The organism is Pseudonocardia lacus (assembly GCF_018531445.1).
In the GTDB taxonomy this organism is placed as follows: Bacteria; Actinomycetota; Actinomycetes; order Mycobacteriales; family Pseudonocardiaceae; genus Pseudonocardia; species Pseudonocardia lacus.
The window spans coordinates 1-49,089 of record NZ_JAHDTH010000034.1 but is presented as its reverse complement, the minus strand read 5'-3'; the positions used below and the strand labels follow the sequence as shown (position 1 = coordinate 49,089).

Annotated in this window: 51 protein-coding genes and 2 pseudogenes; 23 read left to right on the top strand and 30 right to left on the bottom strand. The window is 73.8% G+C overall.

Annotated elements, in window-relative coordinates:
- Window positions 1-175 precede the first annotated feature (175 nt).
- On the bottom strand, window positions 176-808 hold the full coding sequence (locus KIK08_RS10310; protein WP_214402819.1) for an MBL fold metallo-hydrolase: 633 nt from the start codon (window positions 806-808) through the stop codon (window positions 176-178).
- Between the two features lie 59 nt (window positions 809-867).
- Between KIK08_RS10310 and purS the strand changes: the two genes are divergently transcribed.
- The 11 genes from purS to KIK08_RS10255 all read left to right on the top strand — a co-directional run bounded on the left by purS (window position 868) and on the right by KIK08_RS10255 (window position 13,675).
- Window positions 868-1,122: a phosphoribosylformylglycinamidine synthase subunit PurS gene (gene purS, locus KIK08_RS10305; RefSeq protein WP_214402818.1), complete on the top strand. Its 255-nt coding sequence runs from the start codon at window positions 868-870 to the stop codon at window positions 1,120-1,122.
- On the top strand, window positions 1,119-1,793 hold the full coding sequence (gene purQ / locus KIK08_RS10300) for a phosphoribosylformylglycinamidine synthase subunit PurQ (protein ID WP_214402817.1): 675 nt from the start codon (window positions 1,119-1,121) through the stop codon (window positions 1,791-1,793). Before purS ends, purQ begins: the two co-directional genes overlap by 4 nt.
- Window positions 1,794-1,957: 164 nt before the next feature.
- Complete coding sequence (locus KIK08_RS10295; RefSeq protein WP_214402816.1) at window positions 1,958-3,178, top strand: PP2C family protein-serine/threonine phosphatase; 1,221 nt, start codon at window positions 1,958-1,960, stop codon at window positions 3,176-3,178.
- Window positions 3,175-4,767 (top strand): sensor histidine kinase, encoded by a 1,593-nt coding sequence (locus KIK08_RS10290; protein ID WP_308257548.1) that lies wholly within the window; start codon window positions 3,175-3,177, stop codon window positions 4,765-4,767. Before KIK08_RS10295 ends, KIK08_RS10290 begins: the two co-directional genes overlap by 4 nt.
- Window positions 4,764-5,207: a response regulator gene (locus tag KIK08_RS10285; protein ID WP_214402815.1), complete on the top strand. Its 444-nt coding sequence runs from the start codon at window positions 4,764-4,766 to the stop codon at window positions 5,205-5,207. The genes KIK08_RS10290 and KIK08_RS10285 overlap by 4 nt, the downstream gene beginning before the upstream one ends.
- 29 nt (window positions 5,208-5,236) lie before the next feature.
- A complete protein-coding gene (purL, locus tag KIK08_RS10280) occupies window positions 5,237-7,558 on the top strand; it encodes a phosphoribosylformylglycinamidine synthase subunit PurL (protein ID WP_214402814.1) in 2,322 nt (773 codons plus the stop codon).
- Between the two features lie 240 nt (window positions 7,559-7,798).
- A complete protein-coding gene (locus KIK08_RS10275) occupies window positions 7,799-8,179 on the top strand; it encodes a sterol carrier family protein (protein WP_308257547.1) in 381 nt (126 codons plus the stop codon).
- Between the two features lie 120 nt (window positions 8,180-8,299).
- Window positions 8,300-10,618: a putative bifunctional diguanylate cyclase/phosphodiesterase gene (locus KIK08_RS10270; protein WP_214402813.1), complete on the top strand. Its 2,319-nt coding sequence runs from the start codon at window positions 8,300-8,302 to the stop codon at window positions 10,616-10,618.
- A 25-nt stretch (window positions 10,619-10,643) separates the two neighbouring features.
- Complete coding sequence (purF, locus tag KIK08_RS10265) at window positions 10,644-12,230, top strand: amidophosphoribosyltransferase (protein ID WP_214402812.1); 1,587 nt, start codon at window positions 10,644-10,646, stop codon at window positions 12,228-12,230.
- 79 nt (window positions 12,231-12,309) lie between these two features.
- Entirely contained in the window at window positions 12,310-13,407 is a 1,098-nt protein-coding gene (purM, locus tag KIK08_RS10260; protein WP_214402811.1) for a phosphoribosylformylglycinamidine cyclo-ligase, read from the top strand.
- A gap of 28 nt (window positions 13,408-13,435) precedes the next feature.
- Window positions 13,436-13,675, top strand: coding sequence for a CPCC family cysteine-rich protein (locus tag KIK08_RS10255; protein ID WP_214402810.1), 240 nt, complete (start codon window positions 13,436-13,438; stop codon window positions 13,673-13,675).
- Here the strand turns inward: KIK08_RS10255 and KIK08_RS10250 are convergent.
- Window positions 13,669-14,343 carry an NUDIX hydrolase gene (locus KIK08_RS10250; protein ID WP_214402809.1) on the bottom strand — a complete coding sequence of 225 codons (675 nt, stop codon included), beginning with the start codon at window positions 14,341-14,343 and terminating at the stop codon, window positions 13,669-13,671. The two genes, KIK08_RS10255 and KIK08_RS10250, sit on opposite strands and share 7 nt — an antisense overlap.
- Before the next feature lie 129 nt (window positions 14,344-14,472).
- On the opposite strand from KIK08_RS10250, the gene KIK08_RS10245 reads away from it, so the two are divergent.
- Together KIK08_RS10245 and KIK08_RS10240 are read left to right on the top strand one after the other, a co-directional pair.
- Window positions 14,473-14,655, top strand: coding sequence for a hypothetical protein (locus tag KIK08_RS10245; RefSeq protein WP_214402808.1), 183 nt, complete (start codon window positions 14,473-14,475; stop codon window positions 14,653-14,655).
- Between the two features lie 163 nt (window positions 14,656-14,818).
- A complete protein-coding gene (locus tag KIK08_RS10240; RefSeq protein ID WP_214402807.1) occupies window positions 14,819-15,280 on the top strand; it encodes a hypothetical protein in 462 nt (153 codons plus the stop codon).
- Between the two features lie 6 nt (window positions 15,281-15,286).
- Here the strand turns inward: KIK08_RS10240 and KIK08_RS10235 are convergent, their stop codons facing one another.
- The 12 genes from KIK08_RS10235 to iolC all read right to left on the bottom strand — a co-directional run bounded on the left by KIK08_RS10235 (window position 15,287) and on the right by iolC (window position 28,209).
- The gene (locus tag KIK08_RS10235; protein WP_308257546.1) at window positions 15,287-16,276 is read right to left on the bottom strand and encodes a Gfo/Idh/MocA family protein; all 990 of its coding nucleotides are present in this window, start codon (window positions 16,274-16,276) and stop codon (window positions 15,287-15,289) included.
- Window positions 16,273-17,139 (bottom strand): sugar phosphate isomerase/epimerase family protein, encoded by an 867-nt coding sequence (locus KIK08_RS10230; protein ID WP_214402806.1) that lies wholly within the window; start codon window positions 17,137-17,139, stop codon window positions 16,273-16,275. The genes KIK08_RS10235 and KIK08_RS10230 overlap by 4 nt, the downstream gene beginning before the upstream one ends.
- Window positions 17,136-18,155, bottom strand: a complete 1,020-nt coding sequence (locus KIK08_RS41635; protein ID WP_214402805.1) for a Gfo/Idh/MocA family oxidoreductase — start codon at window positions 18,153-18,155, stop codon at window positions 17,136-17,138. The genes KIK08_RS10230 and KIK08_RS41635 overlap by 4 nt, the downstream gene beginning before the upstream one ends.
- Window positions 18,156-18,163: 8 nt before the next feature.
- Window positions 18,164-18,916: an ATP-binding cassette domain-containing protein gene (locus KIK08_RS10220; protein WP_214402825.1), complete on the bottom strand. Its 753-nt coding sequence runs from the start codon at window positions 18,914-18,916 to the stop codon at window positions 18,164-18,166.
- A 65-nt stretch (window positions 18,917-18,981) separates the two neighbouring features.
- Entirely contained in the window at window positions 18,982-20,043 is a 1,062-nt protein-coding gene (locus KIK08_RS10215; protein WP_214402804.1) for an ABC transporter permease, read from the bottom strand.
- Window positions 20,044-20,107: 64 nt separating this feature from the next.
- A complete protein-coding gene (locus KIK08_RS10210) occupies window positions 20,108-21,106 on the bottom strand; it encodes a substrate-binding domain-containing protein (RefSeq protein ID WP_214402803.1) in 999 nt (332 codons plus the stop codon).
- Between the two features lie 63 nt (window positions 21,107-21,169).
- On the bottom strand, window positions 21,170-22,090 hold the full coding sequence (locus KIK08_RS10205; protein ID WP_214402802.1) for a TIM barrel protein: 921 nt from the start codon (window positions 22,088-22,090) through the stop codon (window positions 21,170-21,172).
- A 10-nt stretch (window positions 22,091-22,100) separates the two neighbouring features.
- On the bottom strand, window positions 22,101-23,627 hold the full coding sequence (locus KIK08_RS10200) for a CoA-acylating methylmalonate-semialdehyde dehydrogenase (protein ID WP_214402801.1): 1,527 nt from the start codon (window positions 23,625-23,627) through the stop codon (window positions 22,101-22,103).
- Window positions 23,624-25,501 (bottom strand): 3D-(3,5/4)-trihydroxycyclohexane-1,2-dione acylhydrolase (decyclizing), encoded by a 1,878-nt coding sequence (gene iolD, locus KIK08_RS10195; RefSeq protein WP_408004658.1) that lies wholly within the window; start codon window positions 25,499-25,501, stop codon window positions 23,624-23,626. The genes KIK08_RS10200 and iolD overlap by 4 nt, the downstream gene beginning before the upstream one ends.
- Window positions 25,498-26,385 carry a 5-deoxy-glucuronate isomerase gene (iolB, locus tag KIK08_RS10190; protein ID WP_214402800.1) on the bottom strand — a complete coding sequence of 296 codons (888 nt, stop codon included), beginning with the start codon at window positions 26,383-26,385 and terminating at the stop codon, window positions 25,498-25,500. Before iolB ends, iolD begins: the two co-directional genes overlap by 4 nt.
- Window positions 26,382-27,257 (bottom strand): Cgl0159 family (beta/alpha)8-fold protein, encoded by an 876-nt coding sequence (locus tag KIK08_RS10185; protein ID WP_214402799.1) that lies wholly within the window; start codon window positions 27,255-27,257, stop codon window positions 26,382-26,384. The genes iolB and KIK08_RS10185 overlap by 4 nt, the downstream gene beginning before the upstream one ends.
- Complete coding sequence (iolC, locus tag KIK08_RS10180; protein WP_214402798.1) at window positions 27,250-28,209, bottom strand: 5-dehydro-2-deoxygluconokinase; 960 nt, start codon at window positions 28,207-28,209, stop codon at window positions 27,250-27,252. The genes KIK08_RS10185 and iolC overlap by 8 nt, the downstream gene beginning before the upstream one ends.
- A 135-nt stretch (window positions 28,210-28,344) precedes the next feature.
- Between iolC and KIK08_RS10175 the strand changes: the two genes are divergently transcribed.
- A complete protein-coding gene (locus tag KIK08_RS10175; protein WP_308257545.1) occupies window positions 28,345-29,100 on the top strand; it encodes a GntR family transcriptional regulator in 756 nt (251 codons plus the stop codon).
- Between the two features lie 15 nt (window positions 29,101-29,115).
- On the opposite strand, the gene KIK08_RS10170 is transcribed toward KIK08_RS10175, so the two are convergent.
- From KIK08_RS10170 to KIK08_RS10150, 6 genes are all read right to left on the bottom strand, one after another.
- Window positions 29,116-29,475: a GntR family transcriptional regulator gene (locus KIK08_RS10170; protein ID WP_214402797.1), complete on the bottom strand. Its 360-nt coding sequence runs from the start codon at window positions 29,473-29,475 to the stop codon at window positions 29,116-29,118.
- A 64-nt stretch (window positions 29,476-29,539) separates the two neighbouring features.
- Window positions 29,540-30,481, bottom strand: a complete 942-nt coding sequence (locus KIK08_RS10165; protein WP_214402796.1) for a DUF1648 domain-containing protein — start codon at window positions 30,479-30,481, stop codon at window positions 29,540-29,542.
- A gap of 246 nt (window positions 30,482-30,727) precedes the next feature.
- A complete protein-coding gene (locus KIK08_RS10160) occupies window positions 30,728-30,919 on the bottom strand; it encodes a DUF3073 domain-containing protein (protein WP_214402795.1) in 192 nt (63 codons plus the stop codon).
- 62 nt (window positions 30,920-30,981) lie between these two features.
- Entirely contained in the window at window positions 30,982-31,581 is a 600-nt protein-coding gene (locus KIK08_RS42225; protein ID WP_408004657.1) for an MFS transporter, read from the bottom strand.
- Between the two features lie 31 nt (window positions 31,582-31,612).
- Window positions 31,613-32,680, bottom strand: a complete 1,068-nt coding sequence (ygfZ, locus tag KIK08_RS10155) for a CAF17-like 4Fe-4S cluster assembly/insertion protein YgfZ (RefSeq protein WP_214402794.1) — start codon at window positions 32,678-32,680, stop codon at window positions 31,613-31,615.
- Window positions 32,677-33,120 (bottom strand): Fur family transcriptional regulator, encoded by a 444-nt coding sequence (locus KIK08_RS10150; protein ID WP_214402822.1) that lies wholly within the window; start codon window positions 33,118-33,120, stop codon window positions 32,677-32,679. Before KIK08_RS10150 ends, ygfZ begins: the two co-directional genes overlap by 4 nt.
- Before the next feature lie 200 nt (window positions 33,121-33,320).
- Here KIK08_RS10150 and KIK08_RS10145 point away from each other — a divergent pair, with 200 nt between their 5' ends.
- Window positions 33,321-34,757 carry a hypothetical protein gene (locus KIK08_RS10145; protein WP_214402793.1) on the top strand — a complete coding sequence of 479 codons (1,437 nt, stop codon included), beginning with the start codon at window positions 33,321-33,323 and terminating at the stop codon, window positions 34,755-34,757.
- Between the two features lie 166 nt (window positions 34,758-34,923).
- On the opposite strand, the gene KIK08_RS39780 is transcribed toward KIK08_RS10145, so the two are convergent.
- The gene (locus tag KIK08_RS39780; protein WP_308257550.1) at window positions 34,924-35,532 is read right to left on the bottom strand and encodes a heme-binding beta-barrel domain-containing protein; all 609 of its coding nucleotides are present in this window, start codon (window positions 35,530-35,532) and stop codon (window positions 34,924-34,926) included.
- A 17-nt stretch (window positions 35,533-35,549) separates the two neighbouring features.
- Complete coding sequence (locus tag KIK08_RS39775; protein WP_250556695.1) at window positions 35,550-35,759, bottom strand: hypothetical protein; 210 nt, start codon at window positions 35,757-35,759, stop codon at window positions 35,550-35,552.
- 120 nt (window positions 35,760-35,879) lie between these two features.
- On the opposite strand from KIK08_RS39775, the gene KIK08_RS10135 reads away from it, so the two are divergent.
- Window positions 35,880-36,242, top strand: a complete 363-nt coding sequence (locus KIK08_RS10135) for a helix-turn-helix transcriptional regulator (protein ID WP_214402791.1) — start codon at window positions 35,880-35,882, stop codon at window positions 36,240-36,242.
- Window positions 36,242-36,598, top strand: a pseudogene (locus KIK08_RS42370) (DUF6841 family protein); the annotation flags it as partial. The gene KIK08_RS10135 and the pseudogene KIK08_RS42370, both read left to right, overlap by 1 nt.
- Before the next feature lie 105 nt (window positions 36,599-36,703).
- Here KIK08_RS42370 and KIK08_RS10130 read toward each other — a convergent pair.
- The 4 genes and pseudogenes from KIK08_RS10130 to KIK08_RS10120 all read right to left on the bottom strand — a co-directional run.
- Window positions 36,704-37,000: pseudogene (locus tag KIK08_RS10130) on the bottom strand (DUF1416 domain-containing protein); the annotation flags it as partial.
- Complete coding sequence (locus tag KIK08_RS10125; RefSeq protein WP_214402790.1) at window positions 37,000-37,848, bottom strand: sulfurtransferase; 849 nt, start codon at window positions 37,846-37,848, stop codon at window positions 37,000-37,002. The gene KIK08_RS10125 and the pseudogene KIK08_RS10130, both read right to left, overlap by 1 nt.
- Window positions 37,849-37,976: 128 nt before the next feature.
- Window positions 37,977-38,051, bottom strand: a complete 75-nt coding sequence (locus tag KIK08_RS42220) for a putative leader peptide (RefSeq protein WP_408004661.1) — start codon at window positions 38,049-38,051, stop codon at window positions 37,977-37,979.
- A 75-nt stretch (window positions 38,052-38,126) separates the two neighbouring features.
- Window positions 38,127-38,960 carry an LmeA family phospholipid-binding protein gene (locus KIK08_RS10120; protein ID WP_214402789.1) on the bottom strand — a complete coding sequence of 278 codons (834 nt, stop codon included), beginning with the start codon at window positions 38,958-38,960 and terminating at the stop codon, window positions 38,127-38,129.
- Between the two features lie 351 nt (window positions 38,961-39,311).
- Here KIK08_RS10120 and KIK08_RS10115 point away from each other — a divergent pair, with 351 nt between their 5' ends.
- From KIK08_RS10115 to pstB, 6 genes are all read left to right on the top strand, one after another.
- Window positions 39,312-40,085 carry a winged helix-turn-helix transcriptional regulator gene (locus KIK08_RS10115; protein WP_308257541.1) on the top strand — a complete coding sequence of 258 codons (774 nt, stop codon included), beginning with the start codon at window positions 39,312-39,314 and terminating at the stop codon, window positions 40,083-40,085.
- Between the two features lie 136 nt (window positions 40,086-40,221).
- Window positions 40,222-41,091, top strand: coding sequence for a mycothiol synthase (gene mshD, locus KIK08_RS10110; RefSeq protein WP_408004660.1), 870 nt, complete (start codon window positions 40,222-40,224; stop codon window positions 41,089-41,091).
- Between the two features lie 229 nt (window positions 41,092-41,320).
- Window positions 41,321-42,442 carry a phosphate ABC transporter substrate-binding protein PstS gene (pstS, locus tag KIK08_RS10105; RefSeq protein WP_408004659.1) on the top strand — a complete coding sequence of 374 codons (1,122 nt, stop codon included), beginning with the start codon at window positions 41,321-41,323 and terminating at the stop codon, window positions 42,440-42,442.
- A gap of 115 nt (window positions 42,443-42,557) precedes the next feature.
- A complete protein-coding gene (gene pstC / locus KIK08_RS10100; protein WP_214402787.1) occupies window positions 42,558-43,529 on the top strand; it encodes a phosphate ABC transporter permease subunit PstC in 972 nt (323 codons plus the stop codon).
- Window positions 43,529-44,623 (top strand): phosphate ABC transporter permease PstA, encoded by a 1,095-nt coding sequence (gene pstA / locus KIK08_RS10095; protein ID WP_214402786.1) that lies wholly within the window; start codon window positions 43,529-43,531, stop codon window positions 44,621-44,623. Before pstC ends, pstA begins: the two co-directional genes overlap by 1 nt.
- 10 nt (window positions 44,624-44,633) lie before the next feature.
- Complete coding sequence (gene pstB / locus KIK08_RS10090) at window positions 44,634-45,413, top strand: phosphate ABC transporter ATP-binding protein PstB (RefSeq protein ID WP_214402785.1); 780 nt, start codon at window positions 44,634-44,636, stop codon at window positions 45,411-45,413.
- 21 nt (window positions 45,414-45,434) lie between these two features.
- Here the strand turns inward: pstB and phoU (KIK08_RS10085) are convergent, their stop codons facing one another.
- The 4 genes from phoU (KIK08_RS10085) to KIK08_RS10070 form a co-directional block, all read right to left on the bottom strand.
- Window positions 45,435-46,109, bottom strand: coding sequence for a phosphate signaling complex protein PhoU (phoU, locus tag KIK08_RS10085; RefSeq protein ID WP_308257539.1), 675 nt, complete (start codon window positions 46,107-46,109; stop codon window positions 45,435-45,437).
- A 29-nt stretch (window positions 46,110-46,138) separates the two neighbouring features.
- Complete coding sequence (locus KIK08_RS10080; protein WP_214402784.1) at window positions 46,139-46,387, bottom strand: dodecin domain-containing protein; 249 nt, start codon at window positions 46,385-46,387, stop codon at window positions 46,139-46,141.
- 35 nt (window positions 46,388-46,422) lie between these two features.
- Window positions 46,423-47,079, bottom strand: a complete 657-nt coding sequence (gene phoU, locus KIK08_RS10075; protein WP_214402783.1) for a phosphate signaling complex protein PhoU — start codon at window positions 47,077-47,079, stop codon at window positions 46,423-46,425.
- Window positions 47,080-47,142: 63 nt separating this feature from the next.
- Window positions 47,143-49,089: LCP family glycopolymer transferase (locus tag KIK08_RS10070; protein WP_214402782.1), on the bottom strand; the 1,947-nt coding region annotated here is incomplete at its 5' end.

The following is a 49,089-nucleotide window of genomic DNA, read 5'->3' as shown; positions in this document are numbered from 1 at the left end:
CCGCCGCGGCGACGCCGTGCGGATCGACGTGCGGGCCGACGACCTCGGGCACGCCGCCCGGTTCGCCGCGGTGCTCGCCGCCGTGGACGCGGCCCGGGCGGCCGGTGCGGTCCCGGGCACCTACCGGCTGCCGGCCGCGGTCGCCCGGGCCGCCTGACGCCCGGGGGGTGGGGCGTCAGACCGTGGTGGCGGTGGCGGCGTCGAGGACCTTGAGGGTCGTCCGCTCCGGGGCCAGCTTCTCGAACATCCCGTACCAGATGCCGGGGTTGGACAGCACGGCCTCGTGGATCGGCACGGCCGTCGCCGGCGACACCGCCCGCAGGTAGTCGACGGCCTCGGACAGCTTCAGCCACGGCGCGCCGGTGGGCAGGAACAGCACCTCGACCGGCTCCGGCGGCGCGACCAGCGCGTCGCCGGGGTGCAGGTGGGTGCCGTCCACCAGGTAGGCGTTGTTGTCGATGACGGGGATGTCGGGGTGGATGACGGCGTGCTCGCCGCCCAGCACGTCCACCCGCGCCCCGGCGACCTCGACGGACGCGCCGGGGGCCAGCACCTCGTGGGTGATCCCGCGCTCGGCCAGCGTCGGGGCCGAGCCGGCGTCGACGAGCACCCTGGCGTCCGGGTTGGCGCGCAGCAGCGCGGTCAGCCGGTCGGGTTCGAGGTGGTCGAAGTGCTGGTGGGTGACCAGCACCGCGTCGAGGCCGGTGAGGGACTCGAAGCCGGTCGAGAACGCCCCGGGGTCGAGCAGCAGCCGCGCGGCGCCGGTGTCGAGCAGCAGGCACGAGTGGCCGTAGTGGGTGATCTCCATGCGGTCCACCCTGGCCCGGGGGATGCTCGGCCGCCAGCCCGCCGCCGTAGGCTGGTGGGGTGGCCAGAGTGGTTGTTGACGTGATGCCCAAGCCGGAGATCCTCGATCCGCAGGGCCAGGCCGTCGCGGGCGCGTTGTCCCGCCTCGGCATCGCCGGCGTCCACGACGTGCGCCAGGGCAAGCACTTCGAGCTCGACGTCGCCGACGACCTCGACGACGACACGCTGCACCGGATCGCCGGGGACCTGCTGGCCAACCCGGTGATCGAGGACTGGGTCGTCACCCGCGTCGCGCGCGACGGGGTGTCGTCGTGAGGATCGGGGTCGTCACCTTCCCGGGCTCGTTGGACGACCGCGACGCCGCGCGCGCGGTCCGCAGGGCGGGCGCCGAGGCGGTCCCGCTGTGGCACGCCGACCACGACCTCGCCGGCGTCGACGCGGTGGTCGTGCCCGGGGGCTTCTCCTACGGCGACTACCTGCGCGCGGGCGCCATCGCCAGCATCGCCCCGATCATGCGCGAAGTGGTCGACTCAGTCGCGCGCGGGATGCCCGTGCTGGGCATCTGCAACGGCTTCCAGATCCTCTGCGAGGCCGGGCTGCTGCCGGGGGCGCTGGTCCGCAACGCCGGGCTGCACTTCGTCTGCCGCGACCAGCGCCTGCGGGTCGAGTCGGCGTCGACGGCGTGGACGTGCGACCTCACCGAGGGCGAGGAGCTGCTGGTGCCGCTCAAGTCCGGGGAGGGCCGCTACGTCGCCGACGCCGCCACCCTGGAGCGGCTCGCCGGCGACGGGCGGATCGTGTTCCGCTACCTGGATCAGAACCCGAACGGCGCCCAGGCCGACATCGCCGGGATCAGTTCCGCCGACGGCCGCGTCGTCGGGTTGATGCCGCACCCCGAACACGCTATCGACCCGCTCACCGGCCCGTCGGCCGACGGGCTCGCCCTGTTCACCTCGGTGCTGCGGGCCGCGGCGTCGGTAGCCTGAGTGGGCCGACCGACGGGCTCGCCCGGTCGGCCGCTCACGGCGGGTGCACGACCGACCGCGCCACCGTTACCCGTTCGAGCTGCGCCGGTCGCGCCGCGCCATCTAGGCTCCGGCGACCCGCACCGCGCGATCTCCCGCGGAGCTCCGGAGGAGTACCCCCCACGATGACCCCCACGGCGACCCGACCGGCCCCGGTCGCGCCGCGCCGCGTCCTGCTGGTCGAGGACGACCCGGCCGACGTGTTCCTGGTCCGCGAGCTGCTGGCCGAGGTCGACCCCGACCTGGAGGTCGAGGTGGCCGAGTCGGTGGCCGACGTGACCTCCGGCAGCCTGCTGGGCCGCTGCGACTGCGTCCTGCTCGACCTGAACCTGCCCGGCACCGACGGCCTGGAGGGCCTGCGCCAGATACTGGGCGCCGACGACACCGCCGCCGTCTGCGTGCTGACCGGCCTGGACGACGAGTACCTCGGGACGGCGGCGGTCGCCGCCGGCGCGCAGGACTACCTGGTCAAGGGCAAGGTCGACGGCCAGGTGCTGATCCGCGCGGTGCGCTACGCGGTCGAGCGGCGCCGCGCGGAGGCCAGCCTGATGCGGCTGCGCGAGGAGCAGATGGCCGCGGCCGAGTCGGTGCGCCTGGAGCGCGGCCTGCTGCCGTCGCTGCTGCTGGCCGGCAGCCCCGTCCGGGGCCGCAACTACTACCGGGCCGGCCGCACCCGGTCGCTGATCGGCGGCGACTTCTTCGACGCCGTGCTGGGCCCGAACGGCACGGTGCACGCGATCATCGGCGACGTCTGCGGGCACGGCCCGGACGAGGCCGCGCTGGGCGCGCTGCTGCGGGTGTCGTGGCGGGCGCTGGTGCTGGCCGGCGTCGAGGAGGCGCAGGTCCTGCCGAAGCTGCAGCAGGTGCTGGTCAGCGAGCGCCACGAGCGGTCGCTGTTCACCACGGTGTGCACGGTGGCGATCACGGTCGGGCCGACGGGCGAGAGCGAGGCGCTGGTCCGGCTGGCCGGGCACCCGCCGCCGGTGTCGCTGCTGCCCGAGCCGCGCGCCGCCGACGCACCGGTCGGGTTGCCGCTGGGCATCCTGGCCGACGTCGAGTGGGAGCCGGCGACGCTGGCGCTGGGCCGGGGGTGGGCGCTGCTGCTGCACACCGACGGGTTGATCGAGGGTCGCGGGCCGGTCCCGGGCCAACCGCTGTGGGAAGAAGGGCTGCTCGACGTGCTCGCCGAGGAACGCGCCACCGACCTGGAGGCGCTGCCGGCCCGGCTGGTCGAGCGCGCCGTGGGATACAACGGCGGCCCGCTGGTCGACGACGTGGCCATCCTGCTGCTCTCCGCCGACGCCTCGTCGGCCGACGCCGCGCCCGCCCTCGCGGTGGGCGCGTGACCGTCAGCCTGGAGCGCGAGCCCCGCCGCCGCGCGTTGCGCCACGACCGGTCGGGGGCCGCCGACGAGCGCTGGCCGCTGTCGCGCATGTTCGGCGTGGGGGTCACCGCCGCCGCCGTCGTGGCAATGATCGTGATCGGGCTCGGCGCGTTCGGGCTCTGGCAGCTCACCGACTCCCGGGCGCGGCTGCTCGAGGTGGGCGGTCCGTCGACGCTGGCCGCCGAACGGCTGGCGGTGGCCCTGGTCAACCAGGAGACCGGCATCCGGGGCGTGCAGCTCGCCGGCAGCTCCCCGGAGTTCATCGACCCCTACCGCGCGGGCGTCGAGGCCAGGCGGACCCAGACCGAGATCATCCGCCGGTTGTCCGGCGGGCCCGGCCAGGAGGCGATCCGGGACGCCCTCGACGGGGTCGAGGCCGGGATCACGCGGTGGCGCGTGGAGTACGCCGAGCCGGTCATCGCCGGCACGCCGCCGCCCGCCGAGCAGGGGCGCGCCCAGTTCGACGTGGTGCGCACCGAGCTGCGCAAGCTGACCGACGCGCTGGCCGCGCAGCAGCAGGGCCTGCGCGCCGACCTCAACGGCTCGGCGTCGTTCCTGATCTGGATCGGCGTGGCGATCGTGGTGCTGCTGGCGACGTTCCTGGTGATGACCGGGATCGGGCTGCGCCGCACGGTGCTGCGCCCGGTCGCCGAGCTCGCCGCCGAGGTGCGCGAGGTCGTGTCGGGCAACGTGCAGCGCGAGGTCCGCGCCCAGGGCCCGAGGGAGATCGTCCAGCTCGGCGAGGACGTCGAGGCGATGCGCCGGCACATCCTCAGCGACCTGACCGACGCCAAGGCCGTCAACCGGCGTCTCGACGAGCAGGCGCGCGACCTGGAGCGCTCGAACCGCGACCTGGAGCAGTTCGCCTACGTGGCCAGCCACGACCTGCAGGAGCCGCTGCGCAAGGTGTCGAGCTTCTGCCAGCTGCTGCAGCGCCGCTACGGCGGCCAACTGGACGCCCGGGCCGACCAGTACATCGAGTTCGCCGTCGACGGCGCCCAGCGGATGCAGCGGCTGATCAACGACCTGCTGGCGTTCTCCCGGGTGGGGCGCACCACCGAGGCGTTCGAGGCGGTCGACCTGGCCACGGTCACGAAGGCGGCGGCCACCCAGCTCGACGGCCTGCGCGAGCAGGCGGAGGGCACGTTCGACATCGGCGAGCTGCCCGAGGTCCGCGGCGACCGGGCGCTGCTGCAGCAGCTGATGGTCAACCTGCTGGGCAACGGGCTGAAGTTCCACCGCGAGGGCGTGCCGCCGGTGGTGCGTGTGCGCGCCGAGCGCGCAGGCGACAGCTGGGCGATCACCGTCGCCGACAACGGCATCGGCATCGAGCCGGAGTACGCCGAGAAGGTGTTCGTGATCTTCCAGCGGCTGCACGGCCGCGACCGGTACCCCGGAACCGGGATCGGCCTGTCGCTGGCCAAGAAGATCGTCGAGTTCCACGGCGGGCGCATCGGCCTCGACAAGCGCGCGGAGACCGATCCCGGGGCGACGATCCGCCTCACCCTGCCCGCCGTCGCCCCCACCGACCCCGCGGAGGAGACCGCATGACCGACCCCCAGCCCCGCATCATCAACGTGCTGCTCGTCGAGGACGACCCCGGCGACGTGCTGATGACCCGGGAGGCGTTCGACGACTACCTGCACAACCGGCTCGACGTCGTCACCGACGGCGCCGACGCGCTGGCCTACCTCCGCAAGGAGGGGCAGTACGCCGACATGCCGCGCCCGGACCTGATCCTGCTCGACCTCAACCTGCCCAAGCGCGACGGGCGCGAGGTGCTGCAGGAGGTCAAGGACGACCCCGACCTCCGCCACATCCCGGTCATCGTGCTGACCACCTCGCAGGCCGAGGAGGACGTGCTGCGCAGCTACCAGCTGCACGCCAACGCCTACGTCACCAAGCCGGTCGACTTCGAGGGCTTCATCGAGGCCATCAAGCAGATCGACCACTTCTTCGTCAGCGTGGTCCAGCTGCCCGGCAAGCCCTGACCCGGACGGCCGCCGTAGGCTGGGATGTCGTGACGTCCAGCGCCACCACCCCGGCCACCCCCGCCCCCGCGACCGGCACCGACACCGTCGAGCGCGCCGCGGCCACCCCCGACCACGTCCAGCCGCACCGCGAGCTCGGCCTCAAGGACGACGAGTACGCCCGCATCCGGGAGATCCTCGGCCGCCGCCCCACCGACGCCGAGCTGGCGATGTACGCGGTGATGTGGAGCGAGCACTGCTCCTACAAGTCGTCCAAGGTGCACCTGCGCTACTTCGGCGAGACCACCACCGACGAGATGCGCGGCCGGATGCTGGCGGGCATCGGGGAGAACGCGGGCGTCGTCGACATCGGCGACGGGTGGGCGGTCACCTTCAAGGTCGAGTCGCACAACCACCCGTCCTACGTGGAGCCCTACCAGGGCGCCGCGACCGGCGTCGGCGGCATCGTGCGCGACATCATGGCGATGGGCGCGCGGCCGATCGCGGTGGCCGACTCGCTGCGCGTCGGCGCGGCCGACTCCCCGGACACGCGCCGCGTGCTGCCCGGCGTGGTCGCCGGGGTCGGCGGCTACGGCAACTCCCTCGGCCTGCCCAACGTCGGCGGCGAGGTGGTGTTCGACCGCAGCTACGCGGGCAACCCGCTGGTCAACGCGCTGTGCGTGGGCGCGATGCGCACCGAGGACCTGCACCTGGCGTTCGCCTCCGGCACCGGCAACAAGATCATCCTGTTCGGCGCGCGGACCGGCCTGGACGGCATCGGCGGCGTGTCCGTGCTGGCCAGCGACACCTTCAGCGGCGACGAGACCGGTGGCGGGCGCAAGAAACTGCCCAGCGTCCAGGTGGGCGACCCGTTCACCGAGAAGGTGCTCATCGAGTGCTGCCTGGAGCTGTTCCACGCCGGGCTGGTCGTCGGCATCCAGGACCTCGGCGGCGCCGGGCTGTCCTGCGCCACCAGCGAGCTGGCCAGCGCGGGCGACGGCGGCATGCGCGTCGACCTGGACGCGGTGCCGCTGCGGGCGAGCGGGATGACCCCGGCCGAGATCCTGTCCAGCGAGTCGCAGGAGCGCATGTGCGCGGTCGTGCGGCCCGAGGACGTCGACGCGTTCATGGCGGTCTGCCGCAAGTGGGACACCCTCGCCACGGTGATCGGCGAGGTCACCGACGGCGACCACCTCGTCATCACCTGGCGCGGCGAGACGGTCGTCGACGTGCCGCCCCGCACCGTCGCCCACGACGGCCCCGTCTACCAGCGCCCGGTGCTGCGCTCGGAGTCCCAGGACGCGCTGGCCGCCGACGTCCCCGACGCGCTGGCCCGCCCGTCCACCCCGGCCGAGCTGCGCGCCGAGGTCCTGCGCATGGTGGCCAGCCCCAACCTGTGCAGCCGGGGCTGGGTCACCGACCAGTACGACCGCTACGTGATGGGCAACACCGCCGCCGCCCAGCCCGCCGACGCCGGCGTCGTCCGGATCGACGAGGAGACCGGCCGCGGCATCGCCGTCGCCACCGACTGCAACGCGCGGTTCGTCGCGCTCGACCCCTACCTCGGCGCCCAGCTCGCGCTGGCCGAGGCCGGCCGCAACGTCGCCACCAGCGGCGCCCGGCCGCTCGCCGTCACCGACTGCCTGAACTTCGGCTCGCCGGAGGACCCGCACGTCATGTGGCAGTTCGAGCAGGCCGTGCACGGCATCGCCGACGGCTGCGCCCTGCTGGGCATCCCGGTCACCGGCGGCAACGTGAGCTTCTACAACCAGACCGGCGTCCAGCCGATCCTGCCGACCCCGCTGATCGGCGTGCTCGGCGTGATCGAGGACGTGGCGCTGCGGGTGCCCAGCGGCTTCCGCCGGGCCGGCGACGCCGTCGTGCTGCTCGGCGACACCCGCGAGGAGCTCGGCGGCAGCGAGTGGGCCGCCGTCGCGCACGGCCACCTCGGCGGCCGCCCGCCCGCCGTCGACCTGGCCGCCGAGCAGCGGCTGTGGGACCTGCTCGCCGACGCCGCGCAGCGCCGCCTGCTGACCGGCTCGCACGACCTCTCCGACGGCGGCCTGGCGCAGGCGCTGGTCGAGGCCTGCCTGGTCGGCGGGCAGGGCGCGGAGGTCGCGCTGCCCGATGGCCTCGACCCGTTCGTCGCGCTGTTCGCCGAGTCCGCCGGGCGCGTGCTGGTCGCGGTGGCCCCCGACGACCTCGCCGCCGTCCTGGAGCTGGCCGCGGCGGCCGGGGTGCCGGCCGCCCGGCTCGGGACGACCGGCGGCGACGCCCTCGCGATGGGCGACCTCGCGCCGCTGGCGCTGTCCGAGCTGCGCGAGGCGTCCGAGGGCACACTGCCCGCGCTGTTCGGGTCCACCGTGCACTGACCACCAGCCGCTACGCGGCTGCCGGTCGCCGCGCTTCGGGTTCCGCTGCGCTCCGCCGTCGCGGCTCGCAGCACTCGCGGTGTGCTCGCAGCGCCGGGTGTGTGGTCGCAGCCCGCCGGCGCGCTGCGACATCCTCGCCAGTGCTGCGACGTCTCCCGCCGGCGCGCTCCCGCGCGATCTGATCGGCACACCGCCGTCATCGGGCGGGCAGCGGTCCGCGGCTGGGGTACCGTGCCGGCGGTGGGGCGGGACAGCGGGGCAGCGGGTGGCGGTCCGGAAGGGCAGGGTGATCTGGCCGAGGTGCTGGCGTGGCTCGACGGGGGCCCGCAACCCGACCGGTCGGTGTTGCGCGCCGCGGTCAAGGAGAGCCTCGCCGCGCTCGTCGCGCAGGCCCCCGGGCACAGCGTGGAAGTGCGTGTCCCGCCGTTCGGAGCAGTTCAATGCATCGAAGGGCCCCGGCACACGCGGGGCACCCCGCCCAACGTGGTGGAGGCCGATCCGCGCACCTGGTTGGGGCTCGTCACCGGCGTGCGGACCTGGGACGATGCCTGGGCCAGTGGCCGGCTGACGGCATCGGGGAGCCGGGCGGGCGAGGTCGCCGGCCTGCTCCCCCTGCTGTGACCGCAACACTCGGCGGGGTGAACACGACCTCTCCGCAGTGGCGCAAACACGGTCGGGCGCGGAACATTGAGCCGTTCAGTGCCCGATAGAACCGAACGGGTGGCGGGAGGGGGTGCCGTGGTGGCACCACGGAGCCTCTCCGGGCCTGTCGGTCTGCCGCGGGACGGCAGGTCCGAGGCCGCGGGGAGCGACGCTGCGGTCGACGCCGACCCGATCCGCCTCCTGGCCGCTCGGTGGGCCCGGCTGGCCCCGGCCGACGCCCCACCCACGCTCGATCGCCTGACCGGTGTGCTGCGCCGGCTCGCCGAGATGGTGCGGGCCGAGCCGTTCTGGCCGTTCGCGGCCCGGGCACTGGGCGCCGACCTGGTCGACAGTGGACTGTGCGGTCCGCAGGGGCCCGGCGAGCGCCACGTCGAGGGCGTCGAGAGCACCCTCGCGGCCAGCCGGCGGCTGCTGCGCGACGAGGCGGCCGCGCTCGGGGCGGTCGGGCCGGCCGCCGAGCGCAGGCTCGGCGTCGCGGTCGACGAGATGGTCGCCGGGCTGATGAGCGTGCTCCAGCCCGCCGAACAGAACCACGCCGACCAGAACCACGCCGACCAGAGCGCCGCCGACCAGACCGACGCGGACGAGACCGGCACCACCCTCGACCCCCGCCAGCACGCCGCCACCCACATCACCCTGGCGCCGCGCCGGACCGCGGCCGCGACGTCGGGCGAGACCGCCGCCGCCGACGACGGCGAGCAGCCGCTGCTGCGCTCCATCACCGACCGCGGGCTGCGCGCCGCCTACGAGCAGACCGCCGTCGGCTGCGGCGTCGCCGAGCTCGACGGCGTCCTGGTCGACCTGAACCCGGCGCTCGCCCGCATGTTCGGCCTGTCCGGCGAGCTGGCCCAGCCGCGGCCGCTGTCGGACTTCGTGCACCCCGACGACCTCGCCGACCTGGTCGACCGCCTCCAGCGCCTGATGCGCGAGGAGAGCGAGGTCCTGCGCATCGAGCTGCGGCTGCTCCGCTACGACGGCGGCGCCTTCTGGGCGCACGTCACGGCGTCGCGGGTGCTCGACAGCGCCCGGCGCCCGTCCTACCTGCTGATCGTCGTCGAGGACGTCAGCGAGCGGCACCGGCTGCGCTCGCGCCTGGAGGAGGCCACCTACCAGGACCAGCTCACCCGGCTGCCCAACCGGACCGTGGCCGAGCAGTGGTTGCACCGCGCGGTCGGGTCGCGCGGGCCGCAGCGGGTGGGCGTGTGCACGCTCGACCTCGACGGCTTCCACCAGGTCAACGAGGCGCACGGCCAGCAGGTTGGCGACCGGCTGCTGCTCGCGGTGGCCGGGCGGCTGCAGGTCGCCGCGACCGAGCACCTGGTCACCCGCACCGGCTCGGACGAGTTCACCGTGCTGGTGGCCGACCCGGACGGCGTGGGCGAGGTCGCGCGCCTGGCCGAGCGGCTGCTCTCGGCGATCGCCATGCCGTTCACCATCAACGGCGTCTCGATCTCGGTGACCGCCAGCATCGGCGTCGCCGAGGGTGCCACCGGCCCCAGCTGCGCCCAGGAGTTCCTGCGCAGCTCGGACGTGGCCCGGACGTGGGCGAAGAAGCTCGGCGGCGGGCGCGCGGTGGTGTTCGACCCGGAGCGCGACGCCGCCGAGTCGGCCCGCTTCGCGCTGCTGTCGGGCATGCGGGGGGCGATCGGGCGCGGCGAGTTCCGGTTGGCGTTCCAGCCGCTGGTCCGGCTGTCCGACGGTCAGCTGCGCGGTGCCGAGGCGCTGGTCCGCTGGCAGCACCCGGAGCAGGGCCTGCTCAGCCCCGGCCGGTTCATCCAGCTCGCCGAGTACAGCGGGGCCATCGTGCAGCTGGGCCGCTGGATCCTGGAGGTCGCCTGCGCGCGGGCCGCGAGCTGGTGGCAGGAGCTGGGCGAGCAGGCCCCGTACGTCAGCGTCAACGTCTCGCCGGTGCAGCTGGCCGACCCGGGCTGGCTGGGCGACGTCAAGGAGGTGCTGGAGAGCACCGGACTGCCGGCCGAGCAGCTCCAGCTGGAGATCACCGAGCAGGCGGTGCTCGGCGAGGACGCCGCCCCGCTCGACGCGCTGGCCTCGCTGCGCTCGGCGGGCGTGCGCCTGGCGCTGGACGACTTCGGCACCGGGTACTCCAGCCTGGCCTGGCTGCGCAGGCTGCCGGTGCACGCGCTGAAGATCGACGGCTCGTTCATCGAGGGGCTGCGCAACCCCGACCCCGACCCCACCGACTCCTCCATCGTCCGGGCGCTGATCGGAATGGCGCACGCCCTCGGATTGGACGTGACCGCCGAATGGGTGCAGACGCAGGTCCAGGCGGAGCGCCTGGCCGAGCTCGGCTGCGACTTCGGGCAGGGCGAGCATTTCGGTGAGCCCGGTCCCGGAGAGTGGGTTCCCGAGTTGTACCGGCGTAGCATCGGCACCTGATCTGCCGTCTGCCGAGGAGTGCGTGTTGGGTTCCCACCGGAACGAACCAACCCCCGCCGACACCCCCGACGATCCCCCGGACACCGCCTCCATCGACGACAGCCCCCGCGAAGAGTGCGGCGTCTTCGGCGTGTGGGCCCCCGGCGAGGACGTCGCCAACCTGACCTACTACGGCCTCTACGCCCTGCAGCACCGCGGCCAGGAAGCGGCCGGCATCGCCGTCTCCGACGGCAGGCGGATGGTGGTCTTCAAGGACCTCGGCCTGGTCAGCCAGGTCTTCGACGAGCAGGTGCTGGCCTCGCTGAAGGGCCACATCGCCGTCGGGCACTGCCGCTACTCGACGACCGGCTCGGTCACCTGGGAGAACGCCCAGCCCACCTTCCGCACCACCGCGACCGGCAGCGGCATCGCGCTGGGCCACAACGGCAACCTGGTCAACACCGCCGACCTGCGCGACGAGATCGCCCAGCTGCGCGGCTCCGGCGTCGGCGGCCGCGGCGACCTGGCCGCCACCACCGACTCCGACCTGCTCACCGAGCTGCTCGCGGCCGGCGCCGCCGACACCGGCGTCGAGGAGGCGGCCATGCGGCTGCTGCCCCGGGTGCGCGGGGCGTTCTCGCTGGTCTTCGCCGACGAGCAGACGCTCTACGCCGCGCGCGACGCGCACGGCGTCCGCCCGCTCGTGCTGGGCAGGCTCGAACGCGGCTGGGTCATCGCCAGCGAGACGGCGGCGCTGGACATCGTGGGCGCGTCGATGGTCCGCGAGGTCGAGCCCGGCGAGCTGCTCGCCATCGACGCCGACGGCATCCGCAGCTCGCGCTTCGCCGCCCCGGAGCCCAAGGGCTGCGTCTTCGAGTTCGTCTACCTGGCCCGTCCCGACACCACCATCTCCGGCCGGTCGCTGCACGCCGCCCGCGTGGAGATCGGGCGCAGGCTGGCCCTCGAACACCCCGTCGAGGCCGACCTGGTCATCCCGGTCCCCGAGTCGGGCACCCCGGCCGCCATCGGCTACGCGCAGGGCTCGGGCATCCCCTACGGCCAGGGCCTGGTCAAGAACGCCTACGTCGGCCGGACGTTCATCCAGCCCTCGCAGACGATCCGCCAGCTCGGCATCCGGCTCAAGCTCAACCCGCTGCGCGAGGTCATCCGCGGCAAGCGCCTGGTCGTGGTGGACGACTCCATCGTGCGCGGCAACACCCAACGCGCGCTGGTGCGGATGCTGCGCGAGGCGGGGGCGCTGGAGGTGCACGTGCGCATCGCCTCGCCGCCCGTGCGCTGGCCGTGCTTCTACGGCATCGACTTCGCCACCCGCGCCGAGCTGCTGGCCGGCTCGCTGGACGCCGAGGGCGTGCGCCGCTCGATCGGCTCGGACAGCCTTGGCTACATCTCGCTGTCGGGCCTCGTGGCCGCCACCGAGCAGCCGCGCAGCCGGCTGTGCTCGGCCTGCTTCGACGGCGAGTACCCCATCCCGCTGCCCGAGGAGGCCCGCCTCGGCAAGCACCTGCTGGAGGAGCTGGAGCCGGTCGCCCCCGGGGTGTCCGGCGCGGCTTCCGGCGACCCCGGGCCGCTCGCCGTCGGATACGGTGCCTCGGACGCGTTAGGACGGCCCTGACCGGGGCACCTCCCACGTGAGCACGATCACCGCGGCGCGACCCGCCGCGCCCGAACCCGCACCAGGAGCGTCTGCGACCATGCCGCCGAGCACTGCGAACCCCGACGGCGCGATGAGCTACGCCGCGGCCGGGGTCGACGTCGACGCGGGCGAGCGCGCCGTCGACGCGCTGCGCCCCTACGCGGAGAAGGCGAACCGCCCCGAGGTGCTGGGGGGCATCGGCGGCTTCGCCGGGCTGTTCGCGCTGCGCTCCGGCCGCTACACCGACCCGGTCCTGGCCGCCTCGACCGATGGCGTGGGCACGAAGGTGGCCGTCGCCCAGGCGGTCGACAAGCACGACACGATCGGCCTCGACCTGGTCGCCATGGTCGTCGACGACCTGGTCGTGTGCGGGGCCGAGCCGCTGTTCCTGCAGGACTACATCGCCGTCGGCCGGCTCGTGCCCGAGCAGGTCGCGATGATCGTCAAGGGCATCGCGGAGGGCTGCCAGCAGGCCGGCTGCGCGCTGCTGGGCGGGGAGACCGCCGAGCACCCCGGCCTGATGGAGGACGGCAGCTACGACCTGTCGGCCACCGGGGTCGGCATCGTCGAGGCCGACAAGGTGCTGCGCCCGGAGCGGGTCCGCTCCGGCGACGTGCTGGTCGCGATGGGCGCCTCCGGACTGCACTCCAACGGCTACTCGCTGGCCCGCAAGGTGCTGCTGGACATCGCCCGGATGCCGCTGGGCGGGCACGTCGAGGAGTTCGGCCACACCCTGGGCGAGGAGCTGCTGGTCCCCACCCGCATCTACGCCAAGGACTGCCTCGCCCTGGCCGCCGAGACGAGCGTGCGCACGTTCTCCCACATCACCGGCGGCGGGCTGGCCCGCAACCTGGAGCGGGTGCTGCCCGAGGGCCTGGAGGCCGTCGTCGAGCGCGGCACCTGGACGCCCGCGCCGGTGTTCAAGCTCATCGCCTCGCGCGGGCGGGTCGAGCGCGCGGAGATGGAGAAGACGTTCAACATGGGCGTCGGCATGGTCGCCGTGCTGCCCGCCGACGACGTCGACCGCGCCCTCGCCGTGCTCACCGCCCGCCACGTCCCGGCCTGGGTGCTGGGCCAGGTGCGGCGCGCGGAGTCCGCGGGCGACGGCACGCCCGGCTCGCGGGTGCACCTGGAGGGCGACCACCCCCGGTTCTGAGCCGGGTGCCGTCGGGGACCATTGCCGGGTGAGCGCATCCCCCTGCCCCGTCTGCGGGTGCCTGACGCTGCGCGGCGGCCCGTTCGACGTGTGCCGCGTGTGCTTCTGGGAGGACGACGGCGTGCGCGCCGCGGACGTCGTCAGCGTCCCGAACCGGATCACGCTGGCCGAGGCCCGGGCCAACTACGCCGCCTACGGGGCCTGCGACCGGCGGGTGCTGCACCTCGTGCGCCCGCCGCTGCCCGAGGAGCGGGCCCCCGCTCACTGAGCGGGCGGCTCCCGCAGCATCGGCGGGTGCAGCACGGTCGCCGGGCCGCGCTTGAACAGCTGCGCCGGCCGCCCGCGGCCGCTGGAGGTGCGCTCCTCGGTCGGCAGCAGGAACCCCGGGGTCGAGGTGACCTTGCGGTTGAAGTTGCGCGGGTCGATCGAGACGCCCCACACGGCCTCGTAGACGCGGCGCAGCTGGGTGACCGTCATCGGTTCGGGGCAGAACGACGCGGCCAGCGTCGTGTACTCCAGCTTGGCCCTGGCCCGCTCGACGCCGTCGGCGAGGATCGCGGCGTGGTCGAAGGCCAGCGGCCCGGTCGCGTCGACGGGGTACCACTGCCCGCCGACCGGCTCCGCGCCGAGGCTGCCGGCCGGCACGAGCGCCAGGTGCCCGACGCCGAGCACCCGCCCGCGCGGGTCGCGGTCGGGAGCGGCGTAGCTGCCGAGCTGTTCGAGGTGGTGGCCGGGCAGCGCGAGCCCGGTGCCCTCGGCGAGCTCGCGCGCGGCCGTGTCGAGCAGGTCCTCCTGCGGGCGCACGAACCCGCCGGGCAGCGCCAGCTCGCCGGCGTGCGGTGCCATGTCCCGGCGCACCAGCAGCACCGACAGCTCGTCGTCGCGCACGGTCAGCACGACCAGCTCGACGGTCACCGCGAACACGTTCCCGCGCACGATTCCTCCGGCTTGTCGTCAGAATGACGCTAGCGACCGCGTCGTCGGGGGCGTCGGGCAGGGTGGATCACCCCGCCGTCCCCGACCCGGGAGCCGTCCCGTGCCCCGACCGATCGGCCTGCTCGGCTGGTGGCGCTGGCCGCGGCGGTCGGCACCGTCGCCGCGATCGACAACGGCGGCGACCTGAGCTCCGCGGGGTTCGCCGCCGCGACGCGCGGCGGCTTCGCCGCCGGGGTGGTCGCGCTGCTGCTGGCCGCCGGGTGGCACCTGCGCCGGCTGCGGCGCGCCCCGTCGAGAACGAAGTTGTCGTGATCAGCAAGCCCTGTGGATCACGACAACTTCGTTCTCGACGGCTGCATCGGGATCAGCCGAACGACCCCTGGGCCGGCGGGGGTGGGGATGTTCTACTCGGCGCGCGACGGTGGGGGCTCGGCGCGGGGGCGGGGGAATGGGTCGGCGGATCGCGGTCTCATTGGTGGTGGCAGTGGCGGCGACGCTGTCGGCGTGCGCGCCCTCGGTCGTGCCCGGGGTGGCGGCGCTTCAGGTGCCGCCGGGGTGCGAGCGCTACCTGACGGTCGCCGACGTCGAGGAGGCCATGGGTCGGTCGGTGAGCGCGGTGCTCAGCGACAACGGCGAGGACTGCCAGTTCGTGCTCGGCGCACCGGAGGACAAGGCGTCGGTGGCGGTCATCGTCGACATCCCGCCGGACAGCCCCGACCTGCCCGCCCTGCGCGCGGTCGACCTCGACGCCCTGCCGCCGCACGGCCCGCAGATCGCGTCCTACTACGAGGTCGCCAACGGCCGGGAGACGCTGCTCGCGCTGTCCGGCACGGCCTTCTACAAGCTCGTCGTCACCTCCCGGTCGACGACCGCCGGGGGCAGCGGTCTGCGCCCGAGCGTGGTGGCCATGGCGAAGAAGGTCGCGGCCCGGCTCTGACGGGGGTCAGGGCGTGGGGGCGAGGGCGACGGGGTGCCCGGTCCGGTACGACCGCTCCGCGGCGGCGGCCAGGTCGAAGGCGGCCACCGCGTCCGCCCCGGTGACCAGCGGCTCGCTCCCGTCCCGCACGCAGCGGGCGAAGGCGTCCAGCTCCTCGGCGTAGGCCAGCGGGAAGCGCTCGGCGAAGTCGCGGGGCAGCCCGTGCGCGGCCTGCCCCGGCGTGCGCCACTCGGGGCCGCGCGGGGCGTCGACGCGGGCGGTGGCCAGGGTGCCCATGACCTCGGTCGAGCACTCGTAGCCGTAGCCCGCCGCCCGGGCGTTGTCGATGACGCCGAGCGCGCCGGAGGCGAACCGCAGCACGCACACCGCCGTGTCCAGCTCGTCGGCCGCGGCGAACGCGGGGTCGGCGGCGGCGCCGTGCGCGCTGACCTCGACGACCTCGCCGGCCAGCCAGCGGGCCATGTCGAAGTCGTGCACGGTCACGTCGGCGAAGAAGCCGCCGGAACCGGCCAGGTACGCCGGGTCCGGCGGCACCATGTCGCGCAGCGACGTGCGCAGCAGGGTGATCCGGCCCAGCTCCCCGGCGTGGATCCGGGCGGCGACCGCGGCCCAGTCCGGGTCGAAGCGGCGGTGGAACCCGACCTGCAGCGGTACGCCCGCGCGGTCGGCGGCCGCGATCGCCCGCAGCGAGGTCTCCCGGTCGAGCGAGAGCGGCTTCTCGCAGAACACCGGCCGCCCGGCGGCCGCGGCGACCTCGACCATCGGCGCGTGCAGGCCGGTGGGCGTCGCGATGGCGACGGCGTCGGTGGCGTCCAGCAGTTCCTCGTAGGACGCCACCCAGGGCACGTCCAGCTCGGCGGCCAGCGCCTCGGCCACCACCGGGTCGGCGTCGAACACCGCCCCCAGCTCGGCCGCGGCGCACCGGTGGGCCAGGTTCCGGGCGTGGATCCGGCCCATCCGGCCGAGCCCGGCCAGCCCGACCGACAGCCGGGTCACAGTGCGATCCCGTGCTTGGCGGCGTAGGCCTCGACCTTCTCGCGGTTGGCCACCAGCGACTCGCGGGCCCGGTCCTCCCAGGCGAACACGCAGACCGTGGCGATGCCGTCGAACCCGACCTCGGCCAGCGTCGCGAAGAACAGGTCCCAGTCGACCTCGCCCTGGCCGATGTCGGTGTGCTGGTGCACGCGCACCGTCGAGCCGGGCGGGTTGACGATGTAGCGCAGGCCGGACGACGCGGTGTGGTCGAAGGAGTCGGCGATGTGCAGCTGGGTGAGCAGCGGCCCGGCGTAGCGCATGATCCCGGCCAGGTCGCCGCCCTGGTGGAAGGTGTGCGGCGCGCAGTAGAGGAACGTGACCAGGTCGGAGTCGATGCCGCGGACCATGTCGACGGCCGCGCAGCCGTCCTCGATGAAGTCGTCGGGGTGCGGCTCCAGCGCCAGCCGAACGCCCTCGCGCTCGAAGACCGGCAGCAGCTCCTCCATCGACCGCCAGAACTGCGCCTCGCTGGCCTGCGCGGCCTCCGGGCGGCCGTTGAACTCGGAGTTCATCTGCCGGCAGCCCAGGTCGACGGTGACCTGGACGGCGCGCTTCCAGTACCGCACCGCGGCCTGCCGGGCGTCCTCGTCGGGGCCGGACCACCGGTACAGCGGCAGCACCGAGGCGATCTCGACGCCGGCGGCGTCCAGCTCGCGGCGGAAGTCGGCGATCTGCTGGCGCCCCACCCGCGGGTGCACGAAGAACGGCAGGAAGTCGTCGCGCGGCGACAGCTCGATCGCCGAGTAGCCCAGCTCGGCCACCAGCCCGGGCAGCTCCAGCAGGGGCGTGCTGCGCACCATGTGCGGGTCGACGGCGAGCTTCACGAGGCGTCCTTGTCGTAGAGCGCGGGCCGCTCGCGCAGCAGCACCGGCTCGCGGTTGCCGCTGCGCAGCGCGATCAGGCCGGTCTCGCAGGCGACGGTGGCCGCGTAGCCGTCCCAGGCGCTCGGGCCGGTGGTGCCGCCCGCGCCGACCGCGTCGATCCAGGCCTGGAACTCCGCGTCGAACGCCCGGGCGAACCGCTCGCGCCAGTCGGCCGGGACCCGCCCCGAGTGCGTGCCGACCCGCTTGGTGACCACGCCGGCGCTCTCGGACAGCTCGACGGTGCCGTCCTCGCAGACGACCTCGCCGCGGATGTCGTAGGCGAACCCGGCGTTCACCGAGGCCTCGACGTCGACGAGCACCCCGCTGTGCATCTCCAGCAGCACCAGCAGCGGGTCGTTGAAGCCCTCGCGGGCCTTGCTGCTGACCCGCGGGGTGAGCACCCGGACCGCGGCGATCTCGTCGTCGAACATCCAGCGGGCGACGTCGATGTCGTGCACCGTGGAGTCGTTGATGATCATTTCGCTGGTGAAGAAGTCGGGCACCGACGGGTTGCGGTGGGCCGCGTGCATGAGCAGCGGGTCGCCGATCTCGCCGCTGGTCACGATCTGCTTCATGGCCCGGTACTGCTCGTCGTAGCGGCGCATGAACCCGACCGAGACCAGCCGCCGCCCGGCCGAGACCTCGGCGTCGAGGATCCGGTCGCAGGCGTCGCGGGTGGTGGCCAGCGGCTTCTCGCAGAACACCTGCTTGCCGGCGGCGATCGCGGCCAGCACGTACTCCTCGTGGGTCGGGCCCCACGAGGTGACCACCACCGCGTCGACGCCGGTGTCCTCGATGAGGTCCTGGCCGTTGGCGTGCACCCGCGCGTCCGGCAGGCCCTCGGCGACCGAACGCGCCCGGTCGGCGTCGACGTCGGTCACCGCCGCCACGCGGACCCCGGACAGCACCGTCGACAGCCGGCGGACGTGGTCCTGGCCGATCATCCCGGTGCCGATGACTCCGACGTTCACAGACACGTCCGCTCCTAGCGCTTCAGCTCGTGCGACAGCTCTTCGAGCTCCTGGCCGCCGGCCATCTCGGCGGTGAGCTCCTCGAGCGTCACTTCGGACCGCTTCTTGTCCAGCACCCGCCGGCCCAGCTTCAGGATGATGAAGTGGTCGCCGACCATGTAGGCGTGGTGCGGGTTGTGGGTGATGAACACGACGCCCAGGCCGGCGTCGCGGGCCGCGGCGGTGTACTTGAGCACCACCCCGGACTGCTTGACGCCCAGCGCGGCGGTGGGCTCGTCGAGGATCAGCACGCGGGCGCCGAAGTAGACGGCCCGGGCGATCGCGACGCACTGGCGCTGCCCGCCGGACAGGGTGCCGATGGGCTGGTTGATGTCCTTGACCGCGATGCCCATCTTGCGCAGTTCGGCGTCGGCGATCTCGCGCATGCCCTTGATGTCCAGCGGGGCCAGCGGGTAGCGGCCCTTGCGGATCTCCGAGCCGAGGAAGAAGTTGCGCCAGACCTCCATCAGCCCCACGACGGCGAGGTCCTGGTAGACGGTGGCGATGCCGTGGTCGAGCGACTCGCGCGGCGACCCGAAGCGCACCTCCTGCCCGTCGACCTTGAGCGTTCCCTCGGTGTGCGGGTGCAACCCGGAGATGATCTTGATGAGGGTGGACTTCCCGGCGCCGTTGTCCCCGAGCACGCAGGTGACCTCGCCGGCGTTCACGGTCAGGTCGATGCCCTCGAGCGCCCGGATCGCCCCGTAGGCCTTGCCGACACCGGTCATCTCGACCAGCGGCGTGCCGACCTCCAGCGTGCGGTCGGCGTGCTCCACGATCGTGTCGGTCACCGCTAGCTCCTCCGGTTGAGGGCGTAGTTCTTGACGTAGAGGTTGAGCACGACCGCGAGCAGCAGCATCGCGCCGAGGAAGAACTTGAACCAGCTCGGGTCCCAGCCGGCGAACACGATGCCCTGGGTGGTCATGCCGAAGATGAACGCGCCCACCGCGGCGCCGATCGCCGAGCCGTACCCGCCGGTGAGCAGGCAGCCGCCGACGACCGCGGCGATGATGTAGAGGAACTCGTTGCCGACGCCCTGCCCGGACTGCACGGTGTTGAACGCGAACAGCGTGTGCATCCCGTAGAACCAGCACATGAACGCCACGCCCATGAACAGGCCGATCTTGACCTTGTTCACCGGGACGCCGACGGCGCGCGCGCTGGCCGCGTTGCCGCCGGCCGCGAAGATCCAGTTGCCGAGCCGGGTGCGCAGCAGGATCCAGGTCGCCAGCGCCACGAAGAAGATCCACCAGAGCACCGTGACGCGGACCGTCACCCCGCCCACCACGAACTCCGAGGCGAACACGGCGCGCGCGGAGGCGAACCCGTCCATGTCCGCGACGTTCTGGGTGGCCACCGTGCCGGTGACCAGCTTGGTGACGCCGAGGTTGATGCCGCCCAGCATGAAGAACGTGCCCAGGGTGATCAGGAAGCTGGGGATGCCGGTCTTCACCACCAGGTAGCCGTTGAGGAACCCGACGGCCAGCATCACGACCAGGCTGACCAGCACCCCGACCCACAGGTTCGCGGTGAGCTGGAAGCTGAACATCGACGCGGTCAGCGCGGCGGTCACGACCGAGACACCGGCCGAGAGGTCGAACTCGCCGCCGATCATCAGCAGGGCCACGCCGACCGCGACGATGCCGATCGAGGAGCTCGCGTAGAGCACGGTCGACAGGGCCGGCAGCGTCCGGAACGGCTCGGCGATGACGAAGAAGAAGACGAAGATCGCGACTGCCGCGGCGACCGAGCCGATCTCCGGACGGGTGAGCAGGGCGGACAGCAACGACTTCTTGGGGCGCTCGACCTCTTCGGTCGGCGGCGGGGGCTTCTGGGTCGCGACGGGTGAGCTCATGGCCCGCTCCAGGGGATCTGATGGGGCCGGGGGGAGCCGGGAACCGACTCCCCCCGGGACGGAACTAGCGGGTGTTGTTCTCGGCGTAGGTGACGATCTGCTCGATGTTGGTCGAGTCGACGAAGGACGGGCCGGTCAGCACCGGGCTGCCACCACCCAGGTCGTTGCCGTTGGACAGGTTCAGCCACAGCGACGCCACGGCCATGTAACCCTGCACGTAGGGCTGCTGGTCGACGGCGAAGATGATCCGGCCCTCCTGGATGGCCTTCGCCGCGTCGACGTTGAGGTCGAACGTCGCGACCTTGGCCTGGCTGCCGGCGTCGGACACCGACTCCAGCGCGGTGAGGGCGTACGGGGCGCCGAGCGTCACGATGTGCGTGACCGACGGGTCCTCCTGCAGCTTGGCGCCGATCGTCGAGCGCACCGACGGCAGGTCGGTGCCCTGGACGTAGAGGACCTCGGTGTTCGGGAACGTCGCGGTCACGCCGGCGCAGCGGGCCTCCAGCGCGACGTGGCCCTGCTCCTGGATCACGCAGATGGCCTTCTGGCCGCCGTCCTGGGCGAGCCGCTCACCCGCGGCCTGGCCGGCGACGGTCTCGTCGGAGCCGAAGTACATCTTCGCGCCGAACCCTTCGTACTGGTCCAGGCCCGAGTTGAACGCCACGGTGGGGATGCCGGCGTCGGCGGCCGCCTTGGCCGCCGGGCCGACCTGGTCGGCGTAGGCGAGCGTCACGGCCAGGCCGTCGACCTGGCTGTCGATGGCGTTCTGCACCAGGGTCGCCTGCTCGGGCGCCTGCTGGCCGTTGGAGTAGCGCAGCTCGACGTTGTGCGCGGCCGCGGCGGCCTCGGCGCCGGCCCGGATGCGGTCCCAGAACGTGTCGCCCGCCTGCTCGTGGGTGACCATCGCGATCGTGTAGCGCTCGCCGCCGACGGTTCCGCCGGTGCCGCCGCCCCCGCCGCCCTCCTGCTGCTGGGCGCCGCCCTGGCTGCTGCAGGCGGCCAGCGCGAGACCGAGCGCGGCCGCCACGGCGGCGGCGCGCATCGCCTTCCGGGTACTCCTCATTGAGTGTGTCCTCTCTTCGACCGCCGACGGGGGCGGCGGGGGCTGGGTGGCCTGGGCCCGGGATCAGTACGGCCAGCGCCGCACCGGGCCCAGCCCGCAGCCGCGCAGGTAGCCCGCGGTGCGGGCGGCGATCGGCAGCGGGATGTGCGGCTCGACGGGGTAGAGGTCCTGCTCGACGACCGCGAACAGGTCGGTGTCCAGCCGGGCCAGCGCGTCCAGCAGCGGCGGCATGGCCGGCTCGCCGTAGGGCGGCTCGACCATGACGCCCATCGGCACGGCCTCCGCGAGCGAGAGCCCTTCGGCGCGCACCTTGTCGCGCACGGCCGGGTCGACCTGCTTGAGGTGCACGTAGCGGATGCGCTCCGGGAAGCGCTCGACGATGGCGATGTTGTCGCCGTGGCAGTACGAGACGTGCCCGGTGTCGAGGCAGAGGTTGACGTAGCGCGGGTCGGTGTCGGTCAGGAACCGCTCGATGCGCTCCTGGGTGTCGATGTGGGTGTCGGCGTGCGGGTGGAAGACCAGGTCGACGCCGTGCTCCTCGAGCAGCAGCTTGCCCAGCCGGTCGTAGCCGGTGGTCAGGGCCTTCCACTGCTCGGGGTCGATGTCGCCGGCCTGGGTGGACTCGCCGGTGTGCTGGTCGGTGTACTGCTCGGGCAGCAGCACCAGGTGCCGGGCGCCGAGCGCGGTGAGCAGCCGGGCCTCCCGCCCGCACGCCTCGACGGCCTCGTCGAGTGCCCGGGCGCCGCGGTGCAGCCCGGCGAACACCGTCCCGCCGCACACCGTCAGGTCGCGCGCGGCCAGTTCGTCGCGCAGCCGCGCCGGGTCCTGCGGCATGAACCCCTGCGGGCCCAGCTCGGTGTGGGTGTAGCCGGCCAGCGCGATCTCGTCGAGGTAGGTCGACCAGCCGACCTGCTTGTCGTCCTGGGGGAACCAGACGCCCCACGAGTCGGGGGCGGTGCCGAGGGTGAGCTTCTCCAGCCGCATCGCCGGGCCCTCAGTTCGCCGTGGGGAAGTGGAAGGACGCCCCGCTGCCTGCTGTATCGATGCTCGCTCCGCTGGCGCTGCGCTCGGTGTGCGGCCAGCGCGACGTGACCACCTTGGCCCGCGTGTAGAAGGACACGCCCTCCGGCCCGTGCACGTGCTTGTCGCCGAACAGCGAGTCCTTCCAGCCGCCGAAGGAGTAGTAGGCCATCGGCACCGGGATCGGCACGTTGACGCCGATCATCCCGACGTTCACCTCGCGCTGGAACCGCCGGGCCGTCTCCCCGGAGGAGGTGAAGATCGCGGTGCCGTTGCCGTACGGGTTGGAGTTGATCAGCGCGATGGCCTCGTCGACGGTGCTCGCGCGCACCACCGACAGCACCGGGCCGAAGATCTCCTCCCGGTAGACGTCCATGTCCGCGGTGACCCGGTCGATCAGCGTCGGGCCGACGAAGAAGCCGTCCTCGTGGCCGGCGACCGAGAGGCCGCGCCCGTCGACGGCCAGGTCGGCGCCCTGGTCGGCGCCCGACCCGATGAGCCCGACGATCCGCTCCCTGGCCGCGGCCGTGATGACCGGGCCCATCTCGCTGTCCTCCTCGCGCCCGGGCCCCACCTTGACCGCGCGGGCCTTCTCGGCGACCGCCGCGACCAGCTCGTCGGCCGCGCCGCCGACGGCGACGGCGGCCGAGATGGCCATGCACCGCTCACCGGCCGAACCGAACGCGGCCGCGACCAGGTGGTCGGAGGTGTAGTCGACTCCGGCGTCCGGCATCACGATCGCGTGGTTCTTGGCCCCGCCCAGCGCCTGCACGCGCTTGCCGTTCGCGGTGCCGCGCTGGTGGATGTACTTCGCGATCGGTGTCGACCCCACGAACGACACCGCGGCGACGTCGGGGTGGTCGAGCAGCGCGTCGACGGCCTCCTTGTCGCCGTGCACGACGTTGAACACGCCCTCGGGCAGCCCGGCCTCGGCCCACAGCTCGGCGACGAACTGCGAGGCCGACGGGTCGCGCTCGCTGGGCTTGAGCACGAACGTGTTGCCGCAGGCGATGGCCACCGGGTGCATCCACATCGGGACCATCGCCGGGAAGTTGAACGGGGTGATCCCCGCGCACACGCCCAGCGGCGCCCGGAACGAGAACAGGTCGACCCCGGTGGAGACCTGGTCGGAGTAGTCGCCCTTGAGCAGGGTCGGGATCCCGCAGGCGAACTCGATCACCTCCAGGCCGCGCTGCACCTCGCCGCGGGCGTCGGAGATGACCTTGCCGTGCTCGTCGGAGACGATCTCGGCGAGCTGCTGGGTGCGGGCGTTGACCAGCTCCCGGAGGTTGAACAGGATCTTGGTCCGGGTCGACAGCGACGACTGCGACCAGCTCGCGAACGCCGCCTTCGCGGCCTGCACGGCCAGGTCGACGTCCGCGGTGCCGGCCAGCAGCACCTCCGCCTGCTGCTGCCCGGTCGCCGGGTTCCAGACCGGGGAGGTGCGGGTGGACTCCCCGGTGGTCGGCTTGCCACCGATCCAGTGGGTCACGGTCCTCACGGCTGGTTCCTCCCGGTCGGTGGGGCGATGAGCGGGCGCTGGTCGCGCTTGTGGGTCTCGTAGGTCTTGCGGGCCTGCTGGGTGCTGTCGAGGCGGGAGACCTCCGACACCGGCACGTCCCACCAGCTCTCGCTGTCGGGCACCGGGGCCAGCGGGTCGGTCTCGATGTGGATGGCCGTGGTGCGCTCGGACGCGCGGGACCGCGCGATCGCGGCGCGGAACTCCTCGATCGTGCGGACCCGGATGACCTCCGCGCCCAGGCTCTCCGCGTTCGCGGCCAGGTCGACGGGCAGCAGGTCGCCGTCGAGCCGGCCGGTGCCCGGGTCGCGGTAGCGGTAGCGGGTGCCGAAGCGCTGCGAGCCGACCGACTCCGACAGCGCGCCGATCGAGGCGAACCCGTGGTTCTGCACGATGACCAGGTTGAGCTTGATGCCCTCGGACACCGCGGTGACGATCTCGCTGGCCATCATCAGGTAGGAGCCGTCGCCCACCAGGGCGAACACCTCGCGGTCCGGGGCCGCCATCTTGACGCCCAGCGCGCCGGCGATCTCGTAGCCCATGCAGGAGTAGGCGTACTCGACGTGGTACTGCTTGGCGTCCCGGGCCCGCCACAGCATCTGCAGGTCGCCGGGCATCGAGCCGGCCGCCTGCACGACGACGTCGCGGGCGTGCATCTCCTCGTTGAGCGCGCCGAGCACCTCGGTCTGCGCCGGCAGCGGGCCGTGGCCGAGGTGGAAGGCCCGGTCGACGACCTCGTTCCACTCCGCGGCGTCCCAGGTCGGTCCCCAGCGCTGCCCGTCCAGGGCCGCCGTGAGCGCCTCCAGGCCGGCCCGGGCGTCGGCCACCAGCATCTCGCCGGCGTGCTTGGCGGCGTCGAAGGTGGCGACGTTGAGGTTGACGAACCGGACGTCGGGGTTCTGGAACGCCGTCCGCGACGCGGTGGTGAAGTCGCTCCACCGGGTGCCCACGCCGATCACTACATCGGCTTCGCGGGCCAGCGCGTTGGCGACCGGTGAGCCGGTCGACCCCACCCCGCCGACGGCGCACGGGTGGTCCCAGAGGATCGCGCCCTTGCCGGCCTGGGTGTCGGCCACGGGGATGCCGGTGGCGTCGGCGAACGCCCACAGAGCGTCGGTGGCCTCGGAGTAGTGCACCCCGCCGCCGGCGACCAGCAGCGGCTTGCTCGCGCCCCGGATCAGCTCGGTCGCCCGCAGCAGCGCGTCGACGTCGGGCATCGGCCGGTGGATGTGCCAGACCCGCTCGGCGAACAGCTCCTCGGGCCAGTCGAACGCCTCGGCCTGCACGTCCTGCGGCAGGCAGATCGTCGCCGCGCCGGTCTCGGCCGGGTCGGTGAGCACCCGCATCGCGCCCAGCAGCGCCGAGGGCAGCTGCTCGGGCCGCCACACCCGGTCGAAGAACTTCGACAGCGGGCGGAAGGCGTCGTTGACGCTGACGTCGTAGCCGTTGGGCTGCTCCAGCTCCTGCAGCACCGGGCTCGCGACCCTCGTGGCGAACACGTCGCTGGGCAGCAGCAGCACCGGGATGCGGTTGGTGGTGGCCAGCGCGGCGCCGGTCAGCATGTTCGTCGAACCGGGCCCGATCGAGGCCGTGCAGGCCAGGAACTGCACCCGGTTGCGCATCCGGGCGTAGCCGACCGCGGAGTGCACCATGCCCTGCTCGTTGCGGGCCAGGTGGTAGGGCATTCCGCCGGATTCGGCAGACTCCAGCAGCGCCTGCGCGACACCGGCCACGTTGCCGTGCCCGAAGATCCCGAACATCCCGGGTACCGCGCGGTGGGTGACGCCGTCGCGCTCGGTGCGCTGCGCGGCCAGGAACCGGACCACGGCCTGGGCGACGGTCAGTCGGATGGTCACGCTTGTTCCCTCTCGTCCGTGCCGGTCAGCGGCAGGCGGGGGTCGACGGGCTGGTCGGCCCAGGTGTCGCGGACCCAGCCGTGCGCCGGGTCGTCGCAGATCAGCCAGGCCCGCTCGGTGCCGGGGCCGGCCATCACGTTGAGGTAGTAGAGGTCGTAGCCGGGCGCGGCCATCGACGGGCCGTGCCAGCCGTGCGGGATGAGCACCGTGTCGCCGCTGCGCACCTCGGTGCACACGTCGATCTCCCGGTCCGCGCCCGAGCTGTAGACGCGCTGGTAGCCGATCCCGTCCCGGCCGGCGGGCGCGTTCACCTCGAAGTAGTAGACCTCCTCGAGGCGGGACTCGCCCTCGCGCTCCTCGTCGTGCTTGTGCGGCGGCCACGACGACCAGTTCGCGGCCGGCGTCAGCACCTCGACGGCGATCAGCTTGTCGGCCTCGAACGCCTGCGGGGTGCAGAAGTTGTTGACCTGGCGGCTGGCCTGCCCGGCCCCGCGCAGCTCCACCGGCACCCCCTCGGCCGGGCCGTAGCGCGCGGTCAGCCGGTTGGCGCAGCGGGCGCCGGGCAGCGCGAACCGCCCGCCGCCCGCCGAGGACACGGTGACCGTCGCCTCGCGCGGGACGTAGGCGAAGTCGCTGACCCGGGAGAACACGCTGCGCCGGCCGGTGAGCGCGAAGCTCTCGCCGTCGCAGGCGACGGTGCCGCCGCCGGACAGCGGCAGCACCACCATCTCCTCGTCGCCGGTCGCGAACGTCGCCTCGGCGCCGGGGGCCAGCTCCAGCACGCGCAGCGAGCTGTAGCCCCACCCGGCCGTCTCCGGGGTGATGACCAGCGCGAACGGGCCGTCCTTCGTCTCACCGGCCCGGACCACGTAGTTGCTGCTCACAGGAGGTTCACCGCCGCATCCACCGCTCCGGCCACGTCGTCGTTGGGGGGGTAGAGCAGGGACCGGCCGATCACCAGCCCCTGCACCGTGGGCAGCGCCAGCGCCTTGCTCCAGCTGGCGAACGCCTTGTCCATGTCGGCGGCGACCTCGCCGCCCAGGATCAGCGCGGGCAGCGTCGTGGCCGCCATCGCGCGCTCCATCTCGTCCACGATCGGGACCTTCAGCCACGTGTGCGCCGACGTGCGGCCCAGCCCCGCGGCCACCGTCATCGCCCGGATCATGGCGTCGGCGGTGAGCTCGTTGCGCACGCGGCCGTCGACGCGGTGCGAGATGAACGGCTCGACCATCGCCATCAGCCGGTTGCCCGCCAGCTCCCCGACGGCGTGCGCGCACGACTGCAGGGTGGGCGCGGTGGCCGGGTCCTCCGGGTCGATCCGGACCAGCATCTTGCCGCCCTCGAACCCGGCAGCGGCGATGCTCGCGGCGTCGTAGGCGGTGAACCGGTCGTCGATCTCGAACGCGGTGCCGGCCAGCCCGCCGCGGTTCATCGAGCCGACCACGACCTTGTCGTCCAGCGCGCCCAGCAGCAGCAGGTCCTCCAGCACGTCCGGGGTGCCGAGCACGCCGTTGACGCCGGGTCGCGACAGCGCCAGCACCAGCCGGTCGAGCAGGTCCACGCGGTGGGCCATGGCCAGCGCGCGCTCGCCGGCGCGCAGCGCGCCCCGGGCCGGGTGGTCGGCGGCGATCATCATCAACCTGCCGTGGTCGTCCAGCAGGGAGGCCGGCCTGCGGCGCCGGGCCGCGGCCTCGGCGATCGCGTCCGGCCGGTGCACGCGGGTGGCCACCAGCTCGGCGAGCACCTCGTCACGCACGGATGGCCTCCTGCAGCTTGGCCTCGACCTCGTCGGCGGTCGGCATGGCGTCCGCGCAGGCCAGCCGACCGGCCACGATCGCGCCGGCGGCGTTGCAGAACCGGATGACGCGCTCGAGGTCCCAGCCGGCCAGCAGCCCGTGGCACAGCGCGCCGCCGAACGCGTCGCCCGCGCCCAGGCCGTTGACCACCTCGACCGGCGCAGGCGGGACCTCGACCGCGCCGTCCGCGTCGAGCGCGAGCACCCCCGCCGGGCCCTGCTTGACCACCGCGAGCTGGATGCCGGCCGCGCGCAGGGCCTCGGCGGCGGCGCGCGGCTCGCGCACGCCGACCGCGGTGTCGCACTCGTCGAGGTTGCCCACGGCGACGGTCGCGTACGGCAGCGCCTCGGAGTACCAGTGGCGCGCGTCCTCGCGCGACGCCCAGAACATCGGCCGGTAGTCCAGGTCGAAGACGGTGATCCCGCGCCGGTCGCGGGCCCGCAGCGCGGCGAGCGTGGCGGTGCGGCTGGGCTCGCGGGACAGCCCGGTGCCGGTGACCCAGAAGACGTCGGCCGCGCGGATCGCGTCCAGGTCGAGCTCGTCGGGGCGGATCTCCAGGTCGGGCGCCGTCGGCTCGCGGTAGAAGTACAGCGGGAAGTCGTCCGGCGGGAAGATCTCGCAGAACGTGACCGGGGTGTTCAGCCCGGGCACGGCGGTGACGAACCGGTCGTCGACGCCGAAGCCGTGCAGCGCGTCGTGCAGGTACTCGCCGAACGGGTCGGCACCCGTGCGGGTGATCACCGCGCTGCGCCTGCCGTAGCGCGCCGCGGCCACCGCCACGTTGGACGGGCTGCCGCCGAGGTACTTGCCGAACGACGTGACCTCGCGCAGGGACACCCCGATCTGCAGCGGGTAGATGTCCACGCCGATCCGCCCCATCGTCAGCACCTCGGGCGCCGCGTCCAACACCATCGTTGTCCTTCCCGCCCGTGATCGAGCAGTGACAGCAGTGACGGCGAACCCAGTGAGATGTACTCTCCACGCTGTCTGCACGTCAATACTTTGTCAGGACAAACCGTCCTGACGAGCGCGCTCGGAGGGGTCGCCGTGGGGGAACGGACGCCGAACGGCGTGGTGCCCGAGGTCCCGTTGGACCGGACGAGTCCGGTCCCGCTGTACTTCCAGGTGGCCACCCGCCTGCAGCAGCTCATCGAGGACGGCGGCGTCCCGGTCGGCAGCAGGCTGGAGAACGAGGTCGAGCTGGCCGAGCGGCTCGGGGTCTCCCGGCCGACGATGCGCCGCGCCATCCAGTACCTGGTCGAGCGCGGCATGCTGGTGCGCAAGCGCGGGGTGGGCACGCAGGTCGTGCACCCCAAGGTGCGCAGGCCGGTGGAGCTGTCGAGCCTCTACGACGACCTGGCCAAGACCGGGCGCGAACCGCGCACCGAGATCAGGCTGCTCGACGTGCGCCCGGCGCCCGACCACGTGGCCGAGGCGCTCGGCATCGCCGTCGGGTCGGACATCACCTGGTTCGAGCGGCTGCGCTTCGCCAGCGGCGAACCACTGGCGATCATGCACAACGCGGTGCCGACGGACGTGCTCGCGATCGAGCGCGCCGACCTGGAGCGGCGCGGGCTCTACGAGCTGCTGCGCGCCGCGGGGCGCGTCCCGCGCATGGCGAACCAGGTCGTCGGGGCCCGCACGGCGACCAGCGCCGAGGCCCGGCTGCTCGACGAGAGCCGGGGCGCGCCGCTGCTCACGATGACGCGCACGGCGTGGGACGAGAGCGGGCGCGCCGTCGAGTACGGCTCGCACCTCTACCGGGCCAGCCGCTACTCCTTCGAGCTGACGCTGACCATCTGACCCTGACCATCCGACTCAGCTGGTGCGCGCGGTCTGCCGGACCAGGGCGAGCAGGTCGTCCTCGGTCAGGTCGAGCCGGCGGGCGGCCTCGACCAGCTGGCGGGCCAGCTCCACCATCGCGGCGTGGCCCGGGTCCGCCCGGGCGCTGACCGTCGCGCCGCGGCCCCGGCGCAGCTCGATCAGCCCCTCGTCGCGCAGCTGCTGGTAGCCGGCCAGCACCGTGTGGATGCTGACCCGCAGCGAGGCGGCCAGCTCGCGGGCCGGGGGCAGCCGGGTGCCGGGCGCCGCCGAGCCGTCGGCGATGCCGCGGCGCACCGCGGCGGCGATCTGGTCGGCCAGCGGCGCGCCGCGGGTCGGGTCGACCCGGATCAGCACAGCGGCACCGCCGCGGTGAGGACGGTCAGCGCGAACCACAGGGCCAGCGGCGGCGGCATCCCGCTCACACCCGCTCGACGAGGCCGTTGAGCAGCGCGGCGGCGGTCTGCGGGTCGTCCACCGTGATCGTGAGCTGGCGCCCGTCGCGGCGCGTGACCACCAGCGCGGGCCCGGCCCGCACGATCACCGCGCGTCCCCCCGGCACGTACCGCAGCCCCCAACCGCCGAACCGGGCCGGCCGCACCTCGGTCACGCCCGCCGACGCGACGTCCTCGATCGGCACGGCGATCCGCGGCCAGCCGAGCGGTCCGATGCCCACGGTCAGGCCGCGGTCGTCCACGGTGGTGCGCGCGCTGGCCACCAGCAGGAGGGCCAGTCCGACGGCGATGAGCGCGATCCCGGTGTCGGGCCGGGCGGCGACCGCCACGGCCGCCCCGACGACCGCCAGGCCCACCCCGCCGAGGCGCAGCCACGGCGCGCTGCTGACCCGCGACCAGCTGACCCGCTCGGTCGGGCGGAGGCGGGTGGGCGCCGGGGCGTCGGCGGGAACCGTCCCGCGGGCCGAGCCGGGGGGCGAGAGCCGGGCGACCAGCGCACCGACCAGGACCCCGACGGCGAGACCGCAGGGCAGCACCCACAGGGGCAGCGCGACGGTCCGCGCGTCGGTGGCGCCGATGTTGACCGCGGTGGCGGCGGTCAGCACCACGCCGAGCAGTCCCGCCGTGCCCCATCCCAGCGCGGCGATGGTGCGGTCGGGTGGGCCGCCGCGCCGGCCCGGCGGGCCGGCCGCGTTGCGCTCGACGAGTCCGAACACCACGGCCAGCAGGGCCGCGACGGCCAGTCCGAGCAGCGCGGTGGCGCCGCGGCCGGCGAAGCGGTCGGCGGTGCCGGTCAGGTCGAAGTGCACGGCCAGCGGGTCGGGGAGGTCGGCGGTGAGCAGGATCGCGATCGTGGGTGCGATCGCGACGAGCGGAGCGATCGCGGTGGGCGGGGTGCGGAACGACATCGGACGACGACCCTCCTAGTTGTTATAGACAAACTATAACAACTGGGTCGGCCTGAAGCCACCGCCCGCCTCGCTGCCGCCCTGCGACGTCGAGAACGACGCCGTGGGATCAACAAGGCCGAAGTTGATCCCACGACGTCGTTCTCGACGGCGTGGTCGAACGGGGACGGGAGGGAAGCGGCAGCGCGTCATCCCGACGTCGCTGCTGGCCTTCCGCTCCGGTGCTGCGGGTCCAGAGAAACCCGATCAGCGGCGGCGGTCGTCCTCGTCGTCGTCTGGAGCCCAGCGGTCGACGAAGTCGTCCTCAGCCTCCCCGTCGTGGAGTGCCGTCCCACTGCCGATCTCGCGCTGCAGGGCGTCGAGATCCATCGTGGGGGAGCTGTACTTGAGCTCTCGGGCCACTTTCGTCTGCTTGGCCTTGGCTCGTCCGCGCCCCATGGCTGGTCCCCCTTACAACAGGGAAGGGGCGGCCGGATGTCTCGGCGGCCCCGTTCATGTCATCAATGTCCTGCGACCACCGTACCTTGCGAACCCGCCCGCGTGCGACGTGGCACCTCTTGCGCGGCGTGTGTCGTCGACCGCTCGCTCAACCGGTACAGAGCGGCGAGCGCGGCGAGGCCCGTCACGGCCCCCAGCGCGAGCATCGCCGACCATCCCCAGCGCTCCGCCGGCCACCCGCCCAGGGCCGGCGTCACGGCCGCTGCCACGTAGTTCGCGGTGTTCGACAGGGCCATCGCGGTCGCCGCCCGCCCCGGCGGGGCCAGTTCGCCGCCGCGGTGAACACCAACCCGTTCCAGCTGATCGCCAACGCGGCCGCGGGCACCAGCACGGCCACCAGCACCCACGCCGGACCACTCCGGGCGAGCGCCGCCGCCCCGAAGCCCACCGCGATCGTGACAGCGATCACGCGAAGCGGTCCCGGCCGGCCGCCCGTCCCGCAGGCTCGCGCATCCACACCGCCACGGCCGTCGCCGCGACGAGGCAGGTCGCCGCCGGCACCGCGAAGACCGCCGGCCCCCGCGCGGCACCCGAGCGGTATGCGCGACCGCCCTCACGCACACCGCTCGCCGCCACGCACATCGGCTCGCTGCGACGCACATGGCGAGACGTGTGGCGGTCAGTGGGTGTGCGTCAGTGGGTGGTGCGCGTGCGGAGCTGGGCCGCCCGGCCGGGGCGGGGGGCGTCGTCGTCGGGGGCGTAGGAGTCGGGGTCGATGGTGGCGGGGGAGGCGTGCTCGCCCTCCCCGGCCACCAGATCGGCGTCGACCGGGACCGAGCGCTTCACCAGCGCCAGCGCCACCGGGCCGAGCTCGTGGTGCTGGACGACGGAGCCGACGCGGCCGACCGCGCGGCCGTCGCGCAGGACCGGGTCGCCCGGGCCGGGCAGGTGCTCGTCGCCGCCGTCGAGGTGCAGGCGGACCAGGCGGCGGGGCGGGCGGCCGAGGTTGGCGACCCGGGCGACCGTCTCCTGGCCGCGGTAGCAGCCCTTGGTGAGGTGCACGGCCGAACCGATCCAGCCGGCCTCGTGCGGGATGGTGCGCTCGTCGGTGTCGACGCCCAGCCGGGGGCGGGTGGCCTCGACGCGCAGCGCGTCGAACGCCATCGTCCCGGCCGGGCGGGCGCCGGCGCCGGTGAGCCGCTCCCACCAGGTGGGCAGCTCGGCGCGGGGGACGAGGAGGTCGGCGGCGTCGGGGGCCGGCCAGTCCATGCGGCGGACGAAGCCGGCGGAGCCGGGCAGGGCCAGCGCGCCGTGCGGGCGCTGCGGGACGGGGACCCCGGCGGCCTGCAGGACGGCGGGGGTGTCGGGGCCGACGACGCTGAGCACGGCCAGCTCGGCGGAGGCGTCGCGCGGCTCCACCTTCGACCAGAAGACCATCTTGGTCAGGTAGGCCAGCAGCTCGGGCAGCTCGCCGGGCTCGGTGTCGAGGTACACGGCGTCGCCGACGTGCGCGACGACGGCGTGGTGCAGCACGCGGCCGTTGGCGTCGAGGACGAGCGTCTCGGTGCCGGTGTCGGCGGGGAGTTCGCTGACGTGCTGGGTGAGGATGAGGTGCAGCCAGCTCAGCCGGTCGTCGCCGGGCACGGCGATCACGCCCCGGTCGGAGCGGTCGACGACGGCGGCGGAGCGGGCCATCGCCCGCTGCTCGGCGAGCGGATCGCCGCGGTGCGCGGGGACGGTGGGGGTGTCGAGCTCGTTCATCGGCTGGCCTCGGTCTCGGTGCAGTCGCGGCAGCGGCCCGACAGGGCGACATGGGTGACGTCGAGCTGGAAGCCCTCGGCGGCGCGCAGTTGCTCGGCCAGGCCGCCCATCAGCTCGGTGGGCACCTCGGCGACGGTGCCGCAGTCGTGGCACACGAGGTGGACGTGCTGGTGATCGTCGGCGGAGTAGCTGGGGGCGCCGTGGCCCAGGTGCGTGTGCCGGACGACCCCGATCCGCTCCAGCAGGTCGAGCGTGCGGTACACGGTGGTGATGTTCACCGCGGGCGCGGACCGCTGCACGCGGGTGCAGATCTGCTCGGGGGTGGCGTGGCCCAGGTCCCGCACGGCGTCGAGGACGAGCTGGCGCTGCGGGGTCATCCGCAGGCCGCGCTGGTGCAGCTCGTCCCGCAGCGCCGACGCTCCGCTCCCGGGCTCGACCATCGACGTGGGGGTCACCCCACCGATGGTAGGCCGTCGTCGGCACCGGTCCGGAGGTCGCGTCGGGCGGCCGCACCGCACCGGCGGCGGAGGCGACCGCCCGCACCCCGGTATGCTCCGAGCGAGTGAACGGGTCGTTGTGACGACGACGATCTACCTACCCTCGGCCAGATGCAGGGTGTGACCTTCGGGGAGAACCAGCGATGACGACGGAAGCGGGCGTCGGTGGCGGCGTCCCACGGTTCGACGTCGTCCTCCGCGGTTACGACCGCCGGCAGGTCGACGAGCACGTGTCCCGCCTGCAGCGGGCGATCGTGCGCATGCGCTCCGACCTGGACATCGTGCGCAGCCAGCCGCTGTCCGCGGTCGGCAGGCCCACCCCCGGCCCGCGTCCCGGGATGCCGCCCGACGGCGGTCCCGACGTGCAGGCCATCGTGGCGAAGGCCGAGGAGGAGGCCGCCGACATCCGCAACCGGGCCCGTGCGGCGGCCCGCGCGGAGGAGGAGCGGGTCAAGGCCCAGCTCGCCGACCTGACCCGCCAGCGCGACGCGCTGCTCGCCGAGATCGGCCAGTTGCGCGTCCAGCGCGACGGCATGCAGCGCGAAGCACCGGTTGCCGCTCCCACCTCGCGCATGTCCTCGCCTCCCCCGGCGTCGCCGGGCACACCCCCTAGGACGCGCGACGGCGGACAAGGTGGCTCGACCCCCGGCATGGAATCCCCGGGTGGACGACCTACGGGCCCGCGGCCCGGTTCCCCCGCTCCCGCCCCGGCGGCGGCCCGCGGGGGCGCGCCCGGTCAGGGCGGCCCCGGTGGTCAGGGTGGCCCCGGGCGGCCGGGTCAGGGGCCGGGTGGCCCCAACCGCCCGCCCCAGGTCGCCGACCCGACGGTCGCCGCCCGGCCGAACCCCCCGAAGGGCCCCGGCGGCCCCGGTGGCGGCCCCAAGTCCTCCCCGCACCACCCGCTGCCCGGCGGCGGCCAGCAGCAGCCGCCGTCGCGGCCGGTCGAGCCCGGTCGCCCCGGCCCCGGCGGTGGCCCGCCCGGCGCGAAGGGCGGTGCCGCGCACCGGCTGCCCAGCGGCGGCTTCCCCGCCGTCGACAAGGCCCCGTCGTCGATGCGCCCGCCGGGCGACGTGCCCGACGTCGGCGACCTGTTCCGGCCGAAGGACGGCGCCCAGCCCGGTGGTCAGCAGCGCCAGGGCGGCAACCCCACCCAGGACCCGACCGCGATGGTCAAGGCCGCCCCGCCGAGGGGCTCCGCGCCGATCCGCCCGGCCGACCCGACCCGCCAGGTCGACCCGCCGCCCAAGACCGGCCAGCACGGACCGGGCCGCGGCCCCGGCGGCGGGCAGGGCCAGCCGCCGAAGAACGGTCCGCAGGGCGGCAACCAGGGCAACAACAACCAGGGCAGTAACAACCAGGGCAGTAACAATCAGGGCAACAACCAGGGCAACAAGAACCAGGGCGGCAACGGCCGCCCCGGTGGCCGTCCCGGTGGCCCGGACGCCACCGTGCTGGCCTCGGCCCAGCAGCAGAAGCCGGGCGACCCGAAGCAGGGCCGCCCGGACGCCGACAAGGGCGAGCGCGGCCCCAACGGCCCCGACCGGGCCGGCCGGTCGCCCTCGACGTCGCGCACGGCCTGAGCCTGCCGGCCTGACCCCGCCGCTGCGCCGCGCGCCGTCCTCACAGAGGCGGTGTGCCCTTCACAGCCTCCGCGGAGGCTGTGAAGAGCGCAGGGGCCCTGCGAGGACGACCGCGCGAGGCCGGCAGTGGGGGCCGGAGTGGGCGGGTCGGAGGCCGGAGCGGCCGCTAACCCGCGATCCGGCTCAGCAGCGCCGACAGGTGCGGCTGGCGGGGCTGGCCCTCCATGGCCCGCTCGTCGACGTAGGCGAGGTCGCCGCCGTCGACGATGCCGTAGAGCCGGTGCGAGGACACGACGTCCTTCGCCGAGGCCGTGCGCACCACGGCGTCGGTCTCGATCTCCCAGGAGCGCAGGTCGCGGGCCTTGCCGTAGAAGATCTCGGTGATCCCGGTCGCGTGGGTGATCAGCACCTCGATCTCGCGGCCGTCGGGCTGGGGGCGCCAGAAGCCGGTCTCGCGGGCCGCCGGGCGCAGCACTTCGCCGTCGGGGCCGAGCAGCCAGGAGCGGGACTCGTAGGACAGGAACGGGCGCCCGTCGTGGGCGAACACGATCTGCTGGCCGAACCGCTGCGGGCCCTCGATGGTGGGGTAGTCGACCTCGCCGAGCCCCCGCCACACGCCGACCAGCGGCAGCAGCCCGAGGCACTGGTCGTGCAGGCTCGGGCCCTCGCGCAGGTTCGCGGTGTCGTCCTCGACCGGCAGGTCGACCCACCGGGGGCGGTTGCGCTGCGGCGAGTCGGGGGCGGCGTGGCTCGGGGCGGGGGTCTCGCCGGTGATCTGGGGCTCGCTCACGCCTACTCCTGTGCTGCTGGCTGCGCCGCGACCGGCTCGGTCGGGGCCGGCTCGGTCGGTGCTGGCTGGGACGGTGCGTCCTGGTCCCGCGCGGCGTCGGCCACGTCCGGGGCGCCCGGTTCGAGCGTGAACAGGCGCCGCATCAGGTAGCCGGTGTAGACCGCCGTCGCCAGGCTGGCGACGATCAGCATGCCGGTGAGGATCCAGTGCACGGCGGCCCAGCCTAGTCACGGCCGGCCGGCCGGCCGCCCCCGCCACGCGGCTGGGGCTTTCGTGCTGCCGTGGCGATGTCCGACACGGGCGTGTCGGACATGGCGTCCTACGGTCGGTGCGTGGCATCGGTACAGCCCTACCTGTCCCGCGTCGAGCGGGCGCACCGGTTGATCGAGGAGCTGCGCGCGCGGGCGCCCCGGCCGCTGTCGGCCAGGGCGCTGGCCGAGCGGCTCGGCGTCACCGTGCGCACCGTCGAGCGCGACGTCGCCGACCTGGTGGCGGCCGGGGTCCCCATCCGGACCCGGCACGGGGCCGGCGGTGGGCACCGCATCGACGCCCGTACCGCGCTCCCCCCGGTGGAGCTCACCCCGGGCGAGGCGGCCGCGCTGGTGGCGGCGCTGGCGGCGATCGGACCCCGGTCGTCGGCCAGCGCGCAGTCGGCGATGGCCAAGCTCGTCCACTCACTCTGCGAGGAGACCTGATGGACCACGGCGTGGATCAGCACGAGTTCTGGACCACCTACGGCAGGGCGCTCGTCGAGGGCGACGTCGAGACGACCGTCTCCCGGTACGGGTTCCCGTGCATGGCGATGGCCGACGAGTTCGTCGGCACCCTGGCCGGGCCCGACGAGCTGCGGGCCGCGTTGGACCAGGCGTCGGGGTACTACGCGCAGTTCGGCGCGGCCGAGGTCCGCCCGGAGGTCCTGGGCGTCGACGAGATCAGCGACAAGCTGACCAGGGTGCGGTTGCGCTGGCACTTCCTCCGCGCCGACGGTACCGAGATCGTGCAGACGAACCACGAGTACACGTGGCGGGCCACCGACGAGGGTCCGCGCATCCACCTGACCGTGGCGATCGACGAGGCGCAGAAGCTGGCGGCTCTGGCCGACGGGTCGTGGGGGGAGCGGGGCGGAGAGCCCCGTTCCCCCCACGCCCGCGGGTCCGGCGACGGCGACCACGGCCAGGTGCAGGCCCGGGCCCTCGGCCTGCAGCACGGTCTGGCCGTTGCCCGCGCGGGACAGCGCGCGCAGCGTCCAGGTGCCGGGCGCGGCGAAGAACCGGAAGTCGCCGCTGGCCGAGGCGACCACCTCGGCGGTGAACTCGCCGGTGCCGTCCAGCAGCCGGACGAACGCGCCGGCCACCGGCTCGCCGCCGGCGACCACCCGGCCGGCGAGCACCGTCTGCTTGGACAGGTCGGTGCCGGCCGGCAGGGAGATCGACTGGTCAGGGGCGCCGCACATCAGGCACCGACCTTCGGGGCGCCCAGCTCGATCGGCACGCCGATCAGCGAGCCGTACTCGGTCCAGCTGCCGTCGTAGTTCTTGACGTCGCCGTGGCCGAGCAGCTCGTGCAGCACGACCCAGGTGTGGGAGCTGCGCTCACCGATGCGGCAGTACGCGATGGTGGCCTTCGAGTCGTCGTAGCCGGCCTCGCCGTAGAGCTTGGCCAGCTCCTCGTCGGACTTGAAGGTGCCGTCCTCGTTGGCCGCCTTGCTCCACGGGATGTTGACCGCGGTCGGCACGTGGCCGGGCCGCTGCGACTGCTCCTGCGGCAGGTGCGCGGGGGCCAGGATCTTGCCGGAGAACTCGTCCGGCGAGCGGACGTCGACCAGGTTCTTCGTGCCGATCGCGTCGACGACCTCGTCGCGGAACGCGCGGATCGACAGGTCGGGCTCCTGGGCGGTGTAGGTGGTGGCCGGGCGCGCGGCCACCTCGGTGGTCAGCGTGCGGCCGTCGAGCTCCCACTTCTTGCGCCCGCCGTCGAGCAGCTTGACGTCGGCGTGGCCGTAGAGCTTGAACTGCCAGTAGGCGTAGGCGGCGAACCAGTTGTTGTTGCCGCCGTAGAGCACGACGGTGTCGGAGTCGGCGACGCCCTTGGCCGAGAGGAGCTGCTCGAACTGCGTCTTGTCGACGATGTCGCGGCGGACCGCGTCCTGCAGCTCCGTCGTCCAGTTGATCTTGACGGCGCCGGGGAGGTGGCCCCCGTCGTAGGCGGCGGTGTCCTCGTCGACCTCGAGGAACACGATCCCGTCGGTACCGAGGTTCTTCTCCGCCCAGTCGGCGGTGACCAGGACGTCCTGGCGGCTCATGCGGTGCTCCCGTGATGGTGTGCGGCTGCTGCGGGTAGGGGGCTGCTGGAGCGCCCGGCCCGGCACGTGCGGCAGCCAGAGGGCTGCCCCCGAGGGCACGCGGGAAGGGCCGGAACGCGCGGATGCGCTCAGCAGGCCCGACACAGGCAGCTGCCGACGCGGCACAGATCGACTGCGCGGCGACGGGTCAGCGGCCAGTTCACGGCGCCGAGGATAACCGAATTGTCCTGCCCATCGGGAAGTTCTCCCAGCCCGTGGGCAGCCTCACCGGTTCGGGCTCAGCCGGTCGACAGCGGGGACCCCGGCCCGAGGGTGAGGTCGGCGGCCTTCCCGCTGACCTCGATCTGGCCGTTCACCGCGCGCACGTCGGTCGGCGTGACCTCCAGCGGCAGGGCGCCCGGGTCGATCGGGACCTCGAACTTGTCGGCGTACCCGGACAGCAGTGCGGAGGGGATGTTCGGCAGGTCCTGGGCGGCGCCGCCGAGCTGCACGTCGCGCGGCTCGATCCGGATGCGGCCGTCGGCCAGCTCCAGCGCCGCGATCACCGTCACCTCGATCTCGTCGCCGCCGGACAGCCCGGGCAGCGAGACCGGCAGCGACTCGGGCAGCGTCCCGGTGCCGACCAGGCGCACCGAGCGCTCGGGGTCGAGCCCGGCGAGCTGCGGGTCGTCGGCGTCCTCGGCGGCCTGCTCCAGCGCGTTCGCGTCGAGCGTCTCGATGCGCAGGTCGGCCACGTCGGGCACCAGCCGCTCCAGGTCGTTGGCCGGCACCCTGACGGTGCCCTCGACCTCGCGGACCTGCAGGACCTTCTCCCCCGACCCGAGCAGCATCGCCAGCGGCGCCTCGACGTCGCGCAGCTGCGCGGAGACCGACAGCTCCCGCAGGTCGCCCACCGCGATGCGGTTGGCGTCGACGTCCACGCTGGAGTAGGTGCCGGAGACGGCCTGGGTGAGGAACGGGAACCCGTTGATCCGCACCGCCGGGTCGTCCTCGAGGCCCAGCTGGGAGCGCATCTGCCGGGACACCGCGGACTCGGCCAGCGCGGCCGAGCCGAAGTCGGCGGCGACCAGCAGCCCGGCCAGCACCAGCAGCGCGATGACCAGCCGCCTCATCCGACCTCCGTTCGTGGCGCGTCCGGCCGTCACCGGGCGCGCACCAACCGTAGAGCCGGCACTCCCGGTGCCCTCCGCCGGGCCGGTGCCGCGCGGTCGGGACGGGCCGCTGATCACGCGACGACCGCCCGCGCGCCGTGTCGCTGCTGGTCATGGCGGAGCGGACTGGGGTGAGTTGCGCCGCGAGGCTCGTGCCCGGTGGTGTTCACCGACTATTCTCCTCCTGTCCGAGCCGTCGTGTTTACGCCACGTCGCGCGGACGTGAACGGTGCGTCGTCGTCGCCATGCCGTGAAGGGTCGACGCGCGCCGTGCCGAGGGCGCCCGACCTCCGCCGTGAGAGGAGGCACCACGTGGAACTCCTTCTGCTGACCGCCGACGCCGACCCGGGCTCCGTGCTCCCGGCGTTGACCCTGCTTCCGCACGGTGTGCGCACCGCCGCCCCCGAGGTCGCCGCGCTGCTCGACGCCGGCCCGCACGACGCGGTGCTCGTCGACGCCCGCACCGACCTCGTGGCCGCCCGCAGCCTGTGCCGCCTGCTCGGCAGCACCGGCATGGACGTCCCGGTCATCGCGGTGCTCACCGAGGGCGGGCTGGTCGCCGTCTCCGGCGAGTGGGTGGTCGACGAGATCCTGCTGCCGGGCGCCGGCCCGGCCGAGGTGGACGCGCGCCTGCGGCTGCTCAAGTCGCGCCCCGGCGCCGACGCCGGCCGCGACGGCGGGGCCCTGGTGCTGGGCGAGCTGGTGATCGACGAGGCCACCTACGCGGCGCGCCTGCGCGGGCGCCTGCTCGAGCTCACCTACAAGGAGTTCGAGCTGCTGAAGTACCTCGCCCAGCACGCCGGCCGGGTGTTCACCCGCGCCCAGTTGCTGCAGGAGGTGTGGGGCTACGACTTCTTCGGCGGCACCCGCACGGTCGACGTGCACGTGCGGCGGCTGCGCGCCAAGCTCGGCGCCGAGCACGAGCAGATGATCGGAACCGTGCGCAACGTGGGCTACAAGTTCGTCCGGCCCAGCCGGGGCCAGCTGGGGGTGCCGGCGGTCGGCGTCCTCGGCGACGACGGCCCCGACGGCGACGGCGACGAGTCCGACCGAGCCGGGCTGTCCGGGTTCGCCGGCCGCTCCTGAGCCGCCAACCCCCGTCGAGAACGAACTTGTCGTGATCCACAGGCCCTGTTGATAACGACAAATTAGTTCTAGACGCGCCCCGCTAGCCCCCGCGGGTAGTGTCGACGCGGTGATCGAGCTGTCCTGGCGCCGCGGTCTGGACGCCGCCGCGATCGACGACGTGCGGGCCTTCGCGGCCGCGGTGGCCGCGACCGACGGCACGGCACCCTTCTCCGACGACGCGCTGCTGCACCTCGACGGCGCGGGTACCGCCCAGCTGCTCGCGACGACGCCGTCGGGCGAGCTGGTCGGCGTCGCCCACCTCGACCGGTCCGCCGAGCCCGCCGAGCCGGCCTCCGGCGAGCTCGCCGTGCACCCCGCGCACCGCCGCTCCGGTCTGGGCGCGCGGATCGTCGAGGCGGTGCTGACCGAGGTCGACGGCCCGGTGCGCGTGTGGGCGCACGGCGAGCACCCCGGTGCCGCCGCGCTCGCGCAGCGGTTCGGCTTCCGCCGGGTCCGCGAGCTGTGGCAGCTGCGCCGCGACCTGGCCGAGCCGATCGCCGAGCCGGTCCTGCCCGAGGGCGTCCGGCTGCGCTCGTTCGTCGTCGGCGAGGACGAGCCCGAGTTCCTGCGGGTGAACAACGCCGCCTTCCACTGGCACCCCGAGCAGGGCGGGTGGGACCTGTCACAGGTCCGGTTGCGCGAGGCCGAGCCGTGGTTCGACGCGGAGGGCTTCCTGCTCGCCGTGAACGCCGACGACCGGCTGCTCGGCTACCACTGGACCAAGATCCACCCCGCGGAGTCGGGCGAAGACCCGATCGGCGAGGTGTACGTGGTCGGGGTGGACCCCGCGGAGCAGGGCAGGCGGCTGGGCGGAGCACTCACCGCGGCCGGTCTGGCCTACCTCCGGGCCCGCGGTCTGCGCCGGGTGATGCTCTACGTCGAGGCCGACAACACCGCCGCCGTCCGGGTGTACGAGAAGCTCGGCTTCACCCGATGGAGCACGGACGTCTCGTACGCCCGCTGACCCCCGTTCACCTCCCGGCCACCGTCCGGGGGTGAGATCCGGATCATGTCCGTGCAGGTCACGGCTTGGTCACGGCGCCGGTCGGGGCATGGAGCAACACGCCTGACCCAGGTGTTCATCCCTCGTTCACCTGCGCGGGGGAACGCGTCCACTCCGGTTACCTAGCGTCCTGCGCCGAGCGGCCAATCGGCCGTAACGCTCGATCGACGGAGGACCACGAGTGAAGACCGTGCGGCACGCCTCGCGTGCTCGAATCGCCGCGATGGGGCTGGCCACCAGCGGTGCCCTGCTCCTCGCGGGCTGCGGCGCGGCCAACGAGTCCGCCGCGCCCGCGGCGTCCGGCTCGGGCGGCGAGCAGGCCGCCTCCGCGTCCGGCACCATCTCCGGGGCGGGCGCGAGCTCGCAGCAGGCGGCGATGGAGGCCTGGATCGCCGGGTTCACCGCCGTCAGCCCGGACGCGACCATCAACTACGACCCGAGCGGGTCCGGCGCCGGCCGCGACCAGTTCACCGGCGGCGGCGTGGCCTTCGCCGGCAGCGACGCGGCGCTGGACGAGGAGGAGCTGCCGCTCGCCCAGCAGCGCTGTGGCGGCCCGGACGGCGTGATCGAGCTCCCGGTGTACATCTCGCCGATCGCGATCATCTACAAGCTGGACGGCGTCCCGACCCTCAACCTGGCCCCGGCCACCGTGGCGGGGATCTTCAACCGGCAGATCACCACCTGGGACGACCCGGCCATCGCCGCGGACAACCCGGGCGTGGCGCTGCCGGCCACCCCGATCACCCCGGTCAACCGGTCCGACGAGTCGGGCACGACCGAGAACTTCACCGAGTACCTGGTGGCCGCGGCCGGCCCGGCGTGGCCGTACGAGCCCGACGGCGCCTGGCCGGTGCAGGGCGGCGAGGCCGCCCAGGGCACCTCGGGCGTCGTGGGCGCGGTGAGCGGCGGCCAGGGCACCATCGGCTACGCCGACGCCAGCCAGGCCAAGGGCCTCGGCGTGGCCAACGTCAAGGTCGGCGACGACTACGTGGCGCCGACCGCCGAGGCCGCCGCGGCCGTCGTGGCCGCGTCGCCGCGGGTCGAGGGCCGGGGCGCGAACAACTTCGCCATCGAGCTGGCCCGCGACACCACCGCGGCCGGCAGCTACCCGATCGTGCTGGTGTCCTACGACATCGCCTGCGCCAGCTACCCCGACCAGGCCACCGCCGACCTGGTGAAGGGCTTCCTCGGCTACGTCATCAGCGAGGACGGCCAGCAGGCCGCCGCCGGCGCCGCCGGCTCCGCGCCGATCACCGCCCAGCAGCGCAGCCTGTACGCGCCTGCCGTCGAGGCCATCTCGGCCGCCGGCTGATCGACCGCAGCACAGTTCCTGGTCACCGGGCCCGGGCGGACTCCATCATTGATCCGCCCGGGCTCCCCGGCCGACCAGCCCTACTACTTCCGCGAGACCCGCCGGAAGGGACCACGTGAGCACCGACACCAGCCCGGGACCCGCCCCGGCGACGGCGCCTGCGCCGCCATCCAGCAAGCCCGTCGTCCAGCCCGGCGACCGCATCTTCGCCGGCTTCGCCACCGGGGCCGGCATCCTCATCCTCGTCGTGCTGGCCGGGGTGGCCGCGTTCCTGGTGACCGAGGCCGCGCCGGCGTTCGTCGCGCCCGCCGAGGAGATCCCGGGCGGCGGCGGGATCGTCGCCTACATCTGGCCGCTCGTGTTCGGCACGCTGCTGGCCGCGGTGCTCGCGCTGCTGATCGCCACCCCGCTGGCGGTCTGCGTGGCCCTGTTCATCACGCACTTCGCCCCGCGCCGGATCTCCCAGCCGTTGGGCTACGTGGTCGATCTGCTGGCCGCGGTGCCGAGCATCGTCTACGGCCTGTGGGGCGTCGCGGTGCTCGCCCCGGCCTCGGTCGGGTTGATGACCTGGCTGCAGGACTACCTGGGCTGGATCCCGCTGTTCGCCGGGCCGGTGTCGGCCACCGGCCGCACCATGCTGGTCGTCGGCGTCACCCTGGCCGTGATGATCCTGCCGATCATCACGGCGGTGTCGCGCGAGGTCTTCCTGCAGACGCCCAAGCTGCACGAGGAGGCGGCGCTGGCGCTGGGCGCCACCCGCTGGGAGATGATCAAGATGGCGGTGCTGCCGTTCGGGCGCTCCGGGATCATCTCCGGCGCCATGCTCGGCCTGGGTCGCGCGCTCGGCGAGACGATGGCCGTCGCGATCATCCTGTCGGTCTCCGGCGCGGTGACCGTCAACCTGATCAGCTCGGGCAACCCGTCGACGATCGCGGCGAACATCGCGCTGCAGTTCCCCGAGTCCACCGGCATCGAGGTGAACACGCTGATCGCGTCCGGCCTGGTGCTGTTCCTGATCACGCTGGCGGTCAACTCGGTGGCCCGGTTCGTCATCAACCGGCGGCGCGAGTTCTCGGGGGCGAACTGATGAGCATCGACACCGACAAGCGCGACGCCGAGCGCACCGCCGCGGTCAGGCCGACCGAGGACAAGATCGCCCGCCAGGGCCGGCTGCCCCGGTGGAGCACGCCCGGCGCGCTGGCGGCGGCCGCGGTCGTCGTCGGAGGGCTGCTGGCGGCGACCGGCGCGTTCAGCGTCGGGCTGTTCGTCTTCCTGACGGTCGTGCTGTTCGCCGTGGGCCTCTACGCGCTGTCGCGGGTGGTCGAAGGCGCGCGCAAGGCCACCGACCGGGTCGTCACCATCGTCGTGACCTCGGCGTTCCTGCTCGCGCTCATCCCCCTGATCTCCGTCATCTGGACGGTGCTCAGCAACGGCATCGCCCGGTTCGACGTGGAGTTCTTCAACTCCTCGATGCGCGGCATCGTCGGTGAGGGCGGCGGCGCCTACCACGCCATCGCGGGCACCTTGGTCATCACCGCGCTGGCCGCAGCCATGTCCATCCCGATCGGCCTGCTCACCGCGGTCTACCTGGTGGAGTACGGCGCCGGCAGCCGGCTGGCCCGGGCCATCACGTTCTTCGTCGACGTCATGACCGGCATCCCGTCGATCGTGGCCGGGCTGTTCGCCTACGCCCTGTTCGCGCTCTTCGCCGGACCCGGCGTGCGGCTCGGCTTCGCCGGCGCCGTGGCGCTGTCGGTGCTGATGATCCCGGTGGTCGTGCGGGCGACCGAGGAGATGCTGAAGATCGTCCCGAACGAGCTGCGCGAGGCGGCCTTCGCGCTGGGCGTGCCCAAGTGGCGAACGATCCTCAAGGTCGTCATCCCGACGTCCGTCGCCGGCATCGCGTCGGGCATCACGCTGGCCATCGCCCGCGTCATCGGCGAGACGGCGCCGCTGCTGATCGCCGTCGGCATCACCACCGGGCTGAACTTCAACCCCTTCGACGGGCGCCAGGCGACGCTGCCGGTGTTCGCGTACTACTCCTACGCGGCGCCGGGCGTCCCGCGCGACCCGTACATCGACCGGGCGTGGACGGCCGCCCTGGTACTGATCGTCATCGTCATGGTGCTGAACCTCGCCGCCCGCCTGATCGCGCGCCTGTTCGCGCCGAAGACCCGATAGGAGCCGCGCCATGGGCAAGGCGATCGAAGCCATCGACCTGAGCATCTACTACGGCTCGTTCCGCGCCGTCGAGGGCGTGAACATGAGCATCCGGCCGAAGACCGTGACGGCCCTCATCGGGCCCTCCGGCTGCGGCAAGTCGACGTACCTGCGCTCGATCAACCGCATGCACGAGGTCATCCCGGGCGCGCGCGTCGAGGGCAGGCTGGAGCTCGACGGCACCGACCTCTACGGCGCCGGCGTCGACCCGGTCGGCGTGCGCCGCCAGATCGGCATGGTCTTCCAGCGGCCCAACCCGTTCCCCACGATGTCGATCTACGACAACGTGATCGCCGGGCAGCGGCTCAACAACAAGCGCATGCGCAAGGACGCCACCGACGACCTGGTGGAGCGCTCGCTGCGCGGCGCGAACCTGTGGAACGAGGTCAAGGACCGGCTCGACAAGCCGGGCTCGGGCCTGTCCGGCGGCCAGCAGCAGCGGCTGTGCATCGCCCGCGCCATCGCCGTGCAGCCCGACGTGCTGCTGATGGACGAGCCCTGCTCGGCGCTCGACCCGATCTCCACGCTGGCGATCGAGGACCTGATCAACGAGCTGAAGACGGACTACACGATCGTCATCGTCACGCACAACATGCAGCAGGCCGCCCGGGTCAGCGACTACACGGGCTTCTTCACCATCGAGGGCACCGGCAAGCCCGGCAAGCTGGTCGAGATGGACGAGACCAGGACCATCTTCTCGCAGCCCAAGCAGAAGGCGACCGAGGACTACGTCTCCGGCCGCTTCGGCTGACCCCTCCCGTCGAGAACGAAGTTACTGCGCGTTGGACCGGTCCAAAATCGCGACAACTTCGTTCTCGACGGTGCCGGTGACGGCGTAGACCGTCTCGTGGGCCACCGTGACGGCGTGGTCGGCGAAGCGCTCGTAGTAGCGGGCCAGCAGCGTGAGGTCGACCGCGGCCGGCACCCCGTAGGGCCAGCTCGGGGCCATCAGCACCTCGAACATGTGCTCGTGCAGCGCGTCCATGGCGTCGTCGTCGGAGTCCAGCTCGACGGCCATGACGACGTTGCGGGAGCGCACGACCTCCGCGGTCTTGAGCGCCAGCTCGACGGCCACCCGGCTCATCTCGGCGATGTCGTCGCGGACCTCGTCGGGCACCCGCCTGCCCAGCCCCACGACCTTCGCCACGTGCACGGCGAGGTCGCCCATGCGCTCGACGTCGCCCGCGGCGCGGATGGCCGAGACGACCGTGCGCAGGTCGCCGGCGACCGGGCTGTGGAACAACAGCGCGTCGGCCGCCACGTCCTCGACCCTGGCCCGCAGCGCGTCCACGGCGGCATCGTCGGCGATCACCTGCGCGGCCAGGCGCTCGCGCGACTCCAGCAGCGCCGCGGTGGCCCTGTGCAGGGCGCCGGCGGCGGCGGAGCACATGCGGCCGAGCAGCTCGGCGAGCTCGTCGAGCTGCTGGTCGAGCGGAGGAGCGGGCACATCCGGCAGGGTAGGGGCTGCGCTGCTGGTCAACAGCGTGCAACGGGTGAACTGGGGGTGAACGGCGGTGGGGTCGTGGGCTGGGCGAGCCGCAGCCCGATCAGCAGGCTCACCCGGTAGACCTCGTGCTCGTCGGCGGAGGTGCGCGCGCTGATCCGGGTGATCCGGGCCCACAGCGCGCCCAGGCGCGCGGCCCGCGCCATGCCGTCGCGCACCGCCTCGTCCAGGGAGCGCGTGGAACTGCCGATGACCTCTGCGGTGCGCGTTCCCAGGCCCATGCTCCGGGATGCCCGCTGCCGGGCCCGGTGAACCCTCAGACGGTCAACGGGCCGGGCATCTGCCCGGTGACCACGTAGACGATCCGCCGCGCGACCGCGACGGCGTGGTCGGCGTAGCGCTCGTAGAAGCGCGCCAGCAGGGTGATGTCCACGGCCGGTCCGACGCCGTGGCTCCAGCTGCGGTCCATCAGCACCGTGAACATGTGCCGGTGCAGGTCGTCCATGGCGTCGTCGTCCTCCTCCAGCTGGGCGGCCTGCGCCACGTCCCGGCTGCGGATGACGTCGGCGGCCTTCTTCGCCAGCGCCACGCCCACGCGGCCCATCTCGGCGAAGTACGGCACGACCTCGTCGGGCAGCACCGGCTGGGGGTGGCGGCGGCGGGCCGCCTGGGCGACGTGCAGGGCGAGGTCGCCCATGCGCTCGACATCGCCCGCGCCGTGGATGGCCGAGACGACGATCCTCAGGTCGGTGGCGACCGGCGCCTGCAGGGCCAGCAGCGCGAACGCCCGCTCCTCGGCGACCGCGCGGATCTCATCGACGTGCACGTCCTCGGAGATGACCTGCTCGGCGAGCTGCAGGTCGGCCTCCAGGAGGGAGCGGGTGGCGTGCTCCATGGCCGCGGCGACCCGCTCGCACATGGAGGCGAGCACTTCGGCCAGCTGGTCAAGTTGCTCCTGGTAGACGTCCCGCATGACACGAGACTAGTGGGGCTGCCCGGTTGGGGCCGTCCGGCGCGGTGAACCGGAGGTGAACGGTCAGGGGCAGTTCGCCCGCGGCGTCGACGGGTCCAGCGCCGCGACGTTCGGGTCGACCGGCGCCGGGGCGGCCGGCGGCTGGATGACGTCGTCGAACGAGCGGCCCAGGACCAGCTGCAGCACCCCGGTCGAGCCGGGGTCGGGCACCGACGTCGCCGACGGCACCGACGAGGCCAGCAGCGCGGCGCCGGCGGCCTGGTCGGGCGAGAACTTGATGATGGTGTCGTTGGTGCCCACGTCGGCGTTGCCGACCTCGCCGACGCCGAAGCCGAGCGCCCCGAGCGCCCCGCCCACCTGCTCGGCCCGCCCCGGGACGTCCGAGGCGTTCAGCAGCTGCACCCGCAGCTCGGCGGGGGTGGGGCCGGTCACCGCCTCCAGGGGGTCGGCCTCCTCGGGCAGCTCGCGGTCCTCCCGGACGGCGGAGAACACGGCGGCGGCGTCGGCGTCGCGGAGCACGGCGTTGCCGACGCCGTCGGTGCCGCCGGTGGTCGGGGCGACCGCGAACACCACGCCCGGCCCGTCGAGCCCGCGCAGCGACCGCGACAGCGCCAGCACGTCGTCCAGCTCGCCGCCGTCGACGAGCAGCGCCTCGCGCAGCGCGGGGCGCATCTGGGTGAGCCGGCCGTAGTCGAGCAGCGAGCGCTCGTCGAGGGTGCGGTCGAGCACCGCGGTCAGGAACTCCTGCTGGCGGTCGATGCGCCCGACCTCGGAGGCCGGGTCGCCGGCGACGTCGAGCGCGCGGACGAAGTCGGCCGCGCGTACGCCGTCGAGCCGGCCGGTGCCCGGGTCGGCGACGATCGTGCCGAGGGTGCCGTCGACGACCGGGGTGGGCACGCACACCTCCACGCCCTGCATCGCCGCCGACAGGCCCTCCACGGCGCCGAGGTCGAGCCCGACGTACTGGGTGATGGCCAGGCCGGTGAGCTGCTGGACGGCGCGGGTGATGCAGCGCGGCCCGCCGAGGTCGAGCGCGGTGATCAGCTGGGTGTTGGCCTCCGGCCGGGCCGACTCGTCGGTGTAGGACGCGGTGGCCGCGTCCCACTGGTCGCAGGCCGGCCGGTTGATCTCCAGGTTGTGCGGGACCGACAGCACCACGACGGGCCCGCCACCGGCCGGCACGTGCGCCACGACCACGGTGTCGGCGCGGGTCGCCGGGTCGCGCGAGCGGTCGGAGGCCACCATCAGCACGTTGCGGTCGCCGGCCTGGGCGTCGCCGTCGACGATGGCGCTGGAGGCGAGGTCGAGCGCGGCGGCGTCGCGGATGCCGGCGTCGAGCCACATCTTGGCGCCCCAGCCCAGCCCGGCCGCGCTGAGCACGACCAGCGCGACGGCGGCGACGAGCAGGCGCACCGCGATGCGGCTCGCCCGCCTGCGCGTCGAGACGGGCGGCGGGGGCTCCTGCCCGTCCTCGTCGTCCGTCGCCCGCGAGAGGTCGAGGCCCGCGTGCGCGGCCGTCATCCGGACCAGCGACTCGTCGATCCGGCTGACGGCGATCTCGCGCTCGCTGTCGCGGTCGGCCTGGGTCCTGCGGGTGGTGCGGGTCTCGTCCGGGTCGGTCGGGGTCAGCCGGGTCTGCTCGGCATCGGCCGGCGCGGCCTCCTCGCGCGGGGGCAGCCGGACGACCTCGGTGGCGCCCGCGGCCTGGTCGCCGGCCTCGGTCGGGCGCCGGGCCGGGATGGCCGTGGTCGCCGCGTCGGAGCCCGCGTAGCCGTTCGGGACGGGAGCCGGCAGGGCCGTCGTGGGGTCCGCCGGGGGCGGGCCGAACTGGCCGGGGTGGCGAGGGGCGGGCGGGCGCACCTGGGTCTGCTCGGGCGGGGCCGAGCGGGGCGGACCGCCGGGTGCCAGGGGCCGCTGCGGGCCGGAGACGAACGGCGAACCGCTCTGCTCGGGGACGGGCGCCGCGCCGGACCCGAACGCGTCCGGGGCGGGGACGTAGGGGCGCGCGCC

What these genes read in the sequence shown, in the direction of transcription:
- KIK08_RS10285 (WP_214402815.1), top strand. Translation starts at nt 4,764, where the DNA reads ATGACCGACCCCCAGCCCCGCATCATCAACGTGCTGCTCGTCGAGGAC.
- purM (WP_214402811.1), top strand. Translation starts at nt 12,310, where the DNA reads ATGCCGCCGAGCACTGCGAACCCCGACGGCGCGATGAGCTACGCCGCG.
- KIK08_RS42225 (WP_408004657.1), bottom strand. Translation starts at nt 31,581, where the DNA reads ATGTGCGTCGCAGCGAGCCGATGTGCGTGGCGGCGAGCGGTGTGCGTG.
- KIK08_RS10165 (WP_214402796.1), bottom strand. Translation starts at nt 30,481, where the DNA reads ATGTCGTTCCGCACCCCGCCCACCGCGATCGCTCCGCTCGTCGCGATC.
- ygfZ (WP_214402794.1), bottom strand. Translation starts at nt 32,680, where the DNA reads ATGAACGAGCTCGACACCCCCACCGTCCCCGCGCACCGCGGCGATCCG.
- KIK08_RS10145 (WP_214402793.1), top strand. Translation starts at nt 33,321, where the DNA reads ATGACGACGGAAGCGGGCGTCGGTGGCGGCGTCCCACGGTTCGACGTC.
- KIK08_RS10080 (WP_214402784.1), bottom strand. Translation starts at nt 46,387, where the DNA reads ATGGGCCTGGGAACGCGCACCGCAGAGGTCATCGGCAGTTCCACGCGC.
- pstB (WP_214402785.1), top strand. Translation starts at nt 44,634, where the DNA reads ATGGGCAAGGCGATCGAAGCCATCGACCTGAGCATCTACTACGGCTCG.
- KIK08_RS10215 (WP_214402804.1), bottom strand. Translation starts at nt 20,043, where the DNA reads ATGAGCTCACCCGTCGCGACCCAGAAGCCCCCGCCGCCGACCGAAGAG.
- KIK08_RS10220 (WP_214402825.1), bottom strand. Translation starts at nt 18,916, where the DNA reads ATGACCGGTGTCGGCAAGGCCTACGGGGCGATCCGGGCGCTCGAGGGC.
- KIK08_RS10310 (WP_214402819.1), bottom strand. Translation starts at nt 808, where the DNA reads ATGGAGATCACCCACTACGGCCACTCGTGCCTGCTGCTCGACACCGGC.
- pstA (WP_214402786.1), top strand. Translation starts at nt 43,529, where the DNA reads ATGAGCATCGACACCGACAAGCGCGACGCCGAGCGCACCGCCGCGGTC.
- phoU (WP_214402783.1), bottom strand. Translation starts at nt 47,079, where the DNA reads ATGCGGGACGTCTACCAGGAGCAACTTGACCAGCTGGCCGAAGTGCTC.
- KIK08_RS10120 (WP_214402789.1), bottom strand. Translation starts at nt 38,960, where the DNA reads ATGAGGCGGCTGGTCATCGCGCTGCTGGTGCTGGCCGGGCTGCTGGTC.
- KIK08_RS10205 (WP_214402802.1), bottom strand. Translation starts at nt 22,090, where the DNA reads ATGCGGCTGGAGAAGCTCACCCTCGGCACCGCCCCCGACTCGTGGGGC.
- KIK08_RS10150 (WP_214402822.1), bottom strand. Translation starts at nt 33,120, where the DNA reads ATGGTCGAGCCCGGGAGCGGAGCGTCGGCGCTGCGGGACGAGCTGCAC.
- KIK08_RS10210 (WP_214402803.1), bottom strand. Translation starts at nt 21,106, where the DNA reads ATGAGGAGTACCCGGAAGGCGATGCGCGCCGCCGCCGTGGCGGCCGCG.
- KIK08_RS10160 (WP_214402795.1), bottom strand. Translation starts at nt 30,919, where the DNA reads ATGGGGCGCGGACGAGCCAAGGCCAAGCAGACGAAAGTGGCCCGAGAG.
- KIK08_RS10295 (WP_214402816.1), top strand. Translation starts at nt 1,958, where the DNA reads ATGACCCCCACGGCGACCCGACCGGCCCCGGTCGCGCCGCGCCGCGTC.
- KIK08_RS10125 (WP_214402790.1), bottom strand. Translation starts at nt 37,848, where the DNA reads ATGAGCCGCCAGGACGTCCTGGTCACCGCCGACTGGGCGGAGAAGAAC.
- iolC (WP_214402798.1), bottom strand. Translation starts at nt 28,209, where the DNA reads ATGGTGTTGGACGCGGCGCCCGAGGTGCTGACGATGGGGCGGATCGGC.